Origin of the sequence: Nostocoides vanveenii (assembly GCF_039531165.1) — a bacterium.
Taxonomy (GTDB): Bacteria; Actinomycetota; Actinomycetes; order Actinomycetales; family Dermatophilaceae; genus Nostocoides_A; species Nostocoides_A vanveenii.
Genome location: NZ_BAAAPN010000057.1, coordinates 224,884 through 280,230 on the forward strand (window position 1 = coordinate 224,884; position 55,347 = coordinate 280,230).

At 69.0% G+C, this 55,347-nt stretch carries 59 protein-coding genes (2 of these 59 cut by a window edge); 33 read left to right on the plus strand and 26 right to left on the minus strand.

Translation table 11 applies throughout. The features are described from left to right. Positions 1-59, plus strand: partial view of a hypothetical protein gene (locus ABD209_RS13995; protein WP_344067424.1) — the final stretch only. It extends 715 nt beyond the left edge of the window; 59 of the gene's 774 nt are visible here — the last part of the coding sequence; the start codon falls outside the window, past its left edge; its stop codon occupies positions 57-59. A 164-nt stretch (positions 60-223) separates the two neighbouring features. Here ABD209_RS13995 and ABD209_RS14000 read toward each other — a convergent pair whose 3' ends face one another. Continuing rightward, a complete protein-coding gene (locus ABD209_RS14000) occupies positions 224-586 on the minus strand; it encodes a DsrE family protein (RefSeq protein ID WP_344067425.1) in 363 nt (120 codons plus the stop codon). Between the two features lie 23 nt (positions 587-609). Here ABD209_RS14000 and ABD209_RS14005 point away from each other — a divergent pair, with 23 nt between their 5' ends. Continuing rightward, a complete protein-coding gene (locus tag ABD209_RS14005) occupies positions 610-1,098 on the plus strand; it encodes a heme-binding beta-barrel domain-containing protein (protein WP_344067426.1) in 489 nt (162 codons plus the stop codon). Here the strand turns inward: ABD209_RS14005 and ABD209_RS14010 are convergent, their stop codons facing one another. Further along, entirely contained in the window at positions 1,099-2,115 is a 1,017-nt protein-coding gene (locus ABD209_RS14010; RefSeq protein WP_344067427.1) for an LCP family protein, read from the minus strand. A gap of 63 nt (positions 2,116-2,178) precedes the next feature. On the opposite strand from ABD209_RS14010, the gene ygfZ reads away from it, so the two are divergent. Together ygfZ and ABD209_RS14020 are read left to right on the plus strand one after the other, a co-directional pair. Further along, positions 2,179-3,201 (plus strand): CAF17-like 4Fe-4S cluster assembly/insertion protein YgfZ, encoded by a 1,023-nt coding sequence (gene ygfZ, locus ABD209_RS14015; protein WP_344067428.1) that lies wholly within the window; start codon positions 2,179-2,181, stop codon positions 3,199-3,201. Positions 3,202-3,300: 99 nt separating this feature from the next. Further along, entirely contained in the window at positions 3,301-4,125 is an 825-nt protein-coding gene (locus ABD209_RS14020) for a beta-keto acid cleavage family enzyme (RefSeq protein ID WP_344067429.1), read from the plus strand. A 158-nt stretch (positions 4,126-4,283) separates the two neighbouring features. Here ABD209_RS14020 and dtd read toward each other — a convergent pair whose 3' ends face one another. The 4 genes from dtd to ABD209_RS14040 all read right to left on the minus strand — a co-directional run bounded on the left by dtd (position 4,284) and on the right by ABD209_RS14040 (position 7,185). Next, entirely contained in the window at positions 4,284-4,718 is a 435-nt protein-coding gene (dtd, locus tag ABD209_RS14025; RefSeq protein ID WP_344067430.1) for a D-aminoacyl-tRNA deacylase, read from the minus strand. 196 nt (positions 4,719-4,914) lie between these two features. Next, positions 4,915-5,883, minus strand: coding sequence for an asparaginase (locus tag ABD209_RS14030; protein ID WP_344067431.1), 969 nt, complete (start codon positions 5,881-5,883; stop codon positions 4,915-4,917). 102 nt (positions 5,884-5,985) lie between these two features. Continuing rightward, positions 5,986-6,687 carry a hypothetical protein gene (locus ABD209_RS14035; RefSeq protein WP_344067432.1) on the minus strand — a complete coding sequence of 234 codons (702 nt, stop codon included), beginning with the start codon at positions 6,685-6,687 and terminating at the stop codon, positions 5,986-5,988. A gap of 39 nt (positions 6,688-6,726) precedes the next feature. Then, positions 6,727-7,185: a helix-turn-helix domain-containing protein gene (locus tag ABD209_RS14040; protein WP_344067433.1), complete on the minus strand. Its 459-nt coding sequence runs from the start codon at positions 7,183-7,185 to the stop codon at positions 6,727-6,729. A 224-nt stretch (positions 7,186-7,409) separates the two neighbouring features. Here ABD209_RS14040 and ABD209_RS14045 point away from each other — a divergent pair, with 224 nt between their 5' ends. Beyond that, a complete protein-coding gene (locus ABD209_RS14045; RefSeq protein WP_324387137.1) occupies positions 7,410-7,724 on the plus strand; it encodes a DUF2516 family protein in 315 nt (104 codons plus the stop codon). A gap of 27 nt (positions 7,725-7,751) precedes the next feature. Then, the gene (gene fdhD / locus ABD209_RS14050; RefSeq protein WP_344067434.1) at positions 7,752-8,600 is read left to right on the plus strand and encodes a formate dehydrogenase accessory sulfurtransferase FdhD; all 849 of its coding nucleotides are present in this window, start codon (positions 7,752-7,754) and stop codon (positions 8,598-8,600) included. A gap of 218 nt (positions 8,601-8,818) precedes the next feature. On the opposite strand, the gene ABD209_RS14055 is transcribed toward fdhD, so the two are convergent. From ABD209_RS14055 to ABD209_RS14065, 3 genes are all read right to left on the minus strand, one after another. Continuing rightward, positions 8,819-9,454, minus strand: coding sequence for a hypothetical protein (locus tag ABD209_RS14055; protein ID WP_344067435.1), 636 nt, complete (start codon positions 9,452-9,454; stop codon positions 8,819-8,821). 15 nt (positions 9,455-9,469) lie between these two features. Then, positions 9,470-10,330 (minus strand): molybdenum cofactor guanylyltransferase, encoded by an 861-nt coding sequence (mobA, locus tag ABD209_RS14060; protein ID WP_344067436.1) that lies wholly within the window; start codon positions 10,328-10,330, stop codon positions 9,470-9,472. Positions 10,331-10,408: 78 nt separating this feature from the next. Continuing rightward, entirely contained in the window at positions 10,409-11,200 is a 792-nt protein-coding gene (locus ABD209_RS14065; RefSeq protein WP_344067437.1) for a class I SAM-dependent methyltransferase, read from the minus strand. Between the two features lie 126 nt (positions 11,201-11,326). On the opposite strand from ABD209_RS14065, the gene ABD209_RS14070 reads away from it, so the two are divergent. From ABD209_RS14070 to ABD209_RS14090, 5 genes are all read left to right on the plus strand, one after another. Beyond that, the gene (locus ABD209_RS14070; protein WP_344067438.1) at positions 11,327-12,112 is read left to right on the plus strand and encodes a hypothetical protein; all 786 of its coding nucleotides are present in this window, start codon (positions 11,327-11,329) and stop codon (positions 12,110-12,112) included. Next, the gene (gene mshA, locus ABD209_RS14075) at positions 12,109-13,410 is read left to right on the plus strand and encodes a D-inositol-3-phosphate glycosyltransferase (protein ID WP_344067439.1); all 1,302 of its coding nucleotides are present in this window, start codon (positions 12,109-12,111) and stop codon (positions 13,408-13,410) included. Before ABD209_RS14070 ends, mshA begins: the two co-directional genes overlap by 4 nt. Then, the gene (locus tag ABD209_RS14080) at positions 13,407-13,955 is read left to right on the plus strand and encodes a type III secretion system chaperone family protein (protein WP_344067440.1); all 549 of its coding nucleotides are present in this window, start codon (positions 13,407-13,409) and stop codon (positions 13,953-13,955) included. The genes mshA and ABD209_RS14080 overlap by 4 nt, the downstream gene beginning before the upstream one ends. Before the next feature lie 9 nt (positions 13,956-13,964). After that, the gene (locus tag ABD209_RS14085) at positions 13,965-14,702 is read left to right on the plus strand and encodes a phosphoglyceromutase (RefSeq protein ID WP_344067441.1); all 738 of its coding nucleotides are present in this window, start codon (positions 13,965-13,967) and stop codon (positions 14,700-14,702) included. Between the two features lie 152 nt (positions 14,703-14,854). Further along, on the plus strand, positions 14,855-15,664 hold the full coding sequence (locus tag ABD209_RS14090; protein ID WP_344067442.1) for a GNAT family N-acetyltransferase: 810 nt from the start codon (positions 14,855-14,857) through the stop codon (positions 15,662-15,664). Between the two features lie 57 nt (positions 15,665-15,721). Here the strand turns inward: ABD209_RS14090 and ABD209_RS14095 are convergent, their stop codons facing one another. Further along, positions 15,722-16,084 (minus strand): sigma factor, encoded by a 363-nt coding sequence (locus ABD209_RS14095; RefSeq protein WP_344067443.1) that lies wholly within the window; start codon positions 16,082-16,084, stop codon positions 15,722-15,724. A 181-nt stretch (positions 16,085-16,265) separates the two neighbouring features. Then, positions 16,266-16,964, minus strand: coding sequence for a phosphate signaling complex protein PhoU (gene phoU, locus ABD209_RS14100; protein WP_324386306.1), 699 nt, complete (start codon positions 16,962-16,964; stop codon positions 16,266-16,268). A gap of 161 nt (positions 16,965-17,125) precedes the next feature. Here phoU and ABD209_RS14105 point away from each other — a divergent pair, with 161 nt between their 5' ends. Further along, positions 17,126-18,289 carry a sensor histidine kinase gene (locus ABD209_RS14105; protein ID WP_344067444.1) on the plus strand — a complete coding sequence of 388 codons (1,164 nt, stop codon included), beginning with the start codon at positions 17,126-17,128 and terminating at the stop codon, positions 18,287-18,289. Further along, on the plus strand, positions 18,286-18,972 hold the full coding sequence (locus ABD209_RS14110; RefSeq protein WP_344067445.1) for a response regulator: 687 nt from the start codon (positions 18,286-18,288) through the stop codon (positions 18,970-18,972). The genes ABD209_RS14105 and ABD209_RS14110 overlap by 4 nt, the downstream gene beginning before the upstream one ends. Positions 18,973-18,993: 21 nt before the next feature. Here ABD209_RS14110 and ABD209_RS14115 read toward each other — a convergent pair whose 3' ends face one another. Then, positions 18,994-19,473 carry a hypothetical protein gene (locus ABD209_RS14115; RefSeq protein WP_344067446.1) on the minus strand — a complete coding sequence of 160 codons (480 nt, stop codon included), beginning with the start codon at positions 19,471-19,473 and terminating at the stop codon, positions 18,994-18,996. Positions 19,474-19,629: 156 nt separating this feature from the next. On the opposite strand from ABD209_RS14115, the gene ABD209_RS14120 reads away from it, so the two are divergent. The 3 genes from ABD209_RS14120 (at position 19,630) to ispF (ending at position 21,990) form a co-directional block, all read left to right on the plus strand. Then, entirely contained in the window at positions 19,630-20,112 is a 483-nt protein-coding gene (locus ABD209_RS14120; protein WP_324386302.1) for a CarD family transcriptional regulator, read from the plus strand. Positions 20,113-20,126: 14 nt separating this feature from the next. Then, entirely contained in the window at positions 20,127-21,383 is a 1,257-nt protein-coding gene (ispD, locus tag ABD209_RS14125; RefSeq protein WP_344067505.1) for a 2-C-methyl-D-erythritol 4-phosphate cytidylyltransferase, read from the plus strand. Positions 21,384-21,504: 121 nt separating this feature from the next. After that, positions 21,505-21,990, plus strand: a complete 486-nt coding sequence (ispF, locus tag ABD209_RS14130; protein ID WP_324386301.1) for a 2-C-methyl-D-erythritol 2,4-cyclodiphosphate synthase — start codon at positions 21,505-21,507, stop codon at positions 21,988-21,990. Between the two features lie 129 nt (positions 21,991-22,119). Here ispF and ABD209_RS14135 read toward each other — a convergent pair whose 3' ends face one another. From ABD209_RS14135 to ABD209_RS14145, 3 genes are all read right to left on the minus strand, one after another. Then, positions 22,120-22,890 (minus strand): MerR family transcriptional regulator, encoded by a 771-nt coding sequence (locus tag ABD209_RS14135; protein ID WP_344067447.1) that lies wholly within the window; start codon positions 22,888-22,890, stop codon positions 22,120-22,122. A gap of 147 nt (positions 22,891-23,037) precedes the next feature. Continuing rightward, a complete protein-coding gene (locus tag ABD209_RS14140; protein WP_324386299.1) occupies positions 23,038-23,946 on the minus strand; it encodes a ribonuclease HI family protein in 909 nt (302 codons plus the stop codon). Between the two features lie 8 nt (positions 23,947-23,954). Then, complete coding sequence (locus ABD209_RS14145) at positions 23,955-24,272, minus strand: transcriptional regulator (protein ID WP_344067448.1); 318 nt, start codon at positions 24,270-24,272, stop codon at positions 23,955-23,957. A gap of 202 nt (positions 24,273-24,474) precedes the next feature. Here ABD209_RS14145 and ABD209_RS14150 point away from each other — a divergent pair, with 202 nt between their 5' ends. Beyond that, positions 24,475-25,557 (plus strand): S-(hydroxymethyl)mycothiol dehydrogenase, encoded by a 1,083-nt coding sequence (locus ABD209_RS14150; RefSeq protein ID WP_344067449.1) that lies wholly within the window; start codon positions 24,475-24,477, stop codon positions 25,555-25,557. Beyond that, entirely contained in the window at positions 25,554-26,201 is a 648-nt protein-coding gene (locus ABD209_RS14155; RefSeq protein WP_344067450.1) for an MBL fold metallo-hydrolase, read from the plus strand. The genes ABD209_RS14150 and ABD209_RS14155 overlap by 4 nt, the downstream gene beginning before the upstream one ends. A 315-nt stretch (positions 26,202-26,516) precedes the next feature. Here ABD209_RS14155 and ABD209_RS14160 read toward each other — a convergent pair whose 3' ends face one another. Both ABD209_RS14160 and ABD209_RS14165 read right to left on the minus strand, forming a co-directional pair. Beyond that, positions 26,517-27,245 (minus strand): alkaline phosphatase family protein, encoded by a 729-nt coding sequence (locus ABD209_RS14160; RefSeq protein ID WP_344067451.1) that lies wholly within the window; start codon positions 27,243-27,245, stop codon positions 26,517-26,519. Beyond that, positions 27,154-28,068: an alkaline phosphatase family protein gene (locus ABD209_RS14165; protein WP_344067452.1), complete on the minus strand. Its 915-nt coding sequence runs from the start codon at positions 28,066-28,068 to the stop codon at positions 27,154-27,156. Before ABD209_RS14165 ends, ABD209_RS14160 begins: the two co-directional genes overlap by 92 nt. 296 nt (positions 28,069-28,364) lie before the next feature. On the opposite strand from ABD209_RS14165, the gene ABD209_RS14170 reads away from it, so the two are divergent. Together ABD209_RS14170 and ABD209_RS14175 are read left to right on the plus strand one after the other, a co-directional pair. Further along, on the plus strand, positions 28,365-29,093 hold the full coding sequence (locus tag ABD209_RS14170) for a hypothetical protein (protein ID WP_344067453.1): 729 nt from the start codon (positions 28,365-28,367) through the stop codon (positions 29,091-29,093). Between the two features lie 68 nt (positions 29,094-29,161). Continuing rightward, entirely contained in the window at positions 29,162-29,773 is a 612-nt protein-coding gene (locus tag ABD209_RS14175) for an OmpA family protein (RefSeq protein WP_344067454.1), read from the plus strand. Positions 29,774-30,029: 256 nt separating this feature from the next. Here ABD209_RS14175 and ABD209_RS14180 read toward each other — a convergent pair whose 3' ends face one another. The 5 genes from ABD209_RS14180 to ABD209_RS14200 form a co-directional block, all read right to left on the minus strand. Further along, a complete protein-coding gene (locus ABD209_RS14180; protein WP_324387053.1) occupies positions 30,030-30,584 on the minus strand; it encodes an isochorismatase family protein in 555 nt (184 codons plus the stop codon). A 154-nt stretch (positions 30,585-30,738) separates the two neighbouring features. Beyond that, positions 30,739-31,560, minus strand: a complete 822-nt coding sequence (locus tag ABD209_RS14185; RefSeq protein ID WP_344067455.1) for a metallophosphoesterase — start codon at positions 31,558-31,560, stop codon at positions 30,739-30,741. Further along, complete coding sequence (locus tag ABD209_RS14190) at positions 31,557-33,431, minus strand: putative nucleotidyltransferase substrate binding domain-containing protein (RefSeq protein WP_344067456.1); 1,875 nt, start codon at positions 33,429-33,431, stop codon at positions 31,557-31,559. Before ABD209_RS14190 ends, ABD209_RS14185 begins: the two co-directional genes overlap by 4 nt. A gap of 86 nt (positions 33,432-33,517) precedes the next feature. Beyond that, on the minus strand, positions 33,518-34,381 hold the full coding sequence (locus ABD209_RS14195) for a glutamate ABC transporter substrate-binding protein (RefSeq protein ID WP_344067457.1): 864 nt from the start codon (positions 34,379-34,381) through the stop codon (positions 33,518-33,520). Positions 34,382-34,398: 17 nt separating this feature from the next. Beyond that, positions 34,399-35,919, minus strand: a complete 1,521-nt coding sequence (locus ABD209_RS14200) for an amino acid permease (RefSeq protein ID WP_344067458.1) — start codon at positions 35,917-35,919, stop codon at positions 34,399-34,401. 155 nt (positions 35,920-36,074) lie between these two features. On the opposite strand from ABD209_RS14200, the gene cysS reads away from it, so the two are divergent. The 5 genes from cysS (at position 36,075) to ABD209_RS14225 (ending at position 40,547) form a co-directional block, all read left to right on the plus strand. Next, positions 36,075-37,508, plus strand: a complete 1,434-nt coding sequence (cysS, locus tag ABD209_RS14205; RefSeq protein WP_344067459.1) for a cysteine--tRNA ligase — start codon at positions 36,075-36,077, stop codon at positions 37,506-37,508. Beyond that, positions 37,508-38,485: a 23S rRNA (guanosine(2251)-2'-O)-methyltransferase RlmB gene (rlmB, locus tag ABD209_RS14210; protein WP_344067460.1), complete on the plus strand. Its 978-nt coding sequence runs from the start codon at positions 37,508-37,510 to the stop codon at positions 38,483-38,485. The genes cysS and rlmB overlap by 1 nt, the downstream gene beginning before the upstream one ends. Before the next feature lie 90 nt (positions 38,486-38,575). Beyond that, on the plus strand, positions 38,576-39,196 hold the full coding sequence (locus ABD209_RS14215; RefSeq protein WP_344067461.1) for a hypothetical protein: 621 nt from the start codon (positions 38,576-38,578) through the stop codon (positions 39,194-39,196). A 146-nt stretch (positions 39,197-39,342) separates the two neighbouring features. Further along, complete coding sequence (locus tag ABD209_RS14220; RefSeq protein WP_344067462.1) at positions 39,343-40,194, plus strand: RDD family protein; 852 nt, start codon at positions 39,343-39,345, stop codon at positions 40,192-40,194. 56 nt (positions 40,195-40,250) lie between these two features. Next, the gene (locus ABD209_RS14225; RefSeq protein WP_344067463.1) at positions 40,251-40,547 is read left to right on the plus strand and encodes a DUF2752 domain-containing protein; all 297 of its coding nucleotides are present in this window, start codon (positions 40,251-40,253) and stop codon (positions 40,545-40,547) included. Between the two features lie 32 nt (positions 40,548-40,579). On the opposite strand, the gene ABD209_RS14230 is transcribed toward ABD209_RS14225, so the two are convergent. Next, positions 40,580-41,662, minus strand: a complete 1,083-nt coding sequence (locus ABD209_RS14230; RefSeq protein ID WP_344067464.1) for a LacI family DNA-binding transcriptional regulator — start codon at positions 41,660-41,662, stop codon at positions 40,580-40,582. Positions 41,663-41,791: 129 nt separating this feature from the next. Between ABD209_RS14230 and ABD209_RS14235 the strand changes: the two genes are divergently transcribed. The 3 genes from ABD209_RS14235 to ABD209_RS14245 are packed head-to-tail and all read left to right on the plus strand — an operon-like array spanning position 41,792 to position 44,810. After that, complete coding sequence (locus ABD209_RS14235; RefSeq protein ID WP_425564679.1) at positions 41,792-42,940, plus strand: substrate-binding domain-containing protein; 1,149 nt, start codon at positions 41,792-41,794, stop codon at positions 42,938-42,940. Between the two features lie 2 nt (positions 42,941-42,942). Then, positions 42,943-43,968, plus strand: coding sequence for an ABC transporter permease (locus ABD209_RS14240; protein WP_324386561.1), 1,026 nt, complete (start codon positions 42,943-42,945; stop codon positions 43,966-43,968). Next, the gene (locus ABD209_RS14245) at positions 43,965-44,810 is read left to right on the plus strand and encodes an ATP-binding cassette domain-containing protein (RefSeq protein WP_344067465.1); all 846 of its coding nucleotides are present in this window, start codon (positions 43,965-43,967) and stop codon (positions 44,808-44,810) included. Before ABD209_RS14240 ends, ABD209_RS14245 begins: the two co-directional genes overlap by 4 nt. 95 nt (positions 44,811-44,905) lie before the next feature. Here the strand turns inward: ABD209_RS14245 and ABD209_RS14250 are convergent, their stop codons facing one another. Continuing rightward, positions 44,906-46,144, minus strand: coding sequence for a DUF4032 domain-containing protein (locus tag ABD209_RS14250; protein ID WP_344067466.1), 1,239 nt, complete (start codon positions 46,142-46,144; stop codon positions 44,906-44,908). Between the two features lie 248 nt (positions 46,145-46,392). Continuing rightward, positions 46,393-47,490 (minus strand): ABC transporter ATP-binding protein, encoded by a 1,098-nt coding sequence (locus ABD209_RS14255; RefSeq protein ID WP_344067467.1) that lies wholly within the window; start codon positions 47,488-47,490, stop codon positions 46,393-46,395. A 315-nt stretch (positions 47,491-47,805) separates the two neighbouring features. On the opposite strand from ABD209_RS14255, the gene ABD209_RS14260 reads away from it, so the two are divergent. From ABD209_RS14260 to ABD209_RS14280, 5 genes are all read left to right on the plus strand, one after another. Continuing rightward, the gene (locus tag ABD209_RS14260; protein WP_344067468.1) at positions 47,806-49,155 is read left to right on the plus strand and encodes a sugar ABC transporter substrate-binding protein; all 1,350 of its coding nucleotides are present in this window, start codon (positions 47,806-47,808) and stop codon (positions 49,153-49,155) included. Positions 49,156-49,318: 163 nt separating this feature from the next. Beyond that, complete coding sequence (locus ABD209_RS14265) at positions 49,319-50,923, plus strand: ABC transporter permease subunit (protein WP_344067469.1); 1,605 nt, start codon at positions 49,319-49,321, stop codon at positions 50,921-50,923. Between the two features lies 1 nt (position 50,924). Continuing rightward, positions 50,925-51,839, plus strand: coding sequence for a sugar ABC transporter permease (locus ABD209_RS14270; RefSeq protein ID WP_425564680.1), 915 nt, complete (start codon positions 50,925-50,927; stop codon positions 51,837-51,839). Then, a complete protein-coding gene (locus tag ABD209_RS14275) occupies positions 51,836-53,677 on the plus strand; it encodes a glycoside hydrolase family 13 protein (protein WP_344067470.1) in 1,842 nt (613 codons plus the stop codon). The genes ABD209_RS14270 and ABD209_RS14275 overlap by 4 nt, the downstream gene beginning before the upstream one ends. After that, positions 53,659-54,714, plus strand: a complete 1,056-nt coding sequence (locus ABD209_RS14280) for a LacI family DNA-binding transcriptional regulator (RefSeq protein ID WP_344067471.1) — start codon at positions 53,659-53,661, stop codon at positions 54,712-54,714. Before ABD209_RS14275 ends, ABD209_RS14280 begins: the two co-directional genes overlap by 19 nt. A 135-nt stretch (positions 54,715-54,849) precedes the next feature. On the opposite strand, the gene otsB is transcribed toward ABD209_RS14280, so the two are convergent. After that, positions 54,850-55,347, minus strand: partial view of a trehalose-phosphatase gene (otsB, locus tag ABD209_RS14285; RefSeq protein ID WP_344067472.1) — the 3' portion only. The gene runs 285 nt beyond the window's last position; 498 of the gene's 783 nt are visible here — the last part of the coding sequence; its start codon lies off the right edge, out of view; it ends in the stop codon at positions 54,850-54,852.

A 55,347-nucleotide genomic window follows, 5' to 3' on the forward strand; every position in this document is an offset into this window, starting at 1 on the left:
CCGGCCTGCTCGCAGCCGGCCTGGTCACTTATGCGATGGCCCGCCTGTTGTTGGGCTGATCGCCCGGTTGCGCCCGCTTGGGGAGCGAGTCCACCAGTGTGCACTCGACGGTGGGAGTGTGCACTCGAAGACGAGGCTGAACCGGCCACTCGACGAGGCTGAACCGGCCACTCGACGAGGCTGAACCGGCCACTCGACGAGGCTGAACCGGCCACTCGACGGTCTAATAGACCAAGGCTTGGACCTCAGGCGCCAGGATCTCCTCGACGAAGGCGGCGGCTCCGCGGATGGTGACACCCGCGAGGAGGTCCGCGTCGGTCAGGTCGCGGCGGGCGGCGCACTGGCCGCATACGGTCACGGTGCCCGCGGCGAGGATGGCGTCGACGAGGTCGGCGGCGGGCGCGGCGTGCGGGAGGGCGAGCTCGGCCGCCCGGCCGGGGACGGCCAGCCAAGCTGCCTCCCCGGTCAGCCACAGGCTGACCTCGACCCCGCTCGCCAGTGCGGTCGCGGCGACGGTGAGGGCCTGGTTCGCGCGCTCGGGGGCTTCGGCCCCGGCGGTGAGCTTGACGACGAGACGTGCGGTCATAGGGGCAAGGCTACGATCGGCGAATGTTCGATCTCGACGCCAGCATCCACCCGGACATCGCCCCACTCGCCTGGCTGCTCGGCCGGTGGGAGGGGGCGGGTGTCGTCGGTTACCCGACGATGGAGTCGCGCAATTTCGGTCAGGAGATCGTCGTCGAGCACGACGGGCGCCCTTTCCTGCGCTGGAACTCGCGCTCGTGGCTGCTCAACGAGGACGGGACCATCGAGCGGCAAGCGGCGACCGAGAGTGGCTTTTGGCGGATGGCGGGCGACGAGGCCGAGCTGCTGCTCGCCCACCCGACCGGCATTCTCGAGCTCTACTACGGGCCAGTCGAGCCGGCGCGGATCACCCTGCAAACCGATGGGGTGCTGCGCAGTTCGCGGGCCAAGGAGTACAACGCGGCCACCCGGCTCTACGGGCTGGTCAACTCCAACTTGATGTGGGTGATGGACATGGCCGCGGTGGGCACGCCGATGACCAGCCACGTCTCCGCGGAGCTCAAGCGCGTCTGATCACTTGCCCTTGAGATAGCCGGCCAGGGTGTCGTTCTGGAGGGCGACCCGCAGCCGCTCCATACCCTTGACGTCGACGATGTCGATCGCCCCGCCATTGGGCGCGGTGCCGAAGCCGCTGAAGGGCGCGGTGATGAAGACGATGTCGTTGCCCCGCAGATTGCGCAGCGACAGGGCCTCGGACCGCATGAACTTCGGCGTCAAGGTCTCGTCGACCACGACATTGTCGGTGACGGCATTCATGAACTTGGTCAGTTTCACCGGGTTCAGGAGCACGCCCGGAGTGAGCGTCTTGACCATGAGGGCCTTGATGAAGGCCATTTGGCGGCGCCCGCGACCGATGTCGCCCTCTTTGAGCTGGTGGCGCTCCCGGACGAAGGCGAGGGCCTGGGCGCCGTTGAGGTCGTTGTAGCCGACGTGCACCTGGAAGGTGCCCTCGTCGCTGGCCTCCTCGGCATAGACCGAGACCCCGCCGACGGCATCGGTCATGGCCATGAAGCCCTGGAAGTCGATCTTGGCGGCGTGGTCGATCTTGACGCCGATCAGATCCTGCATGGTCTGGGCGAGCAGCGCGCCGCCGCCGAAGGCGAACGCCGCGTTGAGTTTGTCCTTGCCGTGGCCGGGGATGCTCACATAGAGGTCACGCGGGAAATGGATGAGATAGACCTTGTCCTTCTTCTCGGTGACGTGCGCGAGCACCATGACATCGCTGCGACTGAAGGTGTCCCCGGGCCGCGCGTCGGAGCCCACCACGAGGTAGTTCTCGCCGGCGTCGGTCACGAGCGGCTCGCCGCTGGAGTCGGTCGGGGTGTCGCCGGTGTCGTCGAGCTTGGGCAGCAGGCTGGTGTCGGTCTTGATGTCGCCGATCCTGCTGTTGAGGAAGAGGGCGAAGCCGCCCATGCCGGCCACGGCGAGGAAGGCCAGCCCCAGCAGGATGGCCAGCACGCGCCGGCCGCGTCGGCGGGGCCGGTCAACCGGCCGCGGAGCCTCATCGACGTCGGTGAAGTCCTCGTGCACCGGCTCAGTGTACGTGCGGGGATCGTCGCTCGTTCGCCCGTCGCGGCCTGGGACAATGTCCGTATGACGCTCGCTTCCCCCCTCCTCCAGCGCCCCGGTGCCGTCGCGGGCGACGGCACCGAAGCCGGGGTTGCCGCGCATTATGGCGATCCGATGCGCGAGCAGCGGCTGCTGACCGAGGGCCTCGGCGTGGTCGACCTCTCGGATCGCGATGTCGTGACCGTGACCGGGCCGGACCGCCTGAGGTGGCTGCACTCGATGACCACCCAGGATGTGCAGGGTCTCGCGCCGTGGGCATCGCGCGAGTCGCTGGTTCTCTCGCCCAAGGGGCATGTCGAGCACGATCTGCACCTGGTCGATGACGGCACCACCACGTGGATCACCGTCGAGCCCGGCACGGGTGCCGCTCTCGTGGAGTGGCTGGAGCGGATGCGTTTCCTGCTGCGCGTCGAGGTGGCGCTGGTCACCGAGGCGTATGCCGTGCTCGGCGAGCCCATCGGTCGCGAATACGCGCCCGGGGATCCGGCCGGGGTGGCCGCGTGGCGCGATCCGTGGCCCGACCTGGTCGGTGACACCGCGGCATACGGGCCGGTGGAGCATCCCGCGCACGGGCGCGCGTGGCGAGAGTTGATCGTGCCGCGAGGCGACCTCGTGGCTGCGGTGGGGGAGCGGCCGCTCGCCGGTCGGTGGGCGTCCGAGTCGCTCCGGGTGGCGGCGTGGCGGCCGCGCGTCGGCTACGAGACCGATCACCGCACCATCGCGCACGAGGTCGATTGGCTGCGCACGGCCGTCCACCTGCACAAGGGGTGCTACCGCGGGCAAGAGACAATCGCCCGCGTCCACAACCTCGGCCGGCCGCCGCGACGGCTGGTCTTCCTGCACCTGGACGGGTCTGGGCATACGCTCCCGGCGCGCGGAGCAGCCCTGACACTGGACGGGCGCCAGGTCGGCCACCTGACGAGCGTGGCGCGGCACTACGAGGACGGGCCGATCGCGTTGGCGCTGGTCAAGCGCAATACCCCGGTCGATGCGGTGCTCGCGAGCGACTCGGTGAGCGCGGCGCAGACGGTCGTCGTCGCGCCCTGAGGGGTTGCGAAGAGCAGCGGGTGGGCCGGAAGCGGGCGAGCATACGTTCGAGCTGCCTGCGGCTGCAGCGGCCCGCGCGGTGCGCGGCATGATGGGCGTATGAGCACGCTGATCACCGTGGCGCCCACCGGCGCCGAACACGCCAAGGCCGATGTGCCGCAACTGCCGACCACGCTGGCAGAGCTGGTCGACACGGCGCGCTCGTGCGAGGCTGCCGGGGCGGCGATGATCCACCTGCACATCCGCGATGCCGATCATCGGCCGACCCTCGATCCCGGGCTGCTCAAGGCTTCCGTGGAGGCGATCCGGGCCGAGACCGACCTGATCGTCCAGCTCTCGACCGGCGGATCTGTGCACGACCCGCTCGAGACGCGGCTGACAGTGCTGGATGCCGAACCCGACTCGTGCTCGCTGACGTGCGGGACGACGAACTTCGGCGACGACGTCTTCTTGAACCCCTGGGGTTTCATGAGCGACCTCTATGTCCAGGCGCAGGAGCGCGAGATTGTGCCGGAGTTCGAACTCTTCGACCTCGGCCACGTCGCCTCCCTGGCCCGGCTGATCGACGCGCACGGTTTGCCCTACGGGGGCAAGGTGCACGTCGACTTCGTGACCGGCGTGCCCGGGGGGATGCCCGGGACGCCGGCCGCGGTGCTGGCGGGAGTCGCGATCTTGCCGCCGGCGGTCACGAGCTGGTCCGCCACCGGCATCGGCCGTGCCCACCTGCCCGTGCTGGCCACCGCACTCGCCGCCGGCGGGCACCTGCGGGTCGGCATGGAGGACAACATCGTCTATGCCCGTGGCCGTCAGGTCGCCTCGAACGCCGAGCTGGTCGAGCGGGCGGCCCGCCTGGCCACCGAACTCCAGCGCCCCCCGATGTCGACGGCCGACGCCCGGGAGTTCCTGGGCATCAAGCGCCGCTGACTTCCACCCCTCGCCAATCCCCGTCGAAAGGCCGGTTCAGCCCCGTCGAAAGGCCGGTTGAGCCCCGTCGAGGGGCCGGTTGAGCCCCGTCGAGGGGCCGGTTGAGCCCTGTCGAAAGGCCGGTTCAGCCTTGTTGCCCCGGTGCCTGAGTGCCACGGTCAGCGGGTAGCGGTATCCACCAGGATCGTCACCGGCCCGTCGTTGACGAGGTGCACGGCCATGTCCGCGCCGAACACGCCGGTCTGCACCTCGAGCCCGTATGCGGTGAGCGCCTCCGCGAGTGCCGCCACCAACGGCTCCGCCACCGGCCCGGGGGCCGCGGCGTTCCACGACGGCCGCCGGCCTTTGCGGGTGTCGGCATACAGGGTGAACTGGCTGACGACGATGACGGGCGCGCCGAGCTCGGCGGCCGAACGCTCGCCCGCCATGATCCGCAACTCGGCGATCTTGCGCGCCAGCCAGGCCACCTCGGCCGGCCCGTCGCCGTGGGTGACGCCGGCGAGCACCAGCAGGCCGGGCGCTTCGAACTGCGCAACCGATTCACCGGCCACCACCACCGACGCCGAAGTGACCCGCTGGACGACCGCCCTCACGCCCCCGCCCCCGACGCCGATCTGACCCGCTGGACGACCGCCCTCACGCCCCGGCTCCCATCCGTCCCCGCCCCCGGTCCAGGTTGATCACAGCTCTTCCCCCCGATGCCACAAACCCCTCGTTCGCACGAGAAGTCTTCCCGTGCGAACGAGGGGTTGGGCATCGGGCGGAAAGGCTGAGGCGGTCGCGACGCGCTCACCAGGGGACGGCCTCGACCGCGCCCACGGGCACGCCGTGGCCGAGCACCGGGGCGTCCCGCAGTTCGGCATCCGCGTTCGTCTCGACGCCCAGGCGCGCCAGGAGTTCCGCCAAGATCACCGGGCGCGCCCGTTGCCCACCGTCGGCGACCTTCAAGGCGATGCCACGTCCGTCGGCCAGGCCAACGGCATACACGGCTTCGGCGCCATCCTTGGCGATCGCACCGGGAGTACCGAGCATCAAGGCGGTGACGTCGCGGCCCTCACCGCCGACATACTGCGGGAAGGCCCGCATCGCGTGCGCGACCCGGCCCTCCGGCGTTGTCGCATCGGCGGCCGCGAGGGCGCCGAAGGCGCGTGCCAGCCCGGTCAGGCTGACCGCCATCACCGGCGCCCCGCACCCGTCGACCGCGATGGCAGCCACTGGTTCGGCGCAGAGGTGCGCCATCGTCGCGGCGATCGCACTCTGGAGGGGGTGGGACATCTGGAGATAGGTCGCCGTCGGCCAGCCGTTCGCGTGGCAGGTGGCGAGCATGGCCGCGTGCTTGCCCGAGCAGTTCTGCATCGCCGAACTCTTTGCCAGCCCGGCCGCGATCACGCGGTCGTGCTCGACCGGATCGACCGGATAGTCGGGGCTGTTCTGCAGGTCGGCCCGGGTCAGGCCGACCCCGGCGAGGATCTCGTCCACGCCCTGGAGGTGGTAGGGGAGCCCGGAGTGGCTCGCGCACCCGAGAGCCAGCAGATGATCGGGCAGATCCAGGCCCGCTCGGACCATCGCGAGGGCCTGCATCGGCTTGTTGCTCGAGCGCGGAAAGATCGGGCTGGTGATGTCGCCGAGAGCGAGCTCGACGCTCCCGTCGGGAGCGAGCACGCATACGGACGCGCGGTGCACCGACTCGGTGAAACCGCCGCGCACGACGCGCGCCAGGACGGGAGCTTCGGTCAGGACGGGGGGCAGGGCACTCACGCCCACCGACATTAGGGCATGCAAATGGGGCCCGGGGAGAACTCCTCCGGGCCCCATCGCGTCAGGGCCGATCAGCTTCGCTCACGCGAAGTCATCGTCAGATCAGTCGCCGACCTTCTCGGCAGCGGCCGCGGCGGCCTTGCGGGTTGCGGTCGCGGTCTTGCGCGCGCTGGTGCTGGCCGACTTGGTGGCGGACTTGGTGGTGGCGGCGCGGTTCTTGGTGGTCGTGGTGGTCCGCTTGGCGGCCGTGCCGGTGCGCTTCGCAGCTTCCTTGGCCTCCGCGGCGGTCTCGACGGCGTCCGCGGTCATGGACTCGGCGAGCTTGACGGCCTCCTTGCGGCCGGTCGTCAGGGTGGCCTTGGCGGACGCCTCGACATCGGCGACGGCCTTCTTGGCGGTGGTGACGACACCCTCGGTCATCGCGACGGTGGACTTGGCCTGGTCGACGAGGTCCTTGGTGGCCTTCTGGTTGCGGATGCGGTCGACGAGCTTCTCGCCGCGGGTGGCGAGGTCCTCGTAGGACTCCTGCAGGCTCTCGGCCAGCTCGCGAGCGCGGGTCGGCGCCTCGGTGACGGCTTCCTGGGCCTGGGCGACGAACTTGGCCGCGGCCTCCTGGACGTCGGCGAGCAGCGCGGTCACGTCGGGGCGGGTCTTGGCGGACTCGCCGGCCTTCATGCCCGCCTCGCGGACCTTCTCGATCGCCAGGTCGGTCGCGCCGATGTAGGCGTAGACCGGGGTGGTCGCCTCGGCGGCAACACGCTGCAGGTCGAACTTCTTGCTGGTGCTCTTCTTGGTGGTGGCCATGGTGGCTCTCCTTCTTCGACGTATGCCGGCGTCAGCCGGTCAGTTGGTTCCGGCCGCCGGCGCGGGGTCGGCAGTTGTGGTCGTGGTGGTCTTGCGGATCGGGGCGGGCTTCGTCGGCTGCTCGGCCGGGGCCGCGGCCGGGTGGCCGACGAAGCTGTCGTAGATGTCCAGCAGGGTGGACTTCTGGCGACTGGTCAACCGCACGTCGGCCTTGATGACCGACCGGGTGTCCGGTCCGGCCGGCGCGTCGGCGTCCTGCTGGTCGAGCAGACCCGCCTTCACATACAGCGACTCCGCCGACACCTGCAGACCCTTGGCCAGCTGGTTGAGGATCTCGGCGCTCGGCTTCTTCAGGCCCCGTTCGATTTGCGAAAGGTAGGGGTTGGAGACGCCGGCGAGCTCCGAGAGCTGGCGGACCGACAGCCGCGCGGCTTGACGCTGCTCACGCAGGTAGTCACCGAGGCCTTGGCCCAGGTCGCCGAGCGGGTTGCGGTTCATGTCATCTATTGTGCTTGCTGCAGTTAGCAAAATGCAAACTGACGTATGCGTGATCTGGGCCACGTGCCGTCGCTGGCCGGCGCTGGGAGCCCGGGGGAGCCGCGAGAATGTTGCCAGTGGCCGCCCGTGTCCATGCGGTGCCTGGGGCGCGGGATCGCTCCAGGTCGGCGTGGGTTTTCGCGCAGGCACAGCCGGCGCACAGGCCGCGCGTTTAGGCTGTGCTCATGTTTTTCGCCGTTCAGACGTGGGTGCTGCTGATCCTCGGGGTGGGAGCCTTCGGGGTCGAGGTCTATGCGCTTGTCGACTGTCTGCGTCGGCGCCCCGACGCCTTCGTCGCCGCCAGCAAGCGCACCAAGCAGTTCTGGTCGATCGTGCTCGCCGTGGCGGCTGCGGTGGGCTTCGTGGTGATTTTCAGCCCGCTGTCGATCTTCGGCCTGCTGGCCGTCGTGGCCGGTGCGGTCTATCTTGCGGACGTGCGCCCGGCGCTCGACCAGGTCACCGGTCGCCGCGGCTCGATCGGTCCCTACGGCCCCTGGTGATCACCCGATGACGGTCGCGGGGTTGCCATGGGCCGGGTGACCACCCGCGTCCCTGTCGTCAAGCTCCGGTATGCCGCGTCGGCACCGCCGGCCTCGCGGCCGGACACCGTCGTGGTCGAGGAGCCCCTGGAGATCCGCGTCGACGGCGAAGTTCTCACCGTGACCATGCGCACGCCGGGGGCCGACATCGACCTGATCCACGGCTACCTGGTGGCCGAGGGAGTCATCCGCTCCGCATCCGATATCGCCGGGGCACGCTATTGCGCCGGTTCGGTCAGCGATGGGCCCGACGGCACGGCTCAGAACACCTACAACGTCCTCGAGGTCGACCTGGCACGGGCGGACCGGGCACGGCTGCTGGCAGCCGGACGAATCGCCCCGACGACGAGCGCCTGCGGTGTCTGCGGGAGCGCGAGCATCGAGGCCCTCACGGCCAAGCTTCCGCAGTCCCTGGCCGGGCTTCCGGTGACGCTCGCGGCTGCTGATGTGCCGGCATACGTCGCGAAACTCGGTGCGGGACAAGGAGTTTTCCGGAGCACGGGCGGTGCCCACGCGGCCGCGGTCTTCGAGGCCGGCGGCGACCTGCGCGCCCACGCCGAGGACATCGGCCGGCACAACGCCGTCGACAAGGCGATCGGGGCGGTCGTCCGCGCGGGTCGCGAGCCGCCGCTCGGCGGGGTGCTCGCGGTCAGTTCGCGGGCGTCCTACGAGATCGTTCAGAAGGCGGCGATGGCCGGCATCCCGGTCGTGATCGCCGTCTCGGCGCCGTCCTCGCTCGCGGTCGCGGCCGCCGAATCGCTCGGTATGACCCTCATCGCCTTCGCGCGTGACGACGGCCTCAATGTGTATGCCGGTGCCGGGCGCCTGGGCGACTGAGCCGGCCGGTTACGTCTGAGTTGGTTGTGCCGGGCGCGCAGTAGCGCGCCCGCTTCGACTCACCTGCTGGGCCGTCGGGCGAAACCACGGACGAACAGGGGTCCCCGCGCAGTAGGGGAGCTGGGTCTCACGCTTTGCGTGGGCCGAAGGAGCGAGGGTCCCGCGCTCTGCGCGCGCCCGCTTCGACGCACGACCTAGGGGGAACGTGCGGCCGGCGGTCATTGCTGGGCGAGTAGCTCGTCGAGTCGGGCGAGGTGTTGCGCGCGGTCCGGCGGCAGCACGGCCTCGGCCAGCGCAGCCCGCGCCTTTTCGGGCCGGCCCAGGCGGGCAAGGGTGTAGCCGCGACCACGCGGACCGGCGGATCGTGCACGTCGACCCGATCCCGCCTGGCGTTGGGCCTCGGCGAGGACACCCGTGGGGGTCGCGACTGTCGCCCACCAGGCGGGGGCGTTGGCGAGCACGTGGCGCGCGGTGCGTTCGGCAGTTCGGCGCAGGGCGCGATCGCCGTCGATGGTGATGATCCGGGGCCGTTCGGGTGCGTCGATCGTGAAGTGGTCCACCCACAGGTGCCGCTGGGCCTGTTTCAGCGTCCGGGGCCAGCGGGCGGAGCCGGTGGCGACGGGCACCCAGGCGCAGCACACGGCATACGTCAGGTCGTAGGAGCGGCCTTTGAGCGCGGTCAGGGTCAGGAGCGCCGTGAGCCCGTCGCCGAGCGGGGCCGCCCATTCGCCCGATCGGACCGCGGTCATCGGCTCGACGAGCGGAGCGAGAGGCGCGGCGAGAGCTGCCCGGACGCGGTCGCGGGGAGCGCCCGTCGATGCTGGCCCGGGAGGGTCTTTGCGCAGCCACGCCATGGTGGCCATTGTGCGTTACGCCCCGCGGCCGAGATCGTCGCGCGCGCGCTGCAGATCCGCGGGAGTGTCGATATCGCGGCTCGCCCCCCAGGTGTCGGGGACGGTGCTCACACGGACGGCCGCATAGAGAGAGCGCATGGATGACCCGGCGCGCATCAAGGCGGTGCGGAGAGACTCGGCGTCCCACAGGGCGCAGAGGTACTGCCACTGGCCGGTCGCATCGGCGAGCACGGCGGCATCGACCCCAGTGGTATCCAGCCCTCTATGGAGCGCGCCCAGCGCGTCGGCGGTCAGCTGCGGCTGGTCACCGGCGAGCACCGCGATGCGTCGGTATGTCGCCGCCGTCGGCGTCGCGCTCAAGCCCGACGCGCCGGCCTGGGCCAGTCCTGGATCCGCCGCGCTCGACTTGGCGGCTCCCGCTGCGCCCGACTTAGCGGCTCCCGCTGCGCCTGGCTTGGCGGCTCCCGCTGCGCCTGGCTTGGCGGCTCCCGCCGCGCCCGACCCGTCCGGGGCTGCTCGCGGCACTATCCCGCCCGGACTCAGCGACATGACACCGGCGGGCGGCCACGTGCCGTCGGCGTCGAGTGCTGCTAGGCCCGCTCGACAGCCGGCCACCGGCCCGTCGAAGGGTGGGTGCTCGCGAACGAGGAGGCCGGTCTCGTCGACGACATCCGCCAGTTCGGGCGGCCCGACGACCACGATTCGCGCGCCCGCGCACGCCGCCAGCACACGCCCGAGCACCGACTGTCCGCCCACATCGGCGCGGATCTTGTCGGTCCCCGCCATCCGTGCGGCGCGCCCACCGGCCAGCACGATTGCCGCCCAGTCGCCTTGTCGCTCGCCCTTCGGCGCCACGGTTGCGCCGCCGCCAGTCATTGCCCGCCCCTTGGCCCCACGGCGGCCCGGTAGCCGGTCATTGCCCTGCCCTAGGCCCCACGGCGGCCCGGTAGCCGGTCATTGCCCGCCCCCCGGCGCCACGGCGGCCCAGTCGATCGTCAGTTCACCCAACCGCCATCGGTCCGGATTGCGCGTAGGCCAGCCCTCGTCGCTCAGGGCGCGGGCGGTGGCGACGAACCGCTGGCGGACGCCGTATGCCGCGTGCCCCGCCTGTCGCGCCCACGCGCCATCGAGCGCCGAGAGAAAGGCGTGGATCGGCTCGCCCTGGACGTTGCGGTGGATCAGGGCCTTGGGGAGGCGCTCGGCGATCTCGGACGGCTGCGTCAGGCCGGCCAGCCGCCAGGACAAGGTCAGCGACGTCGGACCGCTGGCCTCCAGCGCCACCCAGGTCGCGCGGCGTCCCACTTCGTCGCAGGTGCCATCCACGAAGAGGCCGCCTGGCGCGAGGCGGGCACAGACCAACGCCCAGGTGGGCGCGACGTCCGCCTCGGCATACTGGCGCAGCACATTGAAGGCGCGCACCAGAGTCGGCCGGGCCCCACCCGGCAGCGGAATCTCGAAGCCGCCCCGGGCGAATCGCAGGCCCGGCCCCGCCAGCGGTGCGGCGGCGGCCACGCGCGCCGGGTCGATCTCGACGCCGACCACCTCGACGTCGGCGCGCACCGCCCGCAGCCGGTCGCGCAACTCGACCGCGGTGACGGGGGAGGCGCCATACCCGAGGTCGACGACGATCGGGGGTGCCGAGGCCGCCCGCAACCGCCACCCCTGCGGTCCCGCGAGCCACCTGTCGCAGCGCCGCAACCGGTTGGGGTTCGTCGTCCCGCGGGTGATGGCCCCGACCGGCTTCATGGCCCCCAGTCCCTAACCTCTGCTAGCAGGGTTTAGGTGACGTCGAGCATGGTCAACCCTGCTGGACGACACCTAACCTGCTAGCAGAGGTTAGGGCACGGAGCCCGCGGACATACCCTGAACCCGATGTCCTGGCTGCGCCGCTCGGAGCGCGGGGTGAGCAAGAGCATGATCGCCTTCACCCTCGCGGTCCTCGGCGTGCTCGCCCTGGCCATCCAGACCTTCGTGCCGGGACTGATCGGCAAGGACAGTGGCGTCCACGTCACCAACCCCAGCCTGCTCACGGTCGCCGATTCCGCCACCGGCATCGCCACCTTGGCCGGCGGCCACAGCGTCAGTCTTTACGCCTCCGGCCTGCGCATCACCGACACCAGCGGCGACCTACTTCTCACGGTCATCAAGGGCTCGCCCATCTCGGCGGTGATCGGCACGGTCACCGGCAGTGGCGGGCGCCGTGTCGAGCACCCCGAGACCATCGTCAGCAATGTCCGCATCGACGCCGTCGCGACGACCGCCAATCGGGCCCGCTACACCGGCATCGTCTACGACGCCACGCACGAGATGCCCCTGACCATCGACGTCACCTCCGAAGGCACCGACGTCAGCCTCGCCGCGCGCGTCCCCGGCGCCTCCGCCCTGGTCTGGCACCTCACCTCGGACTACGAAGTCACCGGCTACACCCCCGGCCTGGACGGGCGCAACCTCCGCCGCCGCGCGTGGTGGCTCGGCCCGCTCGGCGAGCGCACGACCTTCACCTCCCAACGCGGCGCCGACCTGACCGTGCGCCCCACCGACGTCGTGCGAGCGCTCGACCTGCGCGAGACCGGGCGCATCGACGTCCACGTGTGGTCCGAACGCAGCAGCCTGCTGCTCATGCGCCGCGCCGCCCCTCCCGATCGGAGCGCCTCATGACCGTGCCCGTATGCCGTGTGGCCATGATCAGCCTCCACACCTCACCGCTCGCTCAACCCGGCACCGGTGACGCCGGCGGCCTCAACGTCTATGTCCTCGAGACGGCCCGACGCCTGGCCCGCCGCGGCATCGAGGTCGAAATCTTCACGCGCACAACGGCATCCGCGCAGGAGCCGCTCGCGGTCCCTGAGCCTGGGCTCAACATCCGGCATATCGTCGCCGGCCCCTTCGAGGGGCTGCAGAAACTCGACCTCCCCGGTCAGCTGTGCGCCTTCGCCGCTGGTGTGATGCGCGAGGGCGCGCGCCGGCCCGAAGGCCACTTCGACGTCATCCACTCTCACTACTGGCTCTCGGGCCAGGTGGGCTGGCTGGCCGCCGATCGCTGGCATGTGCCCCTCGTCCATACGATGCACACGATGGCGCGGGTCAAGAACGCCCACCTCGGCGAGGGCGACAGCCCGGAGCCCCCGGGTCGCGAGATCGGCGAGGTCCAGGTCGTCGAGGCGGCGGACGCACTGGTCGCGAACACCGCTCAGGAGGCCCGCGAACTCATCGAGCTGTATGCCGCCGACCCGGCCAAAATCGAGATCGTCACCCCGGGTGTTGACCTCGAGGTTTTCGCCCCCGGCGACCGGGCCGCCGCCCGCGAGACTGTCGGTCTCGCGGCCGACGACGTGCTCCTGCTCTTTGTCGGCCGGATCCAGCCGCTGAAGGCGCCCGACGTCGTGGTGAAGGCTGCGGCCCGATTGGTGCGCGCCGACCCCGACCTCGCCGGACGGCTCAGGGTCGTCATCCTCGGCGGCGCCAGTGGCAATGGCGCTGGTCACCCCGAGGCGCTGCGCGACCTCGCCGACGGGCTCGGCCTGGGCGAGCGCGTGGTCTTCACTCCGCCGACCAGCCGAGCACTGCTCGCTCAGTGGTATCGCGCCGCCGACGTGGTCGTCGTCCCGTCCTACAGCGAGTCCTTCGGCCTGGTCGCCATCGAAGCCTGCGCCTGCGGCACCCCGGTGGTGGCGGCGGACGTCGGCGGACTGCCCGATGCGGTTGGTCCCGGTGGCGTGCTGGTCCGTGGCCACGACCCGGGCGTCTGGGCTGGCGTGCTCGCCGACCTGCTCGCCGACCCAGCCCGCCGGGCCGAGCTCGGGCGGCGCGGCGCGCAGCACGCGCAAAATTTCGGCTGGGAGACAACGGTGGATCGGCTGATTGCGGTGTATGAACGAGCCATGGTCGAGCACGCACCCGTCCCCTTCGACGCCCAGCAGACCCCCGCCGGGGCACCGACCGCGGTGCAGCCGTGAGCGCGGACGGCATGGCACTGGCGCAGGTCATCCCGGCCACCCTCGACGATCTCGGCATCGAGTGGGAGCCGGGCCTCGAGCCCGGGCAGTTCGTCGCGACCCTGCCCGGCGAACGCAAGCTCAAGACCGTCACCGCGCTCACCATCGCCGGCGACACGCTGCTGCTGTCGGCCTTCGTCATCCGCAATCCGGACGAGAATCACGCCGAGGTCTATAAGCACCTGCTGCGCCGCAACCTGCGCCTGCCCGGGCTCGCGTATGCCATCGATCGCGCCGGGGATGTCTATGTCACCGGCCGCTATCCGGCTCGCCTGATCGATGCGGACTATCTCGACCACCTGCTCGGTGTCGTCCTCGAGGCGTCGGACGCATCCTTCAACGAGTTGCTCGTCCTCGGTTTTCTCACCTCGATGAAGAAAGAATGGGCCTGGCGCGTCGCGCGTGGGGAGTCGCTGGCCAATCTCGAAGCCTTCCGCCCCGTGCTCGCGGGCAGCGAGAACGACCCCGCTTATGCCCCCCAACCGCTACCGGACGACCCCCACTAGGCTGGCTGCATGACGTACACGCTGATCCTTCTGCGGCATGGCGAATCCGACTGGAACCAAAAGAATCTCTTCACCGGGTGGGTCGATGTCGACCTGACTGAGAAGGGCCGAGCCGAGGCGGCGCGAGGCGGCGTGATGCTCGACGAGGCCGGCCTGCTGCCGGACGTCGTGCACACCTCGGTGCTGCGGCGAGCCATCACCACCGCCAATATCGCACTCGACGCGTGCAACCGGCACTGGATCCCCGTGCGGCGCAACTGGCGCCTCAACGAGCGCCACTATGGCGCGCTGCAGGGCCTGGACAAGGCGGCGACCCGCGAGAAGTACGGCGACGAGCAGTTCATGCTCTGGCGGCGCAGCTTCGACACCCCGCCCCCGCCGATCGAGAAAGGCAGCGAGTTCGACCAGTCTGGCGACCCGCGCTATGCCGGCGTCGACGTGCCACTGACCGAGTGCCTCAAGGATGTCATCCCCCGGATGATGCCCTACTGGGAGAACGAGATCCAAGCCGATCTGCGCGACGGCAAGGTCGTCCTAGTCACCGCCCACGGCAACTCGCTGCGCGCCCTGGTCAAGCACCTGGACGGCATCTCCGATGACGACATCGCGGGCCTCAACATCCCCACCGGCATGCCCTTGGTCTATGAACTCGACGAGGACTTCATGCCCACCGGCCCGGGCCGCTACCTCGACCCCGAGGCCGCCGCCGAGGCCGCCGCCGCCGTCGCCAACCAGGGCAAGAAGTAGCCGCCACGGGTCGCCAGCTTTCCCGCCCGAACCGGCCTCGCGAACGGAGTGAGCCTGATGCCGGTCAACCCCACGTGCCGAGCGACGCGAAGGCTCGGCGCTTTCCTGCCTCGTTCGCGAGGGCAGACTCCCCGTGCGAACGAAGGGTTGCCATGCGAAACCGTCCGGGCCTAGTGACACTCTCGGCCGGCTGGCGGACGGACCTGGCGATCCTGCGGCATACCGGCTCGCAGATCACCGACGGCGGCGACCATCTGGTCATCCGCACGCCGCGCAACCCGCTCTTCCACTGGGGCAACTTCCTGCTCGTGACCGACCCGGGCGCGGCGGACGACGCTCGACGCTGGGCCGAGATTTTCGCGCGCGAGTTCCCCGGCGCCACCCACCTCGCCCTCGGTCTGCCCCGTCTCCCGCTCGTCGAGCCGTATGCCCGCCTTGGGCTCGACGTGGGCACCGACGACGTCCTGACGACGGCGACTCTCCCCGAGCAGCGTCCGCTGCCCGAGCCGTATGCCGCCCGCCCCTTTGCCGATGACCGCGACTGGGCCGCTCTGCTTGCCCTCAATATCGCCGAAAACCGCTGGGACGCAAGGTTCCCCGAGGCCGAGCACCGCGACTATCTCACCGCCCAGCAAGCACTGCGCCGCGAACTGGTCGACCGCGGCCTGGCCCAGTGGTTCGGCGCTTTCGATCCCGCGGGCGAGTTGGCGTCCTACCTCGGCATCGTGCGCTGTGACGACCTCGGCCGCTATCAGGCCGTCGGCACCCACCCCGACCACCGTCGCCAGGGGCTCGCCGGTCACCTGCTCGGCCGTGCCGCCCGATGGGCGGGCGAGGGCGGCACGACGCGCTGGGTGATCGTCACCGAGAGCGTCAATCCCGCTGGCCGGGTGTATCGCAGCGTCGGCTTCAGCGAGGACGCCGTCCAAGTCAGCGCCTACCGCCCGACGTCGACGTTCTGATCGGGTCACGCGGTCACGACCCGGAGTGCAGACCAAGCGGGCCGGACGCCGCATCCGTCAGGGCGTAGGTTCCTCGTAACGATCCGTCCGCACGAAGGGACGGCGCCGTGAGGTCCGCAAAGAGCAGGGACCGATCCGGCGTGGCGTCCACGCGCCCTGACCGGCGCAGTCGAGCGGGACCTCGGTGTGGCGCCGGCACCGGAACCACGATGCGGACTCGTTGACCAGGACCGCGCGGGCATACGCCGACCGGGCACCGGGATCGATGTGCCGCCACTTGCGATGGACGATCACCAGCGTCTGCTGCACCAGGTCCTCAGCGCGTCCCTGATCACCCGCCAGCAAGATCGCGGTGCGCACCAGGGGCTGCCACCGTGCTTGGACGAAGTCGCGAAACTCCTCCTCCGCAGCGGTTTCCATCGCTCCTCCTTCGCCTATGCCGAGTGCCCGGCCCGCCTATCTAGAGGTCGCGAGGGCGCAAAAGGTTGAGCGCAAGGACGTACGCATAGGAAGACCCCTTGAGAGCTGAAGAAGTTTCCCGCGCGCTCAAGGGGTTTAGGGCATCGGGCGGGAAAGCTGTCACCGCCCGTATGCCGCGGGCTCAGGCCCCGGTGTGCGACGCCACTTGGGCGTCCTCCTCGTCCTCGCGGTCGATGGTCGCGTCCCAGTCGCCGGTCACCAGGAAGGTCACCCGGCGTGCCACCGAGACGGCATGGTCGGCGAAGCGCTCGTAGTACCGGCCGACGAGCGTGACATCGACGGCGGCCTGGGTGCCGTGCTCCCAGCGCCCGTCCACGAGCTTGCCGAAGAGCTCCCGGTGCAGCGCGTCCATCGCGTCGTCGTCGCGCTCCAGGCTCGCCGCCTCGGCGAGGTCCTTCGAGGCGATCACCGAGCCGGCCTTGGCCACGATCCGCTCGGCGGTCTGCCCCATCTGGACGACGGTCGCTCGGACATCGGCCGGGACGGCCGAGTCCGGGTAGCGCAGGCGGGCCACCTTGGCGACGTGGCGAGCCAGGTCGCCCATCCGCTCCAGGTCCGCGCTCATCCGCATCGCCGTGACGACCGTGCGCAGGTCGGTGGCCACCGGGTTCTGGCGGGCGAGCAGGTCGACCGCGAGAACGTCGAGGTCCTCGCGCAGCCGGTCGATATCGTGGTCGGCGGCGATGACGGTGTCGGCGAGCGTCACATCGGCATCGAGCAGCGCGGTCGTCGCGCGGGCGATGGCGGAGCCGGCCAGCCGGGTCATCTCGACAAGCTGCTCGGTGATTCGCTCGAGGTCTTCGGTGAAGGCGGTGCGCATGATCTTCTCCAACAGTTCCAGGGCAGACGTATGCCGTCCGGTCGAGCGTGGCAGCCACGAGTGAACGGGCGACGACCCGGAGGTGAACACCCCGGGCGGCCGTGGGGAAGCTTCCCACGGCCGGAAAGTCACGGCATTTGCAGCACGTAACCTTGGTGCTCGTGGACCCGACCAATGCTGCCTTGATCGGTGGCCTGGCGGGAGTCTTGCTGGGCTCGATGTCGGTGTTCAGCGTCCGCGTGTCCGAGCGCTCGCAGCGCCGGATGGCGCACCCGCCGGCTGCTCCGGCGATCCCCGACGGCGCATCAGCCGTCCTGGCCGTGCTCGGGTCCAGCGCCTTGGTGCTCGACCGGGGCGAGCGCGTCGTCAACAACTCGCCCGAGGCCGCCGCCCTCGGCCTGATCCGCGGCGACCGGCTGATCGAACCCACGCTGCTCACCTTGGTTCGGCAGGTGCTGCGCGACGGTGAGATCCGCGAGGTCGAAGTCGAGATCCCGGCCACCGCGCACCGCGCGCCGAACTGGCTGCACGTGCGCATGGCGCCCCTGCTCGACGCTCATGTGCTCGTCCTCGTCGACGACCGGACCTCTGCGCACCGCGTGGAAGAGGTGCGACGCGACTTCGTCGTCAATGTCTCGCACGAACTCAAGACACCGGTCGGCGGGCTGTCGCTGCTTGCCGAGGCCATTGCCGATGCCCGCGACGACCCCGAGGCCGTTGAGCGCTTCGCCTCGCGGATCCAACTGGAGTCGGCCCGGCTGGGCAAGCTCATCAAGGAGATCGTCGACCTCTCACGATTGCAGTCGGCGGACGGGCTGACCGAGGCGCGGCGCGTGCGCATCGCCGATGTCGTCCGGGAGGCGATCGAGATCTCCCAGGTCGAAGCGCAGGCCAAGGACATCCGCATCGTCGAGCGGGTCGACCCCGCGACGGTCGTGGACGGTGACCTCTCGCTCCTGGTCACTGCTGTGCGCAATCTCATCGGCAACGCGATCTCCTATTCACCCGCAGGAACAGAGGTCGGCATCGGCGCGGCGATCGGGGCCGACGCGGTGACGATCACCGTCACCGACCATGGGCGCGGCATACCGCCCGCCGAACAGGAACGGATCTTCGAACGCTTCTATCGCGGCGACGCCGCCCGCTCCCGCGCCACCGGCGGCACCGGGCTGGGGCTGGCGATCGTCAAACACATCTGCGCCAACCACGGGGGTGGAGTCAGCGTCTGGAGCCGAGAGGGCCAGGGCTCGACGTTCACCATCCGGCTGCCGCTGCCCGAAGCACGAATCACCATCTCGCATCCGGTCGAAGGGAACGCCGCATGACTCGGCACCACATCCTCCTCGTCGAGGACGAGCCGTCCTACTCCGAGCCGCTGACCTACTTGCTGCGCAAGGAGGGCTATCAGGTCTCCGTCGCCGAGACCGGCACCGACGGCGTCGCAACCTTCGAGAAGGTCGGAGCCGATCTGGTGCTGCTCGACCTGATGCTCCCCGGGATGAGCGGCATCGACGTCTGCCGCTCGTTGCGCGCCAAGTCGAATGTCCCGATCATCATGCTCACCGCCAAGGACACCGAGATCGACAAGGTCGTCGGCCTCGAGTTGGGCGCCGACGACTATGTCACGAAGCCGTATTCCTCCCGCGAACTGCTGGCGCGGATCAAGGCGGTCCTGCGCCGCGGCTCGGAGCCCGAGGAATTGGTGCCCGCGTCGGTGGCCGCCGGCCCGGTCGCGATCGACATCGAACGCCACGTCGTCACCATTCGCGGCGACCAGGTGGCATTGCCGTTGAAGGAGTTCGAACTGCTCGAATTCCTGGTGCGCAATGAGGGCCGGGTCCTGACCCGAGGACAGTTGATCGACCGGATCTGGGGCAGCGACTATGTCGGCGACACCAAGACCCTGGACGTGCACATCAAGCGCCTGCGCCAAAAGGTCGAGCACACCCCGAAGGATCCGGTGCATATCCTGACCGTCCGGGGCCTGGGCTACAAATTCGAGGCCTGACCCACCCCAACCCCGACGGCCCTACGGCGTGGTCGGGGCGAGGCCCTCGTAGTAGCCGGTGCCCGGCACCACCGGCACGAGCACGGGGGACTGCCCGCTGGCCACCGAGGAGACCGACAGTTGGGTCATGTCGCCGGGGGCTTGGTCAACCTTGCTGAGCACGACTTTGGTGTCGGATTTGGACAAGTCGACGGTCGAGTGCGCCGGAATCTGCGCGGTGGCATTGGCCTCGGCGGTGGAGAAGGTCAAGGTGACAGCCTCGCCCGTCGGGTTGCCGACGGCCGCGCTGACCGTTCCGGCGCCGCCGGCCTTGGTGCCCACGACGACCAGGTTGCGCACCTGGATCTCGCCGACGTCGACCGAGACGCCATCGCCCGCGTCATACATCTTGTCGGTCTGGCGAGGGGAGATCAGCTGGCAGCCGCCGAGCAGACTGGTGCTCGCCGCGAGGGCGGCCAGGGCGGCGACGGCTCGGGTGCGTGGGGTGCGTGCGGCGGTCACGACGGCCAGCCTAGCGGGTCGGTGTGGTGGGGACGAGGCAGGCCGCGGCCTGCCGGATTTCCGGTGCGGGGCCGAAGGGTTCCCGCGAATCCCGCGACCCGTCAAGCGGACACGCCGCCGTGATAAACTGAACGTCGCGAAAGGGGCCAAATACATATGGTTTTCAAGGTCGGCGAGACGGTCGTCTATCCCCATCACGGGGCTGCACTCATCGAGGAGATTAAGACACGCGTCATACGGGGCGAAGAAAAGCTCTACTTGAAACTGAAGGTCGCCCAGGGTGACCTGACGATCGAAGTCCCGGCCGAGAACTGCGACCTCGTGGGTGTCCGCGATGTCGTCGGCGCCGAGGGCCTGGAGCGCGTCTTCGACGTGCTGCGCGCGCCCTACACCGAGGAGCCGACGAACTGGTCGCGCCGCTACAAGGCCAATCTGGAGAAGCTCGCCTCCGGCGATGTCATCAAGGTCGCCGAGGTCGTGCGTGACCTGTGGCGCCGCGACAAGGAGCGTGGCCTGTCCGCCGGCGAGAAGCGCATGCTGGCCAAGGCCCGTCAGATCCTCGTCTCCGAACTCGCCCTGGCCGAGAAGACCGATGAGGTCAAGGCCGAGTCGATCCTCGATGAGGTTCTCGCGTCCTGAGCAGTTTCCCTGTCCTGACCGGCGCCGACCCTGACCCCAGGGTCGGCGTCGTCGTCGTTGCCGCCGGCTCCGGGACGCGGTTGGGCGCCGCCCAACCCAAGGCCCTCGTTCGCGTCGGCGGCCGCCGCATCCTCGAGCACGCCGTATGCGGTGCGCTCGCCGTCCGCTTCGTGCGCCAGGTCGTCGTCGTCGCGCCCGCCGCCTATGTCGCTGAGTTGTCTGCCGACGTCCCGGGATGGGAGGGCTCGCCTGCTCCCTCGCCCCGCCCGCTTCACCCGGCGGGGGTGCCGGATCCGCCAGCGCCTGTCTTGGGGGAGCCCGGCGGGCGGGTACGCGTCGTGCCGGGCGGCGCCGAGCGCACCGACTCGGTGCGGGCCGGTCTGGCCGCTCTCGGGCCGGACATCGACATCGTGCTGATCCATGACGCCGCCCGCTGCCTGACACCCACATCGGTGTATGACCGCGTGATCGCCGCCGTCGCCGCCGGGCATGAGGCGGTCGTCCCAGGCCTCGCGGTCGTCGACACCATGAAGGTCGTCGACGCCGAGGGCACGGTGATCGCGACTCCGGAGCGGTCCCGTGTTCGCGCGATCCAGACCCCGCAGGGCTTCAGCCGGGCCGCGATCACGTCGGCACATGCGAGCGGTTTGGCCGCGACCGACGACGCGGGGTTGGCGGAGGAAAACGGCAGACCCGTCCGGGTCGTCGATGGCGACCCGCTGGCCTTCAAGGTGACCACACCCGACGATCTCGAACGTGCCGAGCGCCTGCTCCGCACGCCGACCCTGTGGGTGATCGGCGGCCTGCCCGGCACGGGGAAGACCACGCTCAGCCGCCGCCTCGCCGCCTTCGAGGACGCGACGCTCGTGCGGGTCGACTCGATCGAACAGGCCTTGACCACCGACCTGGATCTCGAGCACCCCGGCACCACCGGCTACGCCATCGCGTATGCCGTGGCCGCCGACCAGCTGCGCCTGGGCCGTTCGGTGGTCGCAGACCTGGTCAACCCACTCCCACAGACTCGGGTGGCACTGCGCCAGATCGCGGAGCAGGCGGGCGCCGGGATCTGCGAGATCCGCCTGGTCTGCTCCGATGCCACCGAACATCGTCGCCGGATCGAGGGCCGCCTCGCGGACATTCCCGGGTATGTACTCCCGGACTGGCGCGACGTCACCGAGCGACTCTTCGTCGCCTGGCCCGAAGCCCGGGTGATCGACACCGCCGGCCGGACTCCCGAGCAGGTTTTCCGCGTCCTGCGCGACGGCCCCTGACCGCAGCCCGGTCTTGGCGGCTGGGCGCCGCCACGTGCCGCCCGCCGCGCTGGTAGGCATCACATTGCCGACGCCACCTCCGCACTGAACCAGCCATTTGCCAAGGCGGCACAATAGCGCCATGTCTGGGGTACCGCGGGTCGGGGTCGGGGTCGACGTCCACGCCTTCGCGGACCCGCACGCCGGTCGCGACCTATGGATCGCGGGCCTGCACTGGCCGGGCGAGCGCGGCCTCGACGGTCATTCCGACGCCGATGTCGCGTGCCACGCCGCGTGCGATGCCTTGTTCTCGGCCGCCGGCATCGGTGACCTCGGTGCGCACTTCGGCACCTCCCGCCCCGAGCATGCCGGCGCCTCCGGAGCGACGCTCCTCGCCGAAGCCGCCCGACTGGTCCGGGCTGCGGGCTACGAGATCGGCAATGTCGCGGTGCAGATCATCGGCAATCGCCCCAAGGTCGGCAGCCGCCGCGAGGAGGCCCAGGCCGTCATGGCCGAGGCGGTCGGCGCCCCGGTCTCCGTCAGCGGCACGACCACTGACGGGCTCGGCCTGACCGGCCGGGGTGACGGGATCGCCGCCGTCGCGACCGCCCTGGTGCTGCAAGCCTGACACGGTGAAGGTGCAGGTCGTGAGCGCCATGCACCGATTCTCGGGCACGAGGATTGGGTCGTCGCGGACGGCATACCCCAGGACGGGTCTGCCGCTGCTCGGCCCGCCGATTGAGGCTCGTCGTGGTGTCTACGCGTGCCGGTCGGCGTTGGCGTAGATCGCGTCGCGGACGTAGGCCGCCAGGCCTGGCGCCAGTTCCTCATAGGTCGCGGTGAACCGGGGGTCGGCGACGTACATGTCGGCGAGCCCGCGGTGCATGGCATACGAGACGTCGTAGAAGCGCTCGTCGAAGTGCCGCCGGTGCGCCTCGGCCGCGTCCATCGCCGCCACGCCGACTGCGGGCTCGCCGGCGGTCAGCGCGGCCACGAAGGCTGAGTTCACCGCGTCCATCTCCGCCTTGACGGCCGCCCAGTCCGCCGTGCCGTATGCCGCGGTACGAGCCTGCGACTGGCTCCAGGCGGGCGTGTCGCCCCAGCGCTCCTGCGCCTCGGCGGCATACGCCTCGTCGAAGCCGTCGCCGAACATCGCCTTCAGTTCTTCGGTGGTCGCGGGTCGGTTGCCCATCGCTGCCTCCAGTGCGTGATCGAGTGCGGTGACGAGCGCGCGCAGCTCGTCGATTCGGGTGATGACCGTCGCGCGCTGGCGACGCAGGTGCTCGGCGACATCGGGTCCGCCGTCGAGCAATGCGGCGATCTCCTCCAGGCCGATCTCGAGCCGCCGGTAGAGGACGATCGTCGCAAGCCGCTCCAGGTCCGCCTCGGTGTACAGCCGGTAGCCGGACCAGGTCCGCTGACTCGGGGTGAGCACGCCGATCTCGTCGTAATGGTGCAGGGTGCGCACCGTCACGCCGAACCGCTCGGCCACCTGGCCGACGGTCAGCTGCTGCGTCGTCTCGGTCACGTCACCACTGTGCGGGCTGACGTCGCGTGAGGGTCAAATCGACAACCGTTCCATGGGGATGATCTTTCTGGCCCTGGTCTTCCCGGCGGGGCTGGCCACGATCTGCGCCATCGCCCGGCCCAGTCGAGAGACCGCGACACGCCCACATCAGAGGTCGAACATGAGCGTGTCGCGCTCACTCGACTGAGGAAGCGCCGGCTCGGGGGTGCCTTGGTGGAAGCGCTGCTGCCAGCCGGCGGGGGTGCGCTGCCAAAGGGAGCTGCGCAGGTGCGAGCCGGAGTCGTCCGTGCTGCGCCAGAGCAACAGAACGAGATCGTCACTAAGGCGTTCGGCACTGATGAGGTCGAGCGCGACTGGCCCGTCGAGGGGACCGATGCGGAGGACCTCCTCGCGAGTCCAGTGCCGGCCCGACGAGCCGATCTCGCTCCACTGCGGATGCAGCAGGGCATCGAGAGCCGATGCGCTCGACCGGACCGCGTCGCTGAGCAGGGCGCGTTCCAACTCGATGACCTCCTCCTCGGCGCTCCTCACCGCCCGGTCGGGCCCGACGGTCACACCCGTCGCGACAAAGCCCGACGCGCGCGCGTCGCGGTCAGATCGGAAACCCGGGCCGGCCGGTGGCATCCGGCCCTGCTGATAGGCCAGGGCAGCGGCCGTGGCCAGCCGGTCGGCCGCCTCGTTCAGCTCGTGGCCGGTGTGTCCCTTGACCCACTTGAACTGCACCCGCCGTCCGGCCATGGCCGCGTCGAGATCCTGCATCAACTCCAGGTTCAGGACGGGTTTGCCGTCGGCCTTGACCCAGCCCTTGCGCTTCCACCCCGGCATCCACTTGGTAATCGAGTTGATGACATAGGTCGAATCGCACCAGATCACCAGCTCGTCGTCGGCCCCGGCGGTCTGCCGCAGCAGGTCGAGCACGGCCATCAGCTCACCGATGTTGTTGGTGGCCCGCGGCCACCCGCCGCTCGCCCACGTGGCGTCGTCGATGAACCAGCCCCATCCGGCCGGCCCGGGGTTGCCCAGGGCCGAGCCGTCGGCCGCCGCGATGATCGTCATGAGCCGATCTAACCGCGTGCCCGGAGCACGCGCGGCGAGGCGACCCGGGCCAGCCGCTGCAACTCGGCGATATGCCCGCAGAAGGCATGCCGTCCGGTGTCGGTGAGCACGGCATACGCGCGGCCGTGCCCGGCCCCGAAGCGGCGTTCGACGGTGACATAGCCGGCCGTCCGCAAGGCGGTCAGGTGCTTGCTGAGCGACGAGTCGGCGATCCCGAGTTCGTCACGCAGGTTGGCGAACTCTCGCTCCGCGGCCGCCACGAGCAAACCGCACAGTTGCAGCCGGGTGGGCTCATGGATCAACGGATCAAAGACGGGGTGCGGCACAGAGCCCATCATACGCGTCGACTTTCCGCACAGGAAAGAACGGAAGCCTTTGTCCGGCAACGGATTCGGCATCCGATTGCTGGGCGATCCTTGCCCTGCTCGCCATGCCGGGCCAAGCTGACCCCCAGAACTCGAACTCGCCTGCCCGGACGCCGCCACCCCGGCCGGCCGGGCAGGCGGACCGGCTAGCAAGGAGACTCCAATGTCGCAGACCGTCAAGGGCGTCATCGCCCGCGCGAAAGGCGCGCGCGTCGAGGTCGTCGACATCGTCATCCCCGATCCCGGGCCGGGCGAGGCTGTCGTCCAGGTCCAAGCCTGCGGGGTGTGCCACACCGACCTGCACTACCGCGAAGGCGGCATCAACGACGACTTCCCGTTCCTGCTCGGGCATGAGGCGGCGGGCATCGTCGAGGCCGTCGGTGACGGCGTCACCGAGGTGGCTCCCGGCGACTTCGTGATCCTCAACTGGCGCGCAGTCTGCGGTGAGTGCCGGGCCTGCCACAAGGGCAAGCCGCAGTACTGCTTCAACACCCACAACGCCCGCCAGAAGATGACGCTGACCGACGGCACCGAGCTCAGCCCGGCCCTCGGCATCGGCGCCTTCGCCGAGAAAACCCTGGTGGCCGCCGGCCAGTGCACCAAGGTCGCGACCTCCGATCCGGCCGTAGTCGGGTTGCTCGGCTGCGGCGTGATGGCGGGCTTCGGCGCGGCCGTCAACACCGGCGGTGTCAAGCTCGGCGACTCGATCGCCGTCATCGGGTGCGGTGGCGTCGGCAACGCCGCCATCGCCGGCGCCAAGGTCGTCGGGGCGACGACGATCATCGCCGTCGACGTCGACGACCGGAAGCTGGAGTGGGCCAGGCAGTTCGGCGCCACCCATACCGTCAACTCCCGCGAGGTCGACGCGGTCGAGAAGATCCGCGAGCTGACCGGCTCGTATGGAGCGGACGTCGTCGTCGAGGCCGTCGGCCGGCCCGAGACCTACCAGCAGGCCTTCTTCGCCCGCGACCTCGCTGGCACCGTCGTCCTCGTCGGCGTGCCCACCCCGGATCTGAAGCTCGAACTCCCGCTGATCGAGATCTTCGGCCGCGGCGGCTCGCTCAAGAGCAGTTGGTATGGCGATTGCCTCCCCACCCGAGACTTCCCGACCCTCGTGGCGCTGTATGAGCAGGGCCGCTTCCCGCTCGAGCAGTTTGTCTCCGAGCGGATCGAGTTGGAAGACATCGAGGCGGCCTTCGAGAAGATGCACAAGGGCGAGGTCCTGCGCTCGGTGGTCGAACTGTGAGCACCGACATCGTCGCCGGCCCGACGCCCGCCGGCGTGAGGGTCGAGCGACTGGTCACCTCCGGCACCTTCACCCTCGATGGCGGGGAGTGGGAGGTCGACAACAACGTGTGGATCGTCGGCGACGACACCCGTTGCGTCGTCATCGACTGCGCCCACGACCCGGATGCCATCCTCGCCGCAATCGGTGAGCGCGAGTTGACCCACATCCTCTGCACGCACGCGCACAACGACCACATCGACGGCGCCCCAGGCGTCGCCCGGGCCACCGGCGCGCCGATCCACCTGCACCCGGGCGACCGCGTGCTGTGGGAGCTGACCTTCCCCGACACCGCGCCCGACGCGGATCTCGAAGACGGGCAACGGATTCCGGTGGGTGACCTCGAACTCCAGGTGCGTCATACGCCCGGGCACGCGCCCGGCGCGGTCTGCCTGTATGCCGAGGCGCTCGGCGTCGTCTTCAGCGGCGACACCCTCTTCAATGGCGGGCCGGGGGCGACCGGCCGCTCGTTCAGCGACTACCCGACGATCGTCTTTTCGATCCGCGAGCAGTTGCTGACCCTCCCTCCCGAGACGATTGTCCTCACCGGCCACGGTGACGCGACCACGATCGGCGCGGAGGCCGCGGGCCTCGGACAGGCCTGACCCAGCACGCATCGTGTGCGGCCCCGTGCTCCCCGAGGCCGCGCATGTCCGCCCGGCGTCACGACGCAGGGCGGCCGGCGGCGCTGGGGACGAAGCCATCCGTCCCCGGCGCCGACTCGAGCCGGGTGTCGCCGGCTGGACCGGACGCCTCGACACGCGCTCATCACCCCGACACCGATTCGCCACGCCTGCACCGGTTGCGGACGGGTGCAGGCGTGGCGGACCCAGGTAGTGGTGCGGAAGCGGTGTAGGCACGGCCGCCGACAGCCGCCGACAGCCGCCGACAATGTGCCGTCACGGCATACCACCACGGCGTCAGCCGTTGCCGCCTTGCCCGCCGCTCGTGCCAGCGCGAATGGCGTTGGTCAGCGGATTGACGCCGGCATCGCGTGAGGACAGCGGGGACAGCCCCCACGCCTGCTCGATCGTCGCGAGGATCGAGGTGGTGTCGTACTGCGTGCTGTCCACACCGGAGTGCTGCATCCGGGCGGAAATCAGTATGGCCGGGATCCGGGTGCCCGGGCCCCAGGCGTCGACCGTTGGCACCGCGACATGGTCGTCCTGGCCGCCGAACTCGTCATAGGTCACGACCACGAGCGTGTCCTTGGCCTGCGGGCCCGACATGACGGCCTGGAGCAGATCGACCAGATGGTCGCTGCCGGTGTGTTCGCTGGCATACCCGGGGTGCTCGTTCTCGGTCCCATAGGGCTTGACGAAACTAACGGCCGGCAGGGTGCCCGCCGCCGCCGCGGAGAAGAACGTCGTCTCGTCCTGCAGGCGCGCCCGGCCCGGCTGCCCCGGAGCGTAGGCGGCGAAGTAGTTGAACGGCTGGTGGTGGTATTGGAAGGTCGGCCCGGGGTGGCCGGCTTCGGCGTTGTCCCATCCGCCGCTGAACCACGCCCACGGGATTCCCTTGGCCGACAAGCGATCGCCGATGTTGGGGAAGGCCGCGTCATCGATGAGCGGGATCTTCGCGCCACTCGCGGCGGCAGGGGGAGAGGACGGCTGGACGGTGTTGACGGCATACGCCCCGCAGGCGGCCACCGGGTCGTTGCGCAGCGGGTCGGCGCACGCGCGGGTCAGTTGTCCGTCGACGACGTCCGTCCGGGTCGGCGTGTAGAGGGGGGTACTTCTTGACCATGCCGTTCGCGTCCAGCACAGAGAACTTCGCGCCCAGGCCGCCGGCCGAGGTGTCGAGCGGAGCCCGGGCCGAGATCAGGAACTGATGGTTGAGGAAGGACCCGCCGAAGGCCGCCTGAAAAAAGCGGTCGGCGATGACGTAGTTGGGTGCGCCCTTGCTGTGCAGGTATCGATAGATCGGCAGTTGCGTGGTGTCATAGCGACCCATCGTCAGCCCGACCGCATCCGACCCGGTGACATAGCGATTCTGGCGACCGCCGTTGATCTGGTACTGCTCCTGATAGAAGCGGTGGACGAGATCCTCGGTGCAGCCGCCGGGCAGGCCCTGGCCGTTCAGCACACCATTGGGGTAGAAAGCCCCCTCCGCCGGGCAGGTCGTGGCTGTCGCAGGGATGATGCTGTCGATGAGGAAGGGCGCATTGGTGAAGGCGCTCGCCGGCACGCCGTGCGCGGCATCGGTGCAGGTCGCCGCGAGGGGCGCCGGGCTGGTCAGGTTGACATCGTTCTGCAATAGACAGCCGTATGCCCTGCCGTCCTGCGCGACTTGGCTCACCGCGCCCTCGCCAACCCGGTCCTTGCCGACGGTGCCCCAGCCGGCCAGGAGGTTGTCGAAGCTGTGGTTCTCCTCGTAGATCACGACGAGGTTCTTGTAGCCGCCGGGCAGCGGTCCGGTCCGACCGTGGTTGCCGTCGTCCCCCACCGCGGTGGCCGTTGTCAGGGCACTCATCGCCAATACCGTGGCGCCGGTGCCGATGACGGCAAGGGTCTTGCGCGTGGATCCTCCCTCGGGAAGCCGCCCGGCCGGTCGCCGGGACGCTTCTCACTCTGGCCCTCTCGTGGCGAAACCGCGCGGTGAGGAGATGATCGCTTGCCGTCCGGACGGCGGACCTGGGTGGGCAAGGAGGGATCGCCCGGGCTGTGGATAAGTCGGGACTTCCGGATGCGCGAATCGCGATCCGCCCCTAGCTTGTGGCCAGTGGCGGGCCCGCAGGGGGCGCCCGCCCTCAAGCCCGGGAGGCCCGGATGCGCCATCACCGCTCGACGAATGTCCCGATTGCCCGTATGCCCGTGCCCCGCCTGCTCGGCGTGCTCGCCGCTTCGACCGCACTCGTCGCGGTGTCGGCCGGGTGCACCGGCGGAACGGATGGCGCAGGCGCCACCACCGGCGCCGTCGCCGCGCCGACCGGAAACTCGGCCGCGGCGCCGGTGCCGGCTGCTGCGGCACCCTTACCGGGGGCGAGCCCGAGCGCACTGGGAAGCACGAGCCCGCCGGCCCCCGCGGCTCTGCCCGCGATCGGGACCCGTCGTGGCTCGGCGATCGACAACGCCACCGTGGATGTCACGCTCAACTCGGTCGTCGCCGACGGCGCCGTCATGACGGTCACCTGGACCGTGCGCAATGCCGGTCAGCAACCGTGGCGGATCGGTGACTACTTCTATGCCGGCTACTACTTCGACTCCACGGTCAAGGCCACCGGCGTGGCTATCGACTATGTGGAGGGCCTAGCCCGGTCCGACGGGCAGGCCGACGGCGTCTACGTCCTGGACCGGGTGAATGCGCGCCGCTACCTGACCGGCCGTGACAAGGACGCGCGCTGCGCGTGCAGCAGCGGGCTGGGCTTGGCGAATCTCGAGCCGGGCGGCGAGGCGGTGCTCGAGGCGCAGTACAAGGCCCCGCCGGCCGATGTGACGACCGTCGACGTCGTGATCCCCCGTGTCGGCAGCTTCCGCGACGTGCCGGTGACCCGGTGATGCGGGCGCGGCTGCGCACGATCTGGGGAGTGTGCGGGGTCACCTGCGCGGGCAGCACGACTCGTCGTGTGGCCCTGGCCTTGGTTGCTGTGGTCGTCGGCGGGCTCGGCGAGGTGCTCGTCCTGAACGTCGCGGATGCATCGACGATGCCCGCCGGGTCATCGGCTGTTCCGGTGCGCGCCGCGCCGGTCGCCGACCCGGTGGGGTCGGGTGCGCGGCAAACTTTCCCCGCTGCGGCGACGCCGGAGATCGCCGAGGTCAGCGATCTTGGCTTCGAGGTCGCCCGGATCGAGTTCAGCCTGGCCAACCTCGACGGCACGCTGATCGTCACCGACGGCCGGCGGTTCCGGATCGACGCGGACGTGGTCTTCCGCTTCGACCGGGCGGACCTGAGCCCGAAGGCCGACGCGCTGATCGCCGATGTTGCCGCCCAGTTGGGTGCGGCGAAGGCTCGCTCGATCCGGGTCGACGGCTACACCGACGACACCGGCGACGCCGCCTACAACCTCGGCCTCTCGCGCCGACGGGCGAGCGCCGTCGCCGCTGCCCTGAGCGACCGGCTCGGGCCGAGCGTCGGCATGGACGTGACCGGCCACGGCGAGGCCGACCCGGTCGCCGACAACGACATCGAGTCGGGCCGGGCCCGCAACCGCCGCGTCACCGTGACGATCGTGCGCTGAGCTCTGCCGTCGGCCTGGCCGCGAGCTGGCCGGTTACTACGTGCGGGGCCGCGCACGTGCGTTCCTTCGGCTGGTCGGCCTGGCCGCGAACTGGCCGGCCACCACCTGCGGGGCCGCGCACGCGCGTTCCTTCGGCTGGTCGGCCTGGCCGCGAGCTGGCCGGTCACCACGTGCGGGGCCGCGCACGTGCGTTCCCGGCGAGTGCGCCGCCCTAGCGCCTGCGCGTCCCCGGCGAGTGCGCCGGCATACGGGCCGGTTAGGCGAAGTCGACGTCGGCGGCCAGGGCGACGCTCCCGCGCGCATCGGGGACGCGGGAGAACTCCCAATACAGATTGGTGTAGGCGATGGCCTCGGCCGGCCCGATGGGCGCGCCCCAGCGGCGCAGGTCCTCGGTCGTGTGCCCATCGGCCACCAGCACGGTGTCGAAGCCGCGGCCGAGCGCGCCGTGCAGCGTCGACCGAATGCAGGCGTCCGTCTGCGCGCCCGTCACCACGACCGTGCCCACACCCAAATCCGCGAGCACGTCGGACAATTCGGTCGCCTCGAAGGAATCGCCGAACTCCTTGCGCACCACGGCTTCATCCTGCGCTGGCACCAACTCGGGGACCAACTGCCACCCGTCAGAATCGATGGGCATTCCCTCGTCGGAGTGCTGCACCCACACCACTGGCGACCCGCCCGCACGCGCCCGATCGACAAGACCCGCGATCGTCTCGACCACGGCGTCGCGGTCGTGTCCGCCGGCGACGACATCGCGCTGCATGTCGACCACCAGCAAAGCTGTCGCCGTTCGGTCCTCGAATCTGCTCATCTGCGTCTCCCGTTCTGGCCGTCCATCGCCAACGACCCACCTACCGGCCAGGCTAAACGAGAGGTCCGACACCCCGTCCACGCCGAGGCCCCACCAGCGAGCGGCGCGTCGATCCGGACGGGGCCGTCGCTCCCGGTCGGCCCGTCAGCCGACATCAGGCGGCGGAGGTCACCCAGGCCTGCCACGGATGAGGGACATGTGCCCCATGTCCGGGATCGATGCCGACGATCTCGCCGCCGTCGAAGCTGGTGATCTCATGGCCGCAGTCATGATCCAGACGCGTGCGAGCCGCGATCGCCTCCGCCGCACGGAAGCACTCGCGCTGCCAGTCGTAGGCCGAGGAGTGGCCGTGGATCTGGCCGAACGGCATTCGCCGCCCGAGCCAGCTGGGCAGCAACTCCATCGAGGCCGACGCCCACATCGGGCCCGCGGAGGCAGACCGCGAGCCGCCGAGCATGGCACCGCCCCGGAAGATGGAAGTCCGCCCGAGCGCCCCCATCATGTTGAGCATTTCCGCGGCCCGCACGGCGCTCGCGGGCTGCCCGAGATCCGCCCGCCAGAAGCCCTCGGTCAGACCCGCGTGCGTGACCAGCAAGTCCGCGTCCCCGGCCGGCACGACCGTCGCCACGGTCATCAGACCGTCCCCCCACCAGCGGCGCAGGATCGCGATCGTCTCGCCGTCGAGCCGTTGGTGCCACTTAAAGGTCGGGGCCCGGAGGTATTGCGCCTCGTGGTTGCCGACCAGCTGCACCCAGCCCGGGGCGGCCGCCGTGAGGAACCGGTCGACCAGCGCGACGACGGCTCGCGAGTCGGGCCCGCGGTGCACCAGGTCGCCGACTTGGACGATGCGCAGGTCCGCCGGGATCGTGCCCGAATCCGGGTCCGCGCCCAGCCGCGTCAGTTCTGCCCGGAGCGCCTGGTGATGCCCGCCGACGTCGCCGATCACGGCATACCGCAGTGTTAGGTCGGGCGTCACCGAGGCTCGCCCGGCGCCCACTCGGCGGTGTCGGTATAGGCCGCGACGGTCGCGAATCGCTTCTGCGCCTGCGCGATCTCGCGGACCGCCTGAGCGACGATGCTGCGGTCGATCGGCGACATGGCGTCGAAGACGAGATCGTCCGAGGGCGTGACCCCCTCGCGCGACTGCATCAGCTGGTAGCGCAGCCGCAGTCGCTGAAGGACCTCGAAGACCTCGGCCAACGACGTCGACTGCTCCTGGCTGAGCACGGTCGATCCGCCGGCGTCCAGCAGTCGTTCGCGCGTCGAGAGGGCACTGGAGCCGGCGACCAGCGCGGCCCATCGAGCGAGATTGACTAGGGGGAGAAGCGCGTGCTCCTTGATGTCATAGGTCCACGAGCGCCGCCACGGCTCGCGAATCAGCAAGGAGCGCAGCCGGGCCCGCCGTGCGAGCGCGTCGGTGAGCAGGAGCCGCATGGTCAGCGGGTGCTCGCGCAGGTCGCCGACCACGAGGTCCGCCGCGGCGGTCTCGTCGGCGCCGAAGATCGGCCGCGCGTCCACAAGCAGCGAGGTCATGATGGCGCCATTGCCGGCGACCGGGTCGGCGAGCCACTCCCGCGCCGCGGCCCGCCATTGGGCATGCGTGCGGGACAGGAGCGTATGCCGCCCGCTCACCCCGTGCGTGTCCGTCGCCATGCCCGCCGACTGGAGGATGAGGTCGACCCCGGCCAGGGCCGTCCGATAGCACGCCATGACGTCCTCGGGGGTGCCGTCGGCGAAGGCGACGGCCGAGTCGATGTCGGAGGACAGCACGGCCTCGCGCCGGCCATTGCTCCCGAGAGCCAGCCAGGTGAAGGCCGACATGGGCAGGTCTGGGTGCCCCGCGAACTCCAACTCCAGCGCTCGCCGGACGAGCCCGTCGAGCAGCGTGGAGTAGACCCCGATAACCCGCCCGGAGGCAAGGCCGTGCTCCAGCAGCCGGCGCAGGAGATCGGGAAATTGCTCAGCGCAATCGACAAGGTCACCGGGTGTCGGCGCATGCCGAAGTCGTTGGTGGATCGCGAGATCCGACGCCGTCGGGGTGAGGCTGAAGTCGCCAAGCGTGACTACGCCGACGAGCCGCCCGCTCTCGTCGGTGACGACGGCCGCGTCCGCGTCGGCTTCGAGCAACGCGAGCAGCGTCTCCGCCGGCGCCTCGGCCGCATCGGCCTGTGGCGTGACCGAGGCGACAACGTCCCGTGCCGGTGCGGTGGGCGGCAGGCCCTCGGCGAGGATGCGGCGACGGAGCGACGCGTCGGTGATCGCGGCATACGTGCCCGGTGACGTCTCGATCACCGCGCACGTATGCCGATCGCGCGTCATCGCGCGCGCGACCTCGTCCGCGGGGGTTGCCGGGTCAACGACGAGCGGGGCTGCGGTGATCAGATCACTGACCCGGCTGTTCGCCGGCAGGGCTACGGCCGGATCGCGCAGGCTGCGGGCCAGGCTCCGGGCCAGGAAGCGCGCGCCGTCCCGAGTGACAAATGCCGCGGTCGCCTCCTCGCCGGGGATTCGAGCCACGCGCGCGTCGGTGACGGCAACCACGCGCGGGCCGACCGAGCGCTCGGTGAGCATCGCCGAGAAGCCGAAGACGCCGCCGCGCCCGAGAAGCTCGTCGGGCTCCTGATCGAGGCGGGTGGCGTCATTCCACATCCCGACCCGACCGTCGAGCACGACATAGACGCACGACGACGGATCGGCGAAGGCATCAAGGACGAGGTGGCCGGCGGCATACGACTCGATCGTCGCCTCCGCCGCGAGCCGTTGGCGGACATCGGCATCGACCGACCGGAAGGGCAGGTAGCTGGCGAGAACGGTGTTCAGGTCGTCGGTGGACTCCACATCACTCACCCTGCCATGCCGCCGTATGCCGTGTCCTCCCGCTCCCGCGGGGTCTGCGCCGGGGCCGGGCCAGCGGGGTCCGGCCCCGGTCCGGCTCAGCTCGCGACGGTCGGCGGCGCGGGGATCGTGTAGCCCGATGGCGCGACCGTGGCATCGAGGGCCTTCTTCCACGCTCCGGAGGAGATGTAGTCCTTCAATGCCGCGTTGACCTTACCGACCAAGGCGGTGTCGCCCTTCTTGACGCCGATCCCGTAGGTCTCGTCGGTGAAGCCCCGGCCGACGACTTTCAGGATGCCCTTGTATTCGGGGGTCGCCGCGAACCCGGCGAGGATCAGATCGTCCGTCGTGACGGCGTCGACATCACCATTTGCCAGGTCGCGCACGCATTCGGAGAAGCTCGGCACCTCCCGTAGCGTGATCGTGGCCTTGTCGTAGTGCTGCTGAATGTAGGCCGCCGACGTCGTCCCGGTGACCGAGCATAGAATCCGGCCATCGAGTTGCTCGGGGCGGGTGATCGACTCGTCATTGCGCCGGATGAGCAGGTCCTGATGGGCGACGAAGTAGGGGCCGGCGAAGTCGACCTTCTGCTTGCGTTCGTCGGTGATCGAGAAGGTCGCGACGACCAGCTGCACCTCGCCGCTCTCGAGGGCGCTGACCCGGTCGGCCTGAGCGACGGGCACCCACTCCGGATTCAATCCGAGCTTCCCGGCGACATACTTTGCCGTCTCGATGTCGAAACCCGAATAGGTGCCGCCGCTCTTGAGCGAGACGCCTGGCTCGTCGGTCGCGATCCCGATCTTGATCGTTGCTGTCCCGCTCGGCGCCGGCGTGGTCGAACTCGTCTTGGCAGAGGAGGACGAGCAAGCCGCAGCAGTCCCGAGAAGGACACCGGCAGCAAGGAGGATGGTGACGCGCCGCCGCGCGACACCGCGGCCCGCTGCCGTCGTCATGGTTGTCATGGCGGTTCTCCTCTCGGTCAGGCGTTCCGCGCCGGGACGGCTTGGCGGGTATCGGGGTAGGTCGGCCCGTTCTCGGACCACACGGGTCCGAGCCGGTTGCCGGTGTTGGCGACCACCTTGGGCCGCACGACCATCCAGCCGATCCCCAGCAGCACGGCGATCAAGGGGATGCCGATGACGACGACGATGAAGTTGGTCTTGTGCCAGAAGTAGGCATTCGACTGCCACCCGCTGATCGCCATCGCGATGACGACATAGACCAAGAAGGCCAGGCCGAGATAGCTGGTCCAGGGATAGCCGGGGGCCTGGAATGGGCTGGGCGGGATTACGCCGTTGTTCACCAGTTTTCGAAGCCGCAACTGGCAAACGAAGATCGTCCCCCACGTGAAGAGCACGCCGAGGGCGGCCGCTTCGAGGGCGATCTCGAAGGCGGACGGGGTAAGCGCGTTGAGGATGGCGCCGAAGAGATAGACGACCGAGGTCATCACGATGCCCGCCCAGGGCACCCCGGACTTGCTCATCTTCAACGTGAAGGCGGGAGCCTGCTTGGCGATGCCAAGGCTGCGTAACACCCGCCCGGTGGAATAGAGCCCCGAGTTGAGCGAGGACATCGCGGCGACGATGAGGACGGCCTGGATGACATTGCCCATCCAATCCAGGCCCATGCGGCCGAAGACGGTGACGAAGGGGCTGATGCCCTTCTTGTATTCACTGGTCGGGAGCATCGAGACCAGCAGCAGGATCGAGCCACAGTAGAAGACGGCGATCCGCATGATCACGGCATTGACCGCCTTAGGCACCTCGCGCTCGGCATTCTCCATCTCGCCCGCGGCCACGCCCACCATCTCGATCGCGGCATACGCGAAGACGACGCCGGACATGACCATGATCGGGCCGTACCACGCGAAGCCGTCGGTGTGCGGCCAAAAGCCTCCCGGGTTGGCCCAGAGGTTTTGGAAGCCGGCCTTGTGACCGGCAATGTCCATGCGGCCCACAACGACGACCAGGCCGACCGCCAGGAAGATCAGGATGGCCCCGACCTTGGCCACCGAGGCCCAGAACTCGAACTCGCCGAAGGCGCGCGCCGAGAGCAGGTTGATGACCACGACCACGGCCAAGGAGATGAGCACCGTCTTCCAGGTCGCGAAGGTCGGCCACCAGTGCTGGATATAGAGGCCGACCGCGGAGAGTTCGGCGATGCCGGTCAGCGCCCAGTTGAGCCAGTACATCCAGCCAGTGATGTAGGCCCACAGCTCGCCGTAGAACTCGCGCATATAGGAGACGAAGGCCCCGGAGGTGGCGCGGTGCAGCACCAGTTCGCCGAGCGCCCGCATCAGGAAGTAGGCTATGACGCCGACAAAGGCATAGCTGAAGAGAAGGGCCGGGCCCGTGCTGTGCAAGCGCGAGGCCGAGCCGAGGAAGAGGCCCGTGCCGATGGCGCCGCCGATGGCGATCATCTGGACGTGGCGCCGGCCAAGGGACTGTTTGTAGCCGACTTGCTCCGCGTCAAGGCTTGACGCGTGACTGCGTTCGCTCATATGCCATCCCCATCAGCTCGAGGTGGCCGAGAGGAAAATTCTCGGCGAATGGCATGGTGGCACGGATGCGTTACGCGCGCATCTCGAAAGCATGACAATCGTCCAGCGACCTCGCACGGACCGGCGGGCGACCCGTCGCCGGTACCCTTGGCCTGGTGAGCCTTCGACTATTCGACTCCGCCACCAAGGAGTTGCGCGACTTCGTGCCCGTCACCCCCGGCAAGGTCGGCATCTACATCTGCGGGCTCACCACCCAGGCGCCTGCGCACATCGGCCACGTCCGCTTCGCCGTCGCCTTCGACGTGCTGCGGCGCTGGCTGTCCCGCGGCCACGGCTATGACGTCGCGCTCATCCGCAATGTCACCGACATCGACGACAAGATCCTCGCCAAGTCCGCGCAGGCGGGCGAGGACTGGTTCGCCCTGTCCTATCGCAACGAACGGGCCACGGGCGAGGCGTTGGACCAGCTGGGTGTGCTGCCGGCGAGCTACGAGCCGCGCGCCACAGGCCATATCCCCGAAATGGTCGAGTTGATGGACACCTTGATCGAGAAGGGCCACGCGTATGCCGCGCCCGACGGTAGCGGTGACGTCTACTTCGATGTGCGGTCGTGGCCGGCATACGGCGAACTGACGCGCCAGAGGATCGACGACATGGCCGCCGCCGAGGACGCCGACCCGCGCGGGAAGCACGATCCGCGCGACTTCGCGCTCTGGAAGGGCGCCAAGCCCGCCGAGCCGGCCAGCGCAAGCTGGCCCACGCCATACGGCCGGGGTCGCCCGGGATGGCACCTGGAGTGCTCGGCGATGGCGCGCAAGTATCTCGGCGACACCTTCGACATCCATGGTGGCGGCGTCGATCTGCGCTTCCCGCACCACGAGAACGAGATCGCCCAGTCCAAGGCGGCGGGCCTGGGCTTCGCCAACTACTGGTTGCACAACGCCTGGGTGACCACGGGCGGGGAGAAGATGAGCAAATCGCTCGGCAACTCCCTGCTGATCAGCGAGGTCACCAAGATTGCCAGCCCGCTCGCGGTCCGGTACTACCTGACGGCCGCGCACTACCGCTCCACGATCGAGTATCACGAGGGGTCGCTCGCCGAGGCAGAGGCCACCGTCGAACGCCTCGAGGGCTTCCTGCGCCGCGCGCTGCCGAGGGTGACGACGCGCGAACCCACCGGCGAGGAAGTCTTGCCGGCCGAATTCGTCGAGGCGATGGACGATGACCTGGGCGTATCCGGCGCGTTGGCCGTGATCCACGAGCACGTCCGCAAGGGCAACACTCTGCTCGATGAGGACGAGCCGACCGAGGCGGCCGAGATCGCCGATCTGGTGATCGCGATGACCGACGTCCTGGGCGTCAACCCGCTGGCGCCCAACTGGGTCGGGTCCGCCGATGGCGAGAGCGCGCAGACCGAGGCGCTTGACCTGCTCATTCAGTCGCAACTCGCCGCCCGCGCGTCGGCGAGGGCGGCTCGGGACTATGCGAGCGCGGACGCCATCCGGGACGCGCTGCATACGGCCGGAATTCAGATCGATGACACGCCGTCCGGCGCCCGATGGAGCCTCGTCAAGCAGGGTGATCGTTGATGCCGGGCAATAGCGGCCGACCCGGCGCGACCCGCCGGCCAGGCTCCAAGAAAGGCCCGACCGTCGGCTCCGGTGGCCAGCGCCGCAAGTCGCTCGAAGGCAAGGGGCCGACGCCCAAAGCCGCCGATCGCCCCAATCACAAGGCCTATCAGTCGGCAACCAAGGGTGGGGCCCCGGGTCGGCCCGCCGCGGGTCGCCGGGCTCCGGGCCGAAGCGCCGCACCGCGCAGGGCCAAGGCGAGCAGCGAGATCGTCGCCGGTCGCAACTCGGTCCTCGAGGCACTGCGCGCCGACATTCCGGCCACGACGATGTATGTCGCGAGCCGGATCGACAGCGACGACCGGGTCCGCGAAGCCATCACCCTGGCGACCCAGCGCGGCATCCCCATGCTGGAGACACCTCGGGCGGAGCTCGACCGGATCACCGACGGCGCCGTCCATCAGGGGTTGGCCATCCAGGTCGCGCCCTATTCCTATGCCCATCCGGACGACCTGCTCGATGCCGAGCGCCCGGGCATCCCGCTGATCGTCGCCCTCGACGGCATCACCGACCCGCGCAATCTCGGCGCGATCATCCGCTCGGTCGCGGCGTTCGGCGGGCACGGAGTGCTGCTGCCGGCGCGCCGGTCGGTGGGGATGACGGCTTCGGCGTGGAAGACCAGCGCCGGCGCGGCCGCGCGCATCCCGGTGGCGCAGGCGACCAATCTGACGCGCGCACTGCTGGACTACCGCAAGGCCGGCTTCTTCGTCATCGGCCTGGACATGGAGGGCGATGTCGAGTTGCCCGACCTGGCACTGGCCTCCGAGTCCCTGGTCGTCGTCGTCGGATCCGAGGGCAAGGGCCTCTCCCGCCTGGTCCGTGAGACCTGCGATCAGATCGTCTCGATCCCGATGAGCAGCGCGGTCGAGTCGCTCAATGCCGGTATGGCGGCGGGCGTCGCGCTCTACGAGATCTCCCGGACGCGACGCCCTCGCTGAGGCGCTTGGGCCGGGTTGTCGGCGCTGCCTCGTAGGATCGGGGTGACCGGTGGCCGCAGTGTGGGCCACGATCACCGACCAAGGACACTCATGTCGAACAACGACCCCACCAATGCCGAGGCGCCGCGGCAGACCCCGCCGCCTCCGCCTCCCGCGTATGGCAATGCCGGTCCCTTCGGCGGCCACATGCCCGCCGCTCCGCAGTATGGCGACGCCATGCCGAGCTACTCGCCGACCCCGTCAGGGCCGGTCACCCGCCCCAAGCCGATGGATCTCGCTGTCCGGCTGATGCAGGCCGGCGGTGCGCTGTCCATCCTGAGCCTGCTGAGCGTGTTCTTCATGCAGGGCTCGCTGAAGGAGAGCGTCGCCAAGCAGATGCGCGATGCCGACCCGTCGGTCACCCAGTCCACGATCGACGCCGCCATCACCGTCGGCCTCGCCATCGGGGTCGTCATGGGCCTGATCGGCGCGGGCTTGTGGTTCTGGATGGCTGCGGCCAACGGCAAGGGCCGCTCATGGGCACGCATCCTGGCGACCGTCTTCTTCGCCATCTCGCTGCTGATGACAGTGCTCAGCTTCGGCTCCGCCCAGTCGGCCCTGTCGCGCATCCTCGGCCTGGTGAGCCTGGCTATCGGCGCTGCCGCGATCTTCTTCCTGTATCAGAAAGAGTCCACCGCCTATTACAACGCGGTCAGCGGCCCACGCCGCTGACGCCAGCTGCACAGAAGCGGCGACTCCCCACCCCGGGAGTCGCCGCTTTGCGCGTTTTGCGCAATTCTCTCGCCGCTTGCCCGCCCCGCCACTACGCTGCCGAGCGTGGCCGCCGTCCTGGCTGCCCAATCGAATCGAGGGGACGTATGAGCAATACCGATCCGACCGCGCCCGACTACGGCGCGAACGTCGACCCGGTCTTTCCGCAGGAGCCCGGTCCGGCTACCCCCTACCCGCCGGCCTCGTCGTCCGATTCTGGTATGCCGGCCTACCCCCAGGCCGCGGCCGCGCCCCCGCCGCCGCCCAGCGGCGGGTCGAGCGGCTTCCCGCCGCCGCCCAGCGGCGGCTCGTCGGGCTACTCGACCCCTCCGAGCGGTGGGTCGAGCGGCTACTCGGCCCCGCCGGCATACGGCACGCCCAGCGACAGCGGCGCCGCCTTCCCGCCACCGGCCTACCCGCCCAGTGGGCAGCCCTACGGCGCGCCGCCCATGGCCCCGGGGAGCGCCTACGGCGCGCCGGGCGCCGTCGCCCTTCCCGGTGGAGGCACGCCGCCGACCATGGTCACCCGCCTGCTGGCGCGGATCATCGACGCCGTGCTGCTCGGCATCGTCTTCAGCATCCTCGGCGCCGTCGGGCTTGGTGGCGCATCGATGTTCAGCGGTAGCGACACGGCGAGCAGCTTCGCGTTCGGCGCGTGGCTGAGCATGATGGCGCTCTTTGCGGTGCTGAGCCTGGCCTACGAGGTCGTCCTGATCGCCCTGCGTGGCGCCACGCTCGGCAAGCAGTTGATGGGCATCAAGGTCGTGCAGGTCGACAGCGGCGCGCTCCCCGGCTGGGGGCCGTCGCTGATCCGCTGGGGCCTGCCGACGGTGGCGAGTTTCATCTGCTCGATCCTCTCGCTCGTCGTCTACCTCTCGCCCTTCTGGGCCGACCCGACCGGCCGCCTGCGCGGCTACCACGACCAGGCCGCTAAGACCGTCGTCGTTCCCGCTCGTTGATTCGGGCGCCCCGCGACGCGGCGTCGCGGGGCGCTCCGAGGTGAGGTCCGCCATCGATGATCGTCTGTCCCTTCCGTGCCCTGACCGGGTATGCGTGCCCCCTGTGCGGCGGGCTACGGATGACCGACGCCCTGCTGCACGGGGACCTGGCGGCCGCCTGGGGACACAACCCGCTGGTTATGACCCTCCTGGGGATCAGCGCATTGCTCCTCGCTGCCCGAGTGGCCGGCCGGGGCCCACGCCTGCGGCCGCTGCTGGCCGATCCCCGGCTCGCTCTCGGACTGGTCGCCGTGATGACGGTCTTCGCGGTCGTGCGCAATCTTCCGGGCGTCAGCTTCCTCGGCCCCGCCTAAGGCGCAGCCGCCAGCGGCTCCCGGCGCCGAGGTCAGCTGGGCGGGATCTCGCCGGACCCGCGGGCGATCAGGGTGGGCTTGATGATCTCATGGATTGGGGCCGAGGTGTCGCCGTCCAGCCGCTCCAGCAACCGGGTCCCGACCAGTCGCGCCAGCCGCGCCACGTCCTGTCGGACGACGGTCAGCGGCGGATCCAGCAGTTGCGCCAGCGGGAAGTCGTCGAAGCCCACGAGGGCCACTGAGTGACGCAAGCCCATCTCCGCCAGTGCCCGCACCGAGCCCTGCGCGAGGACATTCCGGGCGGCGAAGATCGCCGTGGGTGGAGACGGCTCGGCCATCAGGGCGCGGACCGCAGCCTCGGCGTCCGCTTCGGACCGTATGCCGGTGTGCAATAGATCGAGGGTCCCCTCCCGACCATGCGCGGCGAGGGCATCCTGGACCCCGCTGATGCGCTCCTCGGCGGTCGCGATCGACGGCGCGTCGGTGAGCACGGCGATTCTCCGGTGTCCAACGTGCACGAGGTGGTTGATCGCGAGGAAGGCCCCCCGGCGGTTGTCCGTGGTGACCGAATCGGTGTCGATGCCGCGGGGCAGCCGGTCGGCGAAGACCACGGGCAGGCCCGCCCGGATCTCAGGCGCGAGGTAGTCATGGCGGGGGCTGGCCGGCACGATGACCAGCCCGTCCACGCGGCGGGTGATGAGATTCTCGACAATCTGTTGCTCGCGTTCGGCGGCCTCGTCCAGGCTGGCCGCCAGCACCATCAGGCCACGATCGCGCCAGGCGTCCTCGAGGGCGCGGACCAGCGAGGCCGAGAAACTATTGCCCAGGTCCTGCACGAGGACCCCGACCACCCCGGTCCGCGCTCGGCTGCGCCGCAGGTTGCTAGCTGCGAGATTGTGTCGATAGTCCAGTCGGGTGGCGGCCGCGAGCACCCGGGCCCGCACATCGGCCTTGACGCCCGACTCCTCGTTCACGACGCGCGACACCGTCTTCACGCTCACCCCGGCGAGCGCCGCGACATCGCGCATCGTCGCCCGCGAACGCCCACCATCGGGGGCGCCGGCGCGCGGCGAGTTCGGCGGGGGATGCCCGACTGACAACGATGTCGAAGCCATATAACGATTCATACCCGAGAGTTGACGCAAGAAGCAAGGCTCTAGTAGAAAACGTTCTGACAACGTTGTCACGTGGGCAATGGAGCCTACGGTGTGCGCTTCGGCGCCTGACCAGAGAGGTACAACTCAATGAAGATCGTTCGTACATCCTCGGCCGCTCGCCGGCTCGTCGCCGCCACCGGTGTGGCCGGGCTCGCGCTGACGATGGCCGCCTGCGGAGGCAGCAGCGGTGACTCCACCACGTCGGCCTCGGCTGGCGGTTCCGCCTCCTCCGGCGGTTCGACGGCCAGCGCCGCATCGGGTGAGAAGGTCGGCGTCACGCTGATCACCAAGGATTCGACCAACCCCTTCTTCGTCGCTATGCAGAACGGCGCCAAGGCCGACGCCGAGAAGAACAACGTCTCCTTGACCGTCGCCTCCGGCAAGCAGGAAGGCGACGACGCGGGCCAGATCACCGCGATCGAGGACGCCGTGGCACGCGGCGACAAGGGCATCTTGATCACCCCGATGAGCGACGGAGTCAACGCCGCCATCAAGTCGGCACGCGATGCCGGTCTCTATGTCATCGCCCTCGACACCCCGCCGGACCCGGCCGACACCGTCGACATCACCTTCGCGACCGACAACCGCCTCGCCGGCCAGCTCATCGGCAAGTGGGCGTCGGCCCAGCTCGACGGCCAGAAGGCCACCATCGCGCTGCTCGACCTCTTCAACGACAAGATCGTCTCCGTCGACTACAACCGTGACCAGGGCTTCCTCGAGGGCATGGGCATCGACGTCAAGGACGGCAAGAAGAACGGCGACGAGGAGGCCACCGGCAAGTACACCGGCGGCAAGGGCGGCGACTACGAGATCATCTGCAACGAGCCGAGCAATGGCGCCGAGGACGGCGGCCGGACGGCGATGGAGAACTGCCTGTCCAAGAATGACGGCATCAATGTCGTCTACACCATCAACGAGCCGGCTGCGGTCGGCGCGAATGCGGCGCTCCAGGCCGCCGGCAAGAAGGCGATCATCGTCTCGGTCGACGGTGGTTGCGCCGGCGTGAAGTCCGTGACCGACGGTGTCATCGGCGCTACCGCCCAGCAGTACCCGCTGAAGATGGCGACCATGGGCATGGAGGCCATCGCCACCATCGCCCGCGGTGGTGAGAAGCCCAAGACCAGCGATGGCCTGGACTTCTTCAACACCGGTGTCGCCCTCGTGACCGACAAGCCGGTCGACGGCCTCGAGAGCATCACCTCGGCTGAAGGTGCCAAAATCTGCTGGGGCAACTGACGATGGCTGAGACCAGCCCAGGCACTGCTGCCGCCGAGTTCGCTCGGCGGCAGCACAGCCCGCTCCAGCGCATCCAGCACCTCCTGCACGGCTATCCGTACCTGAGCCCGCTGGTCATCCTGGTCCTGTCATTCATCGTCTTCACCGTCGCCAAGCCGCAGTTCGCCTCAGCCAATGCGCTCGGGATCACGGTGCAGCAGACCGCCATCGTGGCCGCTCTGGCCATCGGTCAGACCTTGGTCATCCTCACCGCGGGCATCGACCTGTCCGTGGGCGCGATCATGGTTCTCTCGATGATGGTCATGGCCTCGCTGGCCAAGGACGGCGGGATGCCCGGCATCCTCGCCCTCCTGATCGGTGTCGGCCTGGCCACCGGTGCAGGCCTGCTCAACGGTTTGCTGGTCACGCGGCTCAACTTGCCGCCATTCATCGTCACCCTGGGCACCTTGTCGATCTTCACGGCGATCGCCCTGCTCTACTCGGGCGGCTCGAGCATCCAGAGCTCGCACCTGCCGGACATCCTCAACGTCCTCGGCAAGGGATTCTCGGTCGGTGGCTTCCGCCTCACCTGGGGCGTCGTCCTCGTCATCGTGATGTATCTGGTGATGGGCTTCGTCCTCTCCCAGACGGCGTGGGGCCGCTATGTGTATGCCGTGGGTGACGACCCCGAGTCGGCTCGCCTCGCCGGTGTGCCGTCCCGCCGGGTGTTGCTCCAGGTCTATGCGATCGCTGGGCTGATCTACGGTATCGCCGCCTGGGTGCTCATCGGCCGGGCCGGTGCGGCCACACCGAACGCGGTGACCGACGCCAACCTGCAGAGCATCACGGCCGTCGTGATCGGTGGCACCAGCCTCTTCGGTGGCCGTGGCCGGCTCGTCGGCACCTTGATCGGTGCGTTGATCGTCCAGGTCTTCGCGCGCGGTCTCTCCCAGATGGGCGTCGACCAGCAGTGGCGCATCTTGGCCACCGGTGTCCTGGTCATCATCGCCGTCGCCATTGACCAGTGGATCCGGAAGGTGAAGGCATGAGCGCCTCGACGAAGTTGCCGGTGTCGGTCGACGGGATTCCGCTGGGCAAGGAGCACATCTACGCCCAGGAGCCGATTCTCTCGGGTCGGAATCTGGTCATCACCTTCGGTCGCGTTGTCGGTCTCGACGGCGTCAACGTCGACCTCTACCCGGGCGAGGTGCTTGCGGTCATCGGCGACAACGGTGCCGGGAAGTCCACCCTGATCAAATGTCTGACCGGGGCTTATGCCCCCGACTCGGGCGAGATCACGATGAACGGCCAGCCCGTCACCTTCAAGCGCCCGCAGGACGCCCGCGAGGCCGGGATCGAGACGGTCTACCAGCAACTGGCCGTCATACCAGCGCTCGACATCGCCAGCAACCTCTTCCTCGCCCGTGAGGAGCGCCGCGCAGGGCCACTCGGCTCAGTGCTGCGCATGCTTGACAAGGGCGGGATGAAGAAGCGCGCCGGCGAAGCCGTTCAGAATCTCGGCATCCAGACGATCCAGAACATGGGTCAGGCGGTCGAGACGCTCTCCGGTGGTCAGCGTCAGGTCGTCGCCGTCGCCCGGGCCGCGGCATTCGGGAGCAAGGTCGTCGTGCTCGACGAGCCGACTGCCGCTCTCGGTGTCAAGGAATCCGGGATGGTTCTGAAAATGATCAAGCAGTTGCGCGACAACGGTCTGGCGGTGATCTTGATCAGCCACAACATGCCGCACGTCTGGGAGGCGGCCGACCGCATCCACATCCAGCGTCTGGGTGGGTGCGCAGGTGTCATCACTCCGCAGTCGCACGACATGGGCGAAGGCGTCGCGATCATGACCGGCGCCAAGAAGCTGACCCCGAACGACGCATCCGCCTGAGGACGGTTTTCGGGGCCGAGGGGCCGTGGGCGAGTTTCGCCCGCGGCCCCTCGTCGCGTTTGCTCCCTGTTCGCGAGCCCGTATGCCGGCGTCCTTCAGATCGTGCCGAGGACGGGCATCTCCGTGGTGTCCACCCCGAGGATGGATTTCTCCTCGGGCTTGTTCGGGAGCACGTGCGCGACATAATCGACAGTGGCGTCTTCGATCCGGATGTCGTGTCCGGCTAGTTCGGCCATATACCACCGGTGCTCGAGGATCTCGTGAAAGAGTTCGGCCGGCTCCAGCTTGCCGCGCATCGCCGGAGGCACGGAGCGGGTGATCGGCTCGTAGATGAGACTGAGCCAGTCGTGCGCGACGAGTTCCTCGTCATCGAGTTGGCGTTCGGTGGCGGCGCGATAGGAATCGAGGTCGTTGAGCAGCCGTCGGGCCTGGCCCTCTTCGACATCGAGCCCGGTCAGGCGCAGCAGGCGCCGCGAATGGTGGCCAGCGTCGACGACCTTGGGCTGGATGGAGATCGTCGTGCCGTTGAAGTCGGTGACGATGGCCAACTCGTCGACGTCGAAGCCGATGTCGTTCAACCGTCGGATGCGGTCTTCGACCCGCCAGCGCTCGGCGGTGTCGAACTCCTCGACATCGGTCAGTTCGGCCCACAGCTCGTGATAGCGCGTCACGATCCGCTCGGAGGTCTCGATCGGGTCTTCACCGTGGAGGAGGCCGCCGGCCTCGAGGTCGAAGAGTTCACCGGCGATATTGATGCGGGCGATCTCTAGGTCGTGTTCGCGCTGGCCGTTGGAGAGCCGTTCGCGTAGTTCGCCGGTCTCGGCGTCGACGAGGTAGGCGGCGAAGGCCCCGGCGTCGCGCACGAAGAGGGTGTTGGACAAGGAGACGTCGCCCCACCAGAATCCGGCCAGGTGGAGTCTGACGAGCAGCACCGCGAGCGCATCGATGAGCCGGGTCGCGGTGTCCGGTCGCAGGGTTTGGCTATACAGCGCGCGGTAGGGCAGCGAAAACTGCAGGTGCCGGGTGATCAGGCAGGCATCCAGCGGCTTGCCCTTGGCGTTGACCCGGCCCTGGACGACGGCGAAGGGTTGCACGCAGGGCATCCCGAGCCGGTTGAGGTTGCGCAGGAGGTGGTATTCGCGGATGGCGAGGTCGGCCTTGATCTCCTTGACGGCGATGACCTTGCCCGAGAGCTTGACGAAGCGAACGACGTGCCGGGAGATGCCTCGGGGGAGGGCGGCGAGCCGCTCCTCCGGCCACTCCTCCAGGGGGAGCTGCCAGGGCAGATCCAAGAGAGCGGGATCCGGGCGGGCGGCGATGATGTCCAGGGCCACGCCCCCATGCTCCCATGGGCCTTCGCCCAACAAGAAACAAGAACTTCTGCACGACAATGCCCAGCCCCGCGAATCGGGACCGCGCTCTCTCGGGCGGGGGTGCTGGGAGCGATTGCGAGCCCTGGCGAGCCATCGTGACCAGCGCCCCGGCCGCGAGCGAAGCGAGCTTGGCCGGGGCACAGAAAAGCGCAGCCCCGCTAAGCGGGACCGCGCCTTTCTGGGCGAAGCCCTGGGGCGAAGCCCTGAGATTAGTCGACCAGGCGAGCGCCGCTCTCGGGGTCGAAGATGTGCACGTGGCCCGGCTCCGGGGTGATGTAGAGCGTGGTGCCCTTCTCCGGGGGCTTGCGGCCGTCGGTGCGGGCGATGAAGGGCTTCTCCATGCCCTCTTCCTTGGCGACGTGGCCGGTCTGCGGGGTGCCGTAGACATAGGCGTCGGCGCCGAGTTCTTCGACGACCTCGATCGTGATCGGCAGGCCGTCACCGCTGGTGGAGACCGTGATGTCCTCGGGGCGAACGCCGACGATGACTTCCTTGCCGGCGTTGGTCAGGGCGCTGCGCGGGACCGGGATGACGGTGGAGCCGAACTTCACGCCGCCGTCGGTGACCGGCATACCGATCAGGTTCATGGCCGGGGAGCCGATGAAGCCGGCGACGAAGAGGTTGTCCGGGTGGTCGTACATCCGGCGCGGGCTGTCGATTTGCTGGAGCAGGCCGTCCTTGAGGACCGCGACGCGGTCGCCCATCGTCATGGCCTCGGTCTGGTCGTGGGTGACGTAGACCGTGGTGACGCCGAGGCGGCGCTGCAGCGAGGCGATCTGGGTGCGGGTCTGGACGCGCAGCTTGGCGTCGAGGTTCGACAGCGGCTCGTCCATGAGGAAGACCTGCGGGGACCGCACGATGGCGCGACCCATGGCGACGCGCTGACGCTGGCCACCGGAGAGGGCCTTCGGCTTGCGCTCGAGGTACTGGGTCAGGTCGAGGATCTTGGCCGCTTCCTTGACGCGGGTGTCGATCTCGGACTTGTTGACGCCGGCGATCTTCAGGGCGAAGCCCATGTTGTCGGCGACGGACATGTGCGGGTAGAGCGCGTAGTTCTGGAAGACCATCGCCACGTCGCGGTCCTTGGGCGAGAGGTTGGTGACATCGCGGTCACCGATCCAGATCTTGCCGCCGTTGACCTCTTCGAGGCCAGCCAGCATGCGCAGGCTGGTGGACTTGCCACAGCCGGAGGGGCCGACGAGGACGAGGAATTCGCCGTCCGCGATGTCGATGTTGAGCTTGTCGACCGAGGGACGCGTGGCGCCGGGGTAGACCCGGGTTGCCTCATCGAACTTCACTGTTGCCATGGGGCATTGACTCCTTCACCGGCAGGAACGTGCCGGACGATCCGTTGTAAAGGTGGAACGTCACGGGTCATCGGTGTCCCGTGCGCCTCTAGTGTGCCCGATGGACCCCCTGTTGCGCCAGTGTTTGCCCGTTCAAATCCCGACGGGCGGCAAAGGACGGACGAGCAGGGCACAGACCGTTATCGTTTCGAGACTTCTTGCGTAACCATTGAAAGATCTTGCGGAAGGGTTGAGAGCCCTTGCACGTGCTGGTACAGTCTCCCTCACTCGTCAGGGAAGCATCGTGGCTCCCTGCGCCCTAAGTATGGAGAATCAATGCACAAGCGTGCGTTCGGTGCGGCTGCCCTGACCAGTGTTGCCGCTCTCACCCTGGCTGCCTGCGGCAACGGCGGCAACTCGTCGACCAGCGCGACCACGGGGAGCAGCGCCACCACGTCGGCCTCCGCCAGCACCTCGGCCAGCGCTTCGGCCTCCGAGACCGCGGCCGCTCCGGCCGAGGTCGACGCCAAGAACCCCTCCCGTGCGGACGCCGACCTGGTCATCTGGGCCGACGCCGACCGCGCGCCGATCCTGACCAAGTACGCCCAGCAGTTCGCTGCCGACAATGGCGTGACCGTGGCCGTGCAGATCGCGACCGAGACTCGCAAGCAGTTCGGTGACGCCACCAAGGTCGGCAAGGGCCCGGACATCGTCGTCGGCGCCCACGACTGGCTCGGTGAGCTCGTCCAGAACGGCACCGTCGCTCCCATCCAGCTCGACGACGCGACCGCCGCCAAGTTCGCCCCGGCCGCGATGGCCGCGAGCAAGTTCAACGGCCAGAACTATGGCGTGCCCTTCTCGGTGGAGAGCATCGCCCTGGTCCGCAACACCGACATGGTCCCGGATGCCCCGGCGACCCTGGACGACCTGCTCAAGGCCGCCAAGGCCGCGCAGACCAAGGACAAGAAGATCACCACCCTCCTCGACCAGTCGGTCGGCAAGACGGGTAACGCCTACTACACCTACCCGTGGCTCTCGGCCTTCGGTGGCGGCATCTTTGCCGTCAAGGACAATGGCGACTACGACGCCAGCAAGGTCATCGTCAACAGCGCCGATTCCATCAAGGGTGCGACCGTCCTCGCGCAGATGGGCAAGGACAAGGTCCTCTCCACCAATGTCGGCGACGACAACGCCGAAGGCATCTTCACCAGCGGCAAGGCGCCCTTCTTCATCACCGGCCCCTGGTCGATCCCGAACGTCAAGAAGGCCGGCATCAACTACGGCATCTCCAGCCTGCCCTCGCTGCCCGGTGGCAAGGCGATGCAGCCCTTCCTCGGCGTGCAGCTCTTCTATGTCTCGGCGAAGGCCAAGAACGCCTCGCTGGCTCAGGACTTCGTGACGACCTACGTCCCGACCAAGGAGTTCCAGCTCGCGATCTTCGCCGCCGGCGGTCGTCCGCCGGCACTGACCGAGGCGTATGACGAGGTCGCGGCTTCTGACCCCGAGGTCAAGGCGTGGTACGAGGCGGGCAAGGACGGCAAGCCGATGCCGAACATCCCCGCCATGAACTCCGTGTGGGGCCCGCTGGGCCAGGCCGCTGCCGACGTCATCTCCGGCAAGGCCGAGCCGAAGGCGCGCTTCGACGCCGCGCAGAAGGAGATCGTCAAGGCCATCGCGGGTTCCTGATCCCGCAGCGGTGGCCCCCGGCAATAGCCGCCGGGGGCCACCGTGCACAACTTCGCGCCTGACAGGGCGCGCCGCCCCCTAAGAAAATCGTGGGCCAGGCACCGTCGCCATTCTGGGCTCGGGCTGCCAGTGTCCCTCTTGCATTCAGCCCGGGAGTCGAAGAATGGCCGTTGTCCCCAGCACAAACGAGTTCCGTGTCCGCAAGGACACCACCCCTCTCTATGCCCACATCCTCAAGTGGGGCCTGCTCGCCCTCGCGACCCTCGCGGCCTTGTATGTCGTGCAGAAGTTGATCGCTCAAGGCTCCTGGTTCGGGGTGGTCATCACCGCCTTCATCCTCACGTGCATCCTCGCGGTCTATGCGACACGCCGGGCCGTGCCAATGAAGTACCTCTTACCGGGCCTGGTCCTGCTGGTCACCCTGCAGATCTGGCCGATCGTCTACACCGTCGCCACCGCCTTCACCAACTACGGCCAGGGCCACGTGCTGTCCAAGGACGAGGCGACGACGCAATCCATCGCGCAGTCCGTCCAGCAGGTCGCCGGCAGCCCGCGCTACAAGCTGTCGATCGCTGTCCCCGAAGGGGCGGATCCGATGACCGGCGACCTCAACTTCCTGTTGATCGACCCGGACGGCAAGTACCTCGTCGGCAACAAGGACGGTGTCAAGGACCTGGCCACCGACGGGGTCGCCATCGGTGACAAGCCCCCGATGACCGGCCTGATCGCGACGGCCCCCGGCTACACGATCCTGACCCCCAAGCAGGTCAACGATCGCAACAAGACCAACGCTGACGAGGTGACCAACTTCGCGGTGCCTGTCTCCAAGGAGGCCGGGATCAAGGCGCTGGGCACCAAGCAGGCCTTCCAGGGCGAGCCCACCCTCGTCTACGACGCCAAGGCCGACACGCTAACCGACGCGAAGGCCGGCAAGGTCTACGTCCCCAAGAACGCCTACTGGACGGCTGAGGACGGCTCGGGCACATTGCCCACCGGGTGGAAGCAGAATGTCGGGTTCAAGAACTTCAAGGACCTGCTGACCAACGAGACCATCCGCGCGGGGTTCTTCAAGATCTTCATCTGGAATGTCGCCTTCGCGGCGATCTCGGTGCTGTCAACCTTCTTCCTCGGCATGCTCCTGGCCTTGCTCTTCAATGACGACAAGCTCAAGGGCAAGGGCTTCTACCGCTCGCTGTTGATCCTCCCGTATGCCATCCCCGGCTTCGTCACCTCACTGGTCTGGGCGTCGATGTTCAACCAGGACTTCGGCCTGATCAACAGCCTGACGCACCTTCACATCGACTGGCTCGGCAACGCCTGGTGGGCCAAGGTCGCGATTTTGCTGACCAACTTGTGGCTGGGCTTCCCCTATATGTTCCTCGTCTGCACCGGCGCGCTGCAGTCGATCCCGGGTGATGTCCGCGAGGCCGCGAAGATCGACGGTGCCAGCCCCTTCCGGACGCTTCGCTCGATCATCATGCCGCTGCTGCTGGTCGCCGTCGGCCCGCTGCTGATCGCGTCCTTCGCCTTCAACTTCAACAACTTCACGTTGATCTATCTGCTGACCAAGGGTGGGCCTTTCGAGGCCGCGGACACCAGCATCGGCTCGACAGACCTGCTGATCACGTACGCCTTCCGGTTGGCGTTCTCCGGCGCCAGCCCCAACATCGGCCTGGCCTCCGCCGTCTGTATCTTCATCTTCTTCATCGTGGCGGCGATGAGCTACAGCGGCTTCGCCCGCACCAAGTCCCTGGAAGAGGTGAACTGATTTGTCGAGCATCGACGCAACGACCGTCGCCGTTCCCGAGGCGCACGCCACGACCAGCCGCGCGCCCCGTAAGAGCGGTTCGGGCGGCTGGTGGCGCCACCTCATCGGCGTCCTGGCGCTGATCTGGGCGCTCTTCCCGATCGTCTTCCTGATCTCCTCCGCGCTTAATCCGTCGGGGTCGTTGGACACCAGTTCGCTGATCCCCAAGTCCATCTCCGGCGCCAACTTTGACACCCTGTTCAGCGACGCCTCCCGGCCGTATGCCAGCTGGTACAAGAACTCGATGATCATCAGCACCGTCGGTGCGCTCGGATCGGTCTTCATCGGCGCGTGTGCGGCCTACGCCTTCTCCCGGCTGCGGTTCACCGGCCGGAGGCCTGGCCTGTTGGGTCTGCTGCTGTTGCAGATGTTCCCGGCGATGCTGACCTTCCCCGCGCTCTACCTGACCTTCGCCAAGCTCGGTGACGTCATCCCGGCCCTGGGACTGAACTCGATCTGGGCATTGACCCTGTGTTACCTCGGCGGCGCGATGGGCGCCAATGTGTGGCTGCTCAAGGGCTACTTCGACACCGTGCCCAAGGAACTGGACGAGGCGGCCAAGGTCGACGGGGCCAGCCACGCGCGGATCTTCTTCACGATGACCCTGCGCCTGGTCATGCCGATTCTGGTCACCGTCTTCATGCTCAGCTTCGTCGGCCTCTTCAGCGAGTTCCTCCTGGCGAGCATCTTCTTGCAGGATGTCGACAGCCAGACCCTCGGCGTCGGCCTCTACAGCATGACGATCGGCAACGAAAAGAACCGGCTCTTCGGTCAGTTCGCGGCTGGCGCCGTGCTCGCGTCGCTGCCCGTGGTGCTTCTCTACCTCGGCTTCCAGAAGTACCTCGTCGGCGGGATGACGCAGGGTTCGGTGAAGTGACCGCCCCCGGTCACCTGCTCGACACTCCGCATCACGACGGCTCCGAACGCTATGTCTCCCAGGCGCATCCGCGCCTGGGAGACACGGTGCACCTCCTCGTTCGGGTCCCCCATGCTGCGGATGTCAGCAGCATCCATCTGCGCAGCACCCCCGACGCGGAACCGAAGTTCACACCGGCCACGCTGACCCGCACGACCGCGGCGGACTCGTGGTGGAGCGTTCCGCTCGTCATGCACAACCCGGTGATGAACTATCGGTTCCTGCTGCAGGGCGGCCCGCTGGGCTACCAATGGCTCAACGGGACCGGGCTGCACGACCGGGACATCCCGGATGCCTCGGACTTCCGCATTACGACCTTTGAGGCGGCACCCGCCTGGAGCGCGAATGCCGTTGTCTACCAGATCTTCCCGGACCGCTTTGCGCGATCCGCGCAGGCCGGCGACCGCGATATTCCCGACTGGGCGATCCCCGTGCCGTGGGACGAGCCGGTGGCCGGTCGTGGGCCGCAGACCGCCAAGCAACTCTACGGCGGCGATCTGGACGGGATCATCGACCACCTCGATCACATCGTCGATCTCGGCGCCGATGTCGTCTATCTGACGCCGTTCTTTCCCGGGCGCTCCAACCACCGGTATGACGCCTCAACCTTCGATGAGGTCGATCCCGTTCTCGGTGGCGACGCGGCCCTCGATCGGCTCGCCGACGCTGTCCACGAGCGCGGGTTGAAGGTGCTCGGCGACTTCACGACCAATCACACCGGGGTCGGTCACGACTGGTTCCGCGCGGCCCAATCCGAGCCCGACGCCCCCGAACGGGCCTACTACTTCTTCGATGGCGACACCTACGCCTCCTGGCTCGGCGTGCCCTCGCTGCCGAAGCTCAACTACGACTCCGAGGAGCTTCAGGAACAGATCTTCGAGGACCCGAAGGGCGTTGTCCGGCACTGGATCTCCGGCCCCCATGCCCTGGACGGGTGGCGGGTCGACGTGGCGAATATGACTGGCCGGCACCGCGCGCAGGACCACAATGCGGATGTCGCGCGCCGGATGCGTGCCGCGATGGCCGAGACCAATCCCGATGCTCTCCTCGTGGGCGAGCACTGCCACGACTTCTCGCTCGACGCGATGGGCGACGGCTGGCACGGCGTGATGAACTACGCCGGTTTCACCCGGCCACTGTGGACCTGGCTGCGCCACCCCGGTCACGCACCCGACTTCCTCGGCCTGCCGGTCATCGTGCCCCGCCTCGGCGGACGCGCGGTCATGGAGACCATCCGCGAGTTCGGCTCGCTGGTGCCGTGGGAGACGCTGACGCACTGCTTCACCCTCGTCGGCTCCCACGACACCACGCGCGTGCGCAGCCTGGTCGGCGACCACGTCGAGCAGGTCGACGTGGCGGCCGGGATGCTGCTGACCATGCCCGGAATCCCGATGATCACCTATGGCGACGAGATCGGCATGCTCGGCGACTTCGGCGAGGACGGGCGGCGACCGATGCCCTGGACGCAGCCCGACCTCTGGGACGAGCGCCTGCACGGCGTCTATCGCGAATTGATCGCGCTGCGGCATACGTCCAAGGCGTTGCACGCCGGCGGGCTGCGCTGGGTGTATGCCGCCGACGACGTCCTCGTCTACCTGCGCGAGCACCCCGCCCAGACGGCGCTCGTGACGCTTGCCCGGTTGGCGCACGAGCCCATCCGCCTGCCGCGCGCGGCCTTCGATGGCATCGAAAAGGGTTCTGCGGCATACGGAAATGGGATTTCCTTGGAGGGTGACGCGGTCGTTCTCACCGCGCCCGGCCCGCAGGTAGGAGTGTGGACATGGCAGCCCGTCTCGTGAGAATCCGCCTCGCCGAGGTTGCCGCGCAGGCCGAGGTGAGCGAGGCGACGGTCAGCCGCGTCCTCAACGACAAGCCTGGGGTGTCCGAGGCGACCCGGGCAGCCGTGCTCACGGCGATCGACGTCCTCGGCTACGAGGTCCCGGCCAAGCTGCGCCCCCGCAGTGGCGCGCTGATCGGCCTGATCACCCCTGAGTTGACCAACCCGATCTTCCCGGCCTTCGCGCAGACCATCGAATCGGGGTTGGCCGCAAGAGGTTTCACGCCCGTGCTTTGCACGCAGACGCCGGTCGGGGTGCACGAGGATGTCTATGTCCAGATGCTCCTCGACCGGGGGGTCGCCGGCATCATCTGCATCTCGGGCCAGCACGCCGACCTCGGCGAAAGCGTCGATCGCTATGTCAACCTCGGCCGCCAAGGCGTGCCGCTCGTCCTGGTCAATGGGTATCGCGAAGGCGTCGAGGCGACCTTCGTCTCCTGCGATGATGCCGCCGCGATGGAGTTGGCCCTGACGCATCTGATCGAGTTGGGGCACAAGCGCATCGGGCTTGCCGTCGGACCCCGCCAATATGTCCCGGTGCAGTTGAAGGTGGAGGCCTTCAAGCGTTCCCACCGCACGGCCGGCCTGCCCGACCCGGACAACCTGATCGTCCATGCCCTCTTCACGGTCGAGGGCGGCGCCCAGGCGACCTCCACTTTGGTTGCCCGCGGGGCTACGGCGATCGTCTACGCCTCGGACATGATGGCGCTGGGCGGCGTCCGGCACGCGCATCGTCTGGGCCTGAAGATCCCGCGGGATCTGTCGATCACCGGCTACGACGACTCACCGCTGATGGCCTTCACCGATCCGCCGATGACCACGATCCGCCAGCCCGTCCTGGAGATGTCCGAGGCGATCGTCCTGGCGCTGCTCGCCGCCATCCGCGGCGGCAATACCGAAGGCCGGGAGTTGGTCTTCCAGCCGGAGCTCGTGCTCCGAGGTTCGACCGGCCGGGTGCCCTTGACCGGCTCGACCCTGGCGCCCGCTCGGCTGGCCTAATCCCAACCCACGACGTTCTCCGCTCCTGCGTCGCTCCGATACGTCGCGGGGACCCCGATCCACAACCCCACGACGTTCTCCGCTCCTGCGTCGCTCCGATACGTCGCGGGGACCCCGATCCAAACCCACGACGTTCTACGCTCCTGCGTCGCGCAGCTGGCGCGCGAGCCGCAGGGCCGTTAGCGCGGCCGCCACGTCGGGCGGCCCGGCGACGCGCTGCGCGGCGTGCGTCGCTCCTAGGCCCACCTTGATCCCGAGGTCGGCCGGGGTCAGCCGGATGAAGACGTTCTCGTCGGTGACGTCATCCCCGAAATAAACGACCGCATCGACGTCGAGTGCGCGCGCGAGGGCGGCCAGGGCGCTGCCTTTGTCGACCACCAGCGGGGTGACCTCGACGACATCCTTCCCACGCAGCACGGTCAGTTCCGGGTGCTCGGCCAGCACCTCGGCGGCGCGTCGGCCCGCCTCGGCGGCGTCGGGTGGCGTTGCCGTGCGCGTATGCAGCACGGTCGCCGTGGGCTTCAACTCCAGTCGCGCCCCGGGCACGCCCCCGAGGGCCGCGTGCAGCGCGACGGTCACAGCATCCAGGCTGGCCTGCTCGGTTTCCGAGAGCGTTATCCCGATATCGGCGCG

Coding starts and splice junctions, on each gene's coding strand:
- ABD209_RS14000 (WP_344067425.1), bottom strand. CDS start 586: ATGACCGCACGTCTCGTCGTCAAGCTCACCGCCGGGGCCGAAGCCCCC.
- ABD209_RS14005 (WP_344067426.1), top strand. CDS start 610: ATGTTCGATCTCGACGCCAGCATCCACCCGGACATCGCCCCACTCGCC.
- ygfZ (WP_344067428.1), top strand. CDS start 2,179: ATGACGCTCGCTTCCCCCCTCCTCCAGCGCCCCGGTGCCGTCGCGGGC.
- ABD209_RS14020 (WP_344067429.1), top strand. CDS start 3,301: ATGAGCACGCTGATCACCGTGGCGCCCACCGGCGCCGAACACGCCAAG.
- ABD209_RS14035 (WP_344067432.1), bottom strand. CDS start 6,687: ATGGCCACCACCAAGAAGAGCACCAGCAAGAAGTTCGACCTGCAGCGT.
- ABD209_RS14040 (WP_344067433.1), bottom strand. CDS start 7,185: ATGAACCGCAACCCGCTCGGCGACCTGGGCCAAGGCCTCGGTGACTAC.
- ABD209_RS14045 (WP_324387137.1), top strand. CDS start 7,410: ATGTTTTTCGCCGTTCAGACGTGGGTGCTGCTGATCCTCGGGGTGGGA.
- fdhD (WP_344067434.1), top strand. CDS start 7,752: ATGGGCCGGGTGACCACCCGCGTCCCTGTCGTCAAGCTCCGGTATGCC.
- ABD209_RS14055 (WP_344067435.1), bottom strand. CDS start 9,454: ATGGCGTGGCTGCGCAAAGACCCTCCCGGGCCAGCATCGACGGGCGCT.
- mobA (WP_344067436.1), bottom strand. CDS start 10,330: ATGACTGGCGGCGGCGCAACCGTGGCGCCGAAGGGCGAGCGACAAGGC.
- ABD209_RS14065 (WP_344067437.1), bottom strand. CDS start 11,200: ATGAAGCCGGTCGGGGCCATCACCCGCGGGACGACGAACCCCAACCGG.
- ABD209_RS14070 (WP_344067438.1), top strand. CDS start 11,327: ATGTCCTGGCTGCGCCGCTCGGAGCGCGGGGTGAGCAAGAGCATGATC.
- mshA (WP_344067439.1), top strand. CDS start 12,109: ATGACCGTGCCCGTATGCCGTGTGGCCATGATCAGCCTCCACACCTCA.
- ABD209_RS14085 (WP_344067441.1), top strand. CDS start 13,965: ATGACGTACACGCTGATCCTTCTGCGGCATGGCGAATCCGACTGGAAC.
- ABD209_RS14090 (WP_344067442.1), top strand. CDS start 14,855: ATGCGAAACCGTCCGGGCCTAGTGACACTCTCGGCCGGCTGGCGGACG.
- ABD209_RS14095 (WP_344067443.1), bottom strand. CDS start 16,084: ATGGAAACCGCTGCGGAGGAGGAGTTTCGCGACTTCGTCCAAGCACGG.
- phoU (WP_324386306.1), bottom strand. CDS start 16,964: ATGCGCACCGCCTTCACCGAAGACCTCGAGCGAATCACCGAGCAGCTT.
- ABD209_RS14110 (WP_344067445.1), top strand. CDS start 18,286: ATGACTCGGCACCACATCCTCCTCGTCGAGGACGAGCCGTCCTACTCC.
- ABD209_RS14120 (WP_324386302.1), top strand. CDS start 19,630: ATGGTTTTCAAGGTCGGCGAGACGGTCGTCTATCCCCATCACGGGGCT.
- ispF (WP_324386301.1), top strand. CDS start 21,505: ATGTCTGGGGTACCGCGGGTCGGGGTCGGGGTCGACGTCCACGCCTTC.
- ABD209_RS14140 (WP_324386299.1), bottom strand. CDS start 23,946: ATGACGATCATCGCGGCGGCCGACGGCTCGGCCCTGGGCAACCCCGGG.
- ABD209_RS14150 (WP_344067449.1), top strand. CDS start 24,475: ATGTCGCAGACCGTCAAGGGCGTCATCGCCCGCGCGAAAGGCGCGCGC.
- ABD209_RS14165 (WP_344067452.1), bottom strand. CDS start 28,068: ATGAGTGCCCTGACAACGGCCACCGCGGTGGGGGACGACGGCAACCAC.
- ABD209_RS14170 (WP_344067453.1), top strand. CDS start 28,365: ATGCGCCATCACCGCTCGACGAATGTCCCGATTGCCCGTATGCCCGTG.
- ABD209_RS14180 (WP_324387053.1), bottom strand. CDS start 30,584: ATGAGCAGATTCGAGGACCGAACGGCGACAGCTTTGCTGGTGGTCGAC.
- ABD209_RS14195 (WP_344067457.1), bottom strand. CDS start 34,381: ATGACAACCATGACGACGGCAGCGGGCCGCGGTGTCGCGCGGCGGCGC.
- ABD209_RS14200 (WP_344067458.1), bottom strand. CDS start 35,919: ATGAGCGAACGCAGTCACGCGTCAAGCCTTGACGCGGAGCAAGTCGGC.
- rlmB (WP_344067460.1), top strand. CDS start 37,508: ATGCCGGGCAATAGCGGCCGACCCGGCGCGACCCGCCGGCCAGGCTCC.
- ABD209_RS14215 (WP_344067461.1), top strand. CDS start 38,576: ATGTCGAACAACGACCCCACCAATGCCGAGGCGCCGCGGCAGACCCCG.
- ABD209_RS14220 (WP_344067462.1), top strand. CDS start 39,343: ATGAGCAATACCGATCCGACCGCGCCCGACTACGGCGCGAACGTCGAC.
- ABD209_RS14225 (WP_344067463.1), top strand. CDS start 40,251: ATGATCGTCTGTCCCTTCCGTGCCCTGACCGGGTATGCGTGCCCCCTG.
- ABD209_RS14230 (WP_344067464.1), bottom strand. CDS start 41,662: ATGGCTTCGACATCGTTGTCAGTCGGGCATCCCCCGCCGAACTCGCCG.
- ABD209_RS14235 (WP_425564679.1), top strand. CDS start 41,792: ATGAAGATCGTTCGTACATCCTCGGCCGCTCGCCGGCTCGTCGCCGCC.
- ABD209_RS14240 (WP_324386561.1), top strand. CDS start 42,943: ATGGCTGAGACCAGCCCAGGCACTGCTGCCGCCGAGTTCGCTCGGCGG.
- ABD209_RS14245 (WP_344067465.1), top strand. CDS start 43,965: ATGAGCGCCTCGACGAAGTTGCCGGTGTCGGTCGACGGGATTCCGCTG.
- ABD209_RS14255 (WP_344067467.1), bottom strand. CDS start 47,490: ATGGCAACAGTGAAGTTCGATGAGGCAACCCGGGTCTACCCCGGCGCC.
- ABD209_RS14260 (WP_344067468.1), top strand. CDS start 47,806: ATGCACAAGCGTGCGTTCGGTGCGGCTGCCCTGACCAGTGTTGCCGCT.
- ABD209_RS14265 (WP_344067469.1), top strand. CDS start 49,319: ATGGCCGTTGTCCCCAGCACAAACGAGTTCCGTGTCCGCAAGGACACC.
- ABD209_RS14280 (WP_344067471.1), top strand. CDS start 53,659: ATGGCAGCCCGTCTCGTGAGAATCCGCCTCGCCGAGGTTGCCGCGCAG.